The 56,457-nt window shown below is 67.7% G+C and carries 56 protein-coding genes and 2 tRNA genes (2 of these 58 running past the window's edge); 20 read left to right on the top strand and 38 right to left on the bottom strand.

Going from position 1 to position 56,457, the window contains the following annotated elements:
• From MKK70_RS25495 to MKK70_RS25475, 5 genes are all read left to right on the top strand, one after another.
• Nucleotides 1-1,012, top strand: the 3' portion of a protein-coding gene (locus MKK70_RS25495; protein WP_243933720.1) for a formate dehydrogenase beta subunit. The gene continues 548 nt to the left of window position 1, outside the view; 1,012 of the gene's 1,560 nt are visible here — the last part of the coding sequence; the start codon falls outside the window, past its left edge; its stop codon occupies nt 1,010-1,012.
• A gap of 10 nt (nt 1,013-1,022) precedes the next feature.
• Nucleotides 1,023-3,884 (top strand): formate dehydrogenase subunit alpha, encoded by a 2,862-nt coding sequence (gene fdhF, locus MKK70_RS25490; RefSeq protein ID WP_147726811.1) that lies wholly within the window; start codon nt 1,023-1,025, stop codon nt 3,882-3,884.
• 88 nt (nt 3,885-3,972) lie between these two features.
• A complete protein-coding gene (locus MKK70_RS25485; protein ID WP_147726813.1) occupies nt 3,973-4,266 on the top strand; it encodes a formate dehydrogenase subunit delta in 294 nt (97 codons plus the stop codon).
• A gap of 142 nt (nt 4,267-4,408) precedes the next feature.
• On the top strand, nt 4,409-6,064 hold the full coding sequence (locus tag MKK70_RS25480) for an OFA family MFS transporter (RefSeq protein WP_147726816.1): 1,656 nt from the start codon (nt 4,409-4,411) through the stop codon (nt 6,062-6,064).
• Between the two features lie 58 nt (nt 6,065-6,122).
• A complete protein-coding gene (locus tag MKK70_RS25475; RefSeq protein WP_147726817.1) occupies nt 6,123-7,025 on the top strand; it encodes a LysR family transcriptional regulator in 903 nt (300 codons plus the stop codon).
• Between the two features lie 84 nt (nt 7,026-7,109).
• Here the strand turns inward: MKK70_RS25475 and rpmG are convergent, their stop codons facing one another.
• The 12 genes from rpmG to glnA all read right to left on the bottom strand — a co-directional run bounded on the left by rpmG (nt 7,110) and on the right by glnA (nt 16,979).
• Nucleotides 7,110-7,277: a 50S ribosomal protein L33 gene (gene rpmG, locus MKK70_RS25470; RefSeq protein WP_147726819.1), complete on the bottom strand. Its 168-nt coding sequence runs from the start codon at nt 7,275-7,277 to the stop codon at nt 7,110-7,112.
• Between the two features lie 147 nt (nt 7,278-7,424).
• Nucleotides 7,425-8,162, bottom strand: coding sequence for an NUDIX hydrolase (locus tag MKK70_RS25465; protein WP_405044189.1), 738 nt, complete (start codon nt 8,160-8,162; stop codon nt 7,425-7,427).
• Nucleotides 8,119-8,580 carry a DUF983 domain-containing protein gene (locus MKK70_RS25460; RefSeq protein ID WP_243950693.1) on the bottom strand — a complete coding sequence of 154 codons (462 nt, stop codon included), beginning with the start codon at nt 8,578-8,580 and terminating at the stop codon, nt 8,119-8,121. Before MKK70_RS25460 ends, MKK70_RS25465 begins: the two co-directional genes overlap by 44 nt.
• 24 nt (nt 8,581-8,604) lie before the next feature.
• A complete protein-coding gene (gene rnr / locus MKK70_RS25455; RefSeq protein ID WP_243950691.1) occupies nt 8,605-10,941 on the bottom strand; it encodes a ribonuclease R in 2,337 nt (778 codons plus the stop codon).
• Nucleotides 10,942-11,201: 260 nt separating this feature from the next.
• A complete protein-coding gene (locus tag MKK70_RS25450) occupies nt 11,202-11,540 on the bottom strand; it encodes a hypothetical protein (protein WP_147728935.1) in 339 nt (112 codons plus the stop codon).
• A gap of 78 nt (nt 11,541-11,618) precedes the next feature.
• Nucleotides 11,619-12,197, bottom strand: a complete 579-nt coding sequence (locus MKK70_RS25445) for an NADPH-dependent FMN reductase (RefSeq protein WP_243950689.1) — start codon at nt 12,195-12,197, stop codon at nt 11,619-11,621.
• Nucleotides 12,198-12,247: 50 nt separating this feature from the next.
• Nucleotides 12,248-12,883 (bottom strand): VOC family protein, encoded by a 636-nt coding sequence (locus MKK70_RS25440; protein ID WP_243950687.1) that lies wholly within the window; start codon nt 12,881-12,883, stop codon nt 12,248-12,250.
• A 385-nt stretch (nt 12,884-13,268) separates the two neighbouring features.
• Complete coding sequence (locus MKK70_RS25435; protein WP_243950686.1) at nt 13,269-13,613, bottom strand: hypothetical protein; 345 nt, start codon at nt 13,611-13,613, stop codon at nt 13,269-13,271.
• A gap of 214 nt (nt 13,614-13,827) precedes the next feature.
• Nucleotides 13,828-14,106 carry a hypothetical protein gene (locus MKK70_RS25430; protein WP_243950684.1) on the bottom strand — a complete coding sequence of 93 codons (279 nt, stop codon included), beginning with the start codon at nt 14,104-14,106 and terminating at the stop codon, nt 13,828-13,830.
• A 110-nt stretch (nt 14,107-14,216) separates the two neighbouring features.
• Complete coding sequence (locus MKK70_RS25425; RefSeq protein ID WP_147843853.1) at nt 14,217-14,429, bottom strand: hypothetical protein; 213 nt, start codon at nt 14,427-14,429, stop codon at nt 14,217-14,219.
• 667 nt (nt 14,430-15,096) lie between these two features.
• The gene (locus MKK70_RS25420; RefSeq protein WP_243950682.1) at nt 15,097-15,420 is read right to left on the bottom strand and encodes a hypothetical protein; all 324 of its coding nucleotides are present in this window, start codon (nt 15,418-15,420) and stop codon (nt 15,097-15,099) included.
• Between the two features lie 149 nt (nt 15,421-15,569).
• Nucleotides 15,570-16,979, bottom strand: a complete 1,410-nt coding sequence (gene glnA / locus MKK70_RS25415) for a type I glutamate--ammonia ligase (RefSeq protein WP_147727913.1) — start codon at nt 16,977-16,979, stop codon at nt 15,570-15,572.
• 349 nt (nt 16,980-17,328) lie between these two features.
• Here glnA and MKK70_RS25410 point away from each other — a divergent pair, with 349 nt between their 5' ends.
• Complete coding sequence (locus MKK70_RS25410) at nt 17,329-18,348, top strand: glutamine synthetase beta-grasp domain-containing protein (RefSeq protein ID WP_147727912.1); 1,020 nt, start codon at nt 17,329-17,331, stop codon at nt 18,346-18,348.
• A gap of 139 nt (nt 18,349-18,487) precedes the next feature.
• Here the strand turns inward: MKK70_RS25410 and MKK70_RS25405 are convergent, their stop codons facing one another.
• Together MKK70_RS25405 and MKK70_RS25400 are read right to left on the bottom strand one after the other, a co-directional pair.
• Nucleotides 18,488-19,426: a glutaminase gene (locus tag MKK70_RS25405; protein ID WP_147727911.1), complete on the bottom strand. Its 939-nt coding sequence runs from the start codon at nt 19,424-19,426 to the stop codon at nt 18,488-18,490.
• A gap of 22 nt (nt 19,427-19,448) precedes the next feature.
• Nucleotides 19,449-19,787, bottom strand: coding sequence for a P-II family nitrogen regulator (locus MKK70_RS25400; protein ID WP_147727910.1), 339 nt, complete (start codon nt 19,785-19,787; stop codon nt 19,449-19,451).
• 215 nt (nt 19,788-20,002) lie between these two features.
• Between MKK70_RS25400 and MKK70_RS25395 the strand changes: the two genes are divergently transcribed.
• Complete coding sequence (locus MKK70_RS25395; RefSeq protein WP_243950680.1) at nt 20,003-21,511, top strand: NAD(P)H-hydrate dehydratase; 1,509 nt, start codon at nt 20,003-20,005, stop codon at nt 21,509-21,511.
• Between the two features lie 52 nt (nt 21,512-21,563).
• Here the strand turns inward: MKK70_RS25395 and MKK70_RS25390 are convergent, their stop codons facing one another.
• Entirely contained in the window at nt 21,564-23,027 is a 1,464-nt protein-coding gene (locus MKK70_RS25390; protein ID WP_243950678.1) for a multicopper oxidase family protein, read from the bottom strand.
• Between the two features lie 182 nt (nt 23,028-23,209).
• Here MKK70_RS25390 and MKK70_RS25385 point away from each other — a divergent pair.
• From MKK70_RS25385 to MKK70_RS25355, 7 genes are all read left to right on the top strand, one after another.
• Nucleotides 23,210-23,294: transfer RNA gene (locus MKK70_RS25385), tRNA-Leu, on the top strand.
• A 188-nt stretch (nt 23,295-23,482) separates the two neighbouring features.
• On the top strand, nt 23,483-24,913 hold the full coding sequence (gene tig / locus MKK70_RS25380) for a trigger factor (RefSeq protein ID WP_147727614.1): 1,431 nt from the start codon (nt 23,483-23,485) through the stop codon (nt 24,911-24,913).
• A 127-nt stretch (nt 24,914-25,040) separates the two neighbouring features.
• On the top strand, nt 25,041-25,667 hold the full coding sequence (locus MKK70_RS25375) for an ATP-dependent Clp protease proteolytic subunit (RefSeq protein ID WP_147843596.1): 627 nt from the start codon (nt 25,041-25,043) through the stop codon (nt 25,665-25,667).
• A 232-nt stretch (nt 25,668-25,899) separates the two neighbouring features.
• Entirely contained in the window at nt 25,900-27,171 is a 1,272-nt protein-coding gene (gene clpX / locus MKK70_RS25370) for an ATP-dependent Clp protease ATP-binding subunit ClpX (RefSeq protein ID WP_147727615.1), read from the top strand.
• 272 nt (nt 27,172-27,443) lie between these two features.
• A complete protein-coding gene (gene lon / locus MKK70_RS25365; protein WP_147727616.1) occupies nt 27,444-29,858 on the top strand; it encodes an endopeptidase La in 2,415 nt (804 codons plus the stop codon).
• Nucleotides 29,859-29,938: 80 nt separating this feature from the next.
• Nucleotides 29,939-30,664: an aspartate/glutamate racemase family protein gene (locus tag MKK70_RS25360; RefSeq protein ID WP_243950676.1), complete on the top strand. Its 726-nt coding sequence runs from the start codon at nt 29,939-29,941 to the stop codon at nt 30,662-30,664.
• A gap of 63 nt (nt 30,665-30,727) precedes the next feature.
• Nucleotides 30,728-30,803 (top strand) — tRNA-Val (locus MKK70_RS25355).
• A gap of 279 nt (nt 30,804-31,082) precedes the next feature.
• On the opposite strand, the gene MKK70_RS25350 is transcribed toward MKK70_RS25355, so the two are convergent.
• The gene (locus MKK70_RS25350; protein WP_243950674.1) at nt 31,083-33,965 is read right to left on the bottom strand and encodes a class I SAM-dependent DNA methyltransferase; all 2,883 of its coding nucleotides are present in this window, start codon (nt 33,963-33,965) and stop codon (nt 31,083-31,085) included.
• A 440-nt stretch (nt 33,966-34,405) separates the two neighbouring features.
• Between MKK70_RS25350 and MKK70_RS25345 the strand changes: the two genes are divergently transcribed.
• Entirely contained in the window at nt 34,406-34,810 is a 405-nt protein-coding gene (locus tag MKK70_RS25345) for a hypothetical protein (RefSeq protein ID WP_243950672.1), read from the top strand.
• A gap of 55 nt (nt 34,811-34,865) precedes the next feature.
• A complete protein-coding gene (locus MKK70_RS25340; protein WP_243950670.1) occupies nt 34,866-35,033 on the top strand; it encodes a hypothetical protein in 168 nt (55 codons plus the stop codon).
• Between the two features lie 53 nt (nt 35,034-35,086).
• Here MKK70_RS25340 and MKK70_RS25335 read toward each other — a convergent pair whose 3' ends face one another.
• The 6 genes from MKK70_RS25335 to MKK70_RS25310 form a co-directional block, all read right to left on the bottom strand.
• Nucleotides 35,087-35,344 carry a hypothetical protein gene (locus MKK70_RS25335; RefSeq protein WP_243950668.1) on the bottom strand — a complete coding sequence of 86 codons (258 nt, stop codon included), beginning with the start codon at nt 35,342-35,344 and terminating at the stop codon, nt 35,087-35,089.
• A gap of 20 nt (nt 35,345-35,364) precedes the next feature.
• A complete protein-coding gene (locus MKK70_RS25330) occupies nt 35,365-35,892 on the bottom strand; it encodes an SH3 domain-containing protein (protein WP_243950666.1) in 528 nt (175 codons plus the stop codon).
• Nucleotides 35,893-36,055: 163 nt separating this feature from the next.
• Complete coding sequence (locus tag MKK70_RS25325; RefSeq protein WP_243950664.1) at nt 36,056-36,886, bottom strand: hypothetical protein; 831 nt, start codon at nt 36,884-36,886, stop codon at nt 36,056-36,058.
• Nucleotides 36,886-37,263, bottom strand: coding sequence for a hypothetical protein (locus tag MKK70_RS25320; protein ID WP_243950661.1), 378 nt, complete (start codon nt 37,261-37,263; stop codon nt 36,886-36,888). Before MKK70_RS25320 ends, MKK70_RS25325 begins: the two co-directional genes overlap by 1 nt.
• Entirely contained in the window at nt 37,260-37,445 is a 186-nt protein-coding gene (locus MKK70_RS25315) for a hypothetical protein (RefSeq protein ID WP_243950659.1), read from the bottom strand. The genes MKK70_RS25320 and MKK70_RS25315 overlap by 4 nt, the downstream gene beginning before the upstream one ends.
• The gene (locus MKK70_RS25310; RefSeq protein ID WP_243950657.1) at nt 37,445-37,684 is read right to left on the bottom strand and encodes a hypothetical protein; all 240 of its coding nucleotides are present in this window, start codon (nt 37,682-37,684) and stop codon (nt 37,445-37,447) included. The genes MKK70_RS25315 and MKK70_RS25310 overlap by 1 nt, the downstream gene beginning before the upstream one ends.
• A 239-nt stretch (nt 37,685-37,923) precedes the next feature.
• On the opposite strand from MKK70_RS25310, the gene MKK70_RS25305 reads away from it, so the two are divergent.
• From MKK70_RS25305 to MKK70_RS25295, 3 genes are all read left to right on the top strand, one after another.
• Nucleotides 37,924-38,061 carry a hypothetical protein gene (locus MKK70_RS25305; protein ID WP_313899112.1) on the top strand — a complete coding sequence of 46 codons (138 nt, stop codon included), beginning with the start codon at nt 37,924-37,926 and terminating at the stop codon, nt 38,059-38,061.
• Nucleotides 38,062-38,243: 182 nt separating this feature from the next.
• Complete coding sequence (locus MKK70_RS25300; protein WP_243950655.1) at nt 38,244-38,405, top strand: hypothetical protein; 162 nt, start codon at nt 38,244-38,246, stop codon at nt 38,403-38,405.
• Between the two features lie 73 nt (nt 38,406-38,478).
• Nucleotides 38,479-39,036 carry a hypothetical protein gene (locus MKK70_RS25295; protein ID WP_243950654.1) on the top strand — a complete coding sequence of 186 codons (558 nt, stop codon included), beginning with the start codon at nt 38,479-38,481 and terminating at the stop codon, nt 39,034-39,036.
• Nucleotides 39,037-39,082: 46 nt separating this feature from the next.
• Here MKK70_RS25295 and MKK70_RS25290 read toward each other — a convergent pair whose 3' ends face one another.
• The 11 genes from MKK70_RS25290 to MKK70_RS25240 form a co-directional block, all read right to left on the bottom strand.
• Entirely contained in the window at nt 39,083-44,320 is a 5,238-nt protein-coding gene (locus MKK70_RS25290) for a phage tail tape measure protein (protein ID WP_243950652.1), read from the bottom strand.
• A gap of 28 nt (nt 44,321-44,348) precedes the next feature.
• A complete protein-coding gene (locus MKK70_RS25285; protein WP_243950651.1) occupies nt 44,349-44,549 on the bottom strand; it encodes a hypothetical protein in 201 nt (66 codons plus the stop codon).
• A gap of 47 nt (nt 44,550-44,596) precedes the next feature.
• A complete protein-coding gene (locus MKK70_RS25280) occupies nt 44,597-44,989 on the bottom strand; it encodes a hypothetical protein (RefSeq protein ID WP_243950649.1) in 393 nt (130 codons plus the stop codon).
• Between the two features lie 112 nt (nt 44,990-45,101).
• Complete coding sequence (locus MKK70_RS25275) at nt 45,102-45,947, bottom strand: GIY-YIG nuclease family protein (protein ID WP_243950648.1); 846 nt, start codon at nt 45,945-45,947, stop codon at nt 45,102-45,104.
• A gap of 191 nt (nt 45,948-46,138) precedes the next feature.
• On the bottom strand, nt 46,139-46,828 hold the full coding sequence (locus MKK70_RS25270) for a recombinase family protein (RefSeq protein ID WP_243950646.1): 690 nt from the start codon (nt 46,826-46,828) through the stop codon (nt 46,139-46,141).
• A gap of 1,041 nt (nt 46,829-47,869) precedes the next feature.
• A complete protein-coding gene (locus MKK70_RS25265; RefSeq protein ID WP_243950644.1) occupies nt 47,870-48,346 on the bottom strand; it encodes a hypothetical protein in 477 nt (158 codons plus the stop codon).
• Nucleotides 48,336-48,923 (bottom strand): hypothetical protein, encoded by a 588-nt coding sequence (locus MKK70_RS25260; protein ID WP_243950642.1) that lies wholly within the window; start codon nt 48,921-48,923, stop codon nt 48,336-48,338. Before MKK70_RS25260 ends, MKK70_RS25265 begins: the two co-directional genes overlap by 11 nt.
• A gap of 281 nt (nt 48,924-49,204) precedes the next feature.
• On the bottom strand, nt 49,205-49,639 hold the full coding sequence (locus tag MKK70_RS25255; RefSeq protein ID WP_243950640.1) for a hypothetical protein: 435 nt from the start codon (nt 49,637-49,639) through the stop codon (nt 49,205-49,207).
• Nucleotides 49,632-49,799 (bottom strand): hypothetical protein, encoded by a 168-nt coding sequence (locus MKK70_RS25250; protein WP_243950639.1) that lies wholly within the window; start codon nt 49,797-49,799, stop codon nt 49,632-49,634. Before MKK70_RS25250 ends, MKK70_RS25255 begins: the two co-directional genes overlap by 8 nt.
• A gap of 143 nt (nt 49,800-49,942) precedes the next feature.
• A complete protein-coding gene (locus MKK70_RS25245) occupies nt 49,943-50,158 on the bottom strand; it encodes a helix-turn-helix transcriptional regulator (protein ID WP_243950637.1) in 216 nt (71 codons plus the stop codon).
• Between the two features lie 191 nt (nt 50,159-50,349).
• Nucleotides 50,350-51,567 (bottom strand): tyrosine-type recombinase/integrase, encoded by a 1,218-nt coding sequence (locus MKK70_RS25240; RefSeq protein WP_243950635.1) that lies wholly within the window; start codon nt 51,565-51,567, stop codon nt 50,350-50,352.
• A 415-nt stretch (nt 51,568-51,982) separates the two neighbouring features.
• Here MKK70_RS25240 and MKK70_RS25235 point away from each other — a divergent pair, with 415 nt between their 5' ends.
• Complete coding sequence (locus tag MKK70_RS25235; RefSeq protein WP_243950633.1) at nt 51,983-52,282, top strand: hypothetical protein; 300 nt, start codon at nt 51,983-51,985, stop codon at nt 52,280-52,282.
• Nucleotides 52,283-52,477: 195 nt separating this feature from the next.
• On the opposite strand, the gene MKK70_RS25230 is transcribed toward MKK70_RS25235, so the two are convergent.
• The 5 genes from MKK70_RS25230 to phnN form a co-directional block, all read right to left on the bottom strand.
• On the bottom strand, nt 52,478-53,767 hold the full coding sequence (locus MKK70_RS25230) for an NAD(P)/FAD-dependent oxidoreductase (RefSeq protein WP_243950631.1): 1,290 nt from the start codon (nt 53,765-53,767) through the stop codon (nt 52,478-52,480).
• Between the two features lie 446 nt (nt 53,768-54,213).
• Nucleotides 54,214-54,762, bottom strand: a complete 549-nt coding sequence (locus MKK70_RS25225) for an HNH endonuclease (protein WP_147729215.1) — start codon at nt 54,760-54,762, stop codon at nt 54,214-54,216.
• Nucleotides 54,763-55,174: 412 nt separating this feature from the next.
• Nucleotides 55,175-55,318: a hypothetical protein gene (locus MKK70_RS25220; protein ID WP_187274846.1), complete on the bottom strand. Its 144-nt coding sequence runs from the start codon at nt 55,316-55,318 to the stop codon at nt 55,175-55,177.
• A 129-nt stretch (nt 55,319-55,447) separates the two neighbouring features.
• Nucleotides 55,448-55,996, bottom strand: coding sequence for a PepSY domain-containing protein (locus MKK70_RS25215; RefSeq protein ID WP_243950629.1), 549 nt, complete (start codon nt 55,994-55,996; stop codon nt 55,448-55,450).
• A gap of 136 nt (nt 55,997-56,132) precedes the next feature.
• Nucleotides 56,133-56,457, bottom strand: partial view of a phosphonate metabolism protein/1,5-bisphosphokinase (PRPP-forming) PhnN gene (phnN, locus tag MKK70_RS25210; RefSeq protein WP_243950627.1) — the 3' portion only. The gene runs 218 nt beyond the window's last position; only the last 325 of its 543 coding nucleotides appear in the window; the start codon falls outside the window, past its right edge; it ends in the stop codon at nt 56,133-56,135.

Raw genomic sequence — 56,457 nt, 5'->3', positions numbered from 1 at the left:
GGGCGATTCCGGCACCTTCGCCGACCGGATGATGATGGAGGGCGACCCCTTCAACCTCATCGAGGGCATGACCATCGCCGCCGTCGCCGTCGGCGCGACGCGGGGCTACATCTACCTGCGCTCCGAGTACCCGCAGGCCTTCGCGACGCTGAAGGAGGCCATCGCCAACGGCATCGCGGCGGGCGTCCTCGGCGACGACGTGATGGGCTCGGGCAAGAGCTTCCACCTCGAGGTCCGGCTCGGCGCCGGCGCCTACATCTGCGGCGAGGAGACCTCGTTGCTGGAGAGCCTCGAGGGCAAGCGCGGCATCGTCCGCGCCAAGCCGCCGATCCCGGCGCTGAAGGGCTTCCTCGGCCAGCCGACGCTCGTCAACAACGTGATGACCTTCACGGCGACGCCCTGGATCCTGGAGCACGGCGCCAAGGCCTACGCCGATTACGGCATGGGCCGCTCGCTCGGCACCCTGCCGATCCAGCTCGCCGGCAACGTGAAGCACGGCGGGCTGATCGAGACCGCCTTCGGCATCACGCTGCGCGAGGTGATCGAGGGCTACGGCGGCGGCACCTTCTCCGGCCGCCCGGTCCGCGCGGTCCAGGTCGGCGGCCCGCTCGGGGCCTATTTCCCCGATCACCTGCTCGACACGCCCCTCGATTACGAGGCGATGGCGGCCAACAAGGGTCTCGTCGGCCACGGCGGCATCGTCGTGTTCGACGACACCGTCGACATGGCGAAGCAGGCCCGCTTCGCCTTCGAGTTCTGCGCCACGGAATCCTGCGGCAAGTGCACCCCGTGCCGCATCGGCGCGACCCGCGGCGTCGAGACGATGGACAAGGTCATCGCCGGGATCAGCCCGGAGAAGAACCTCACCGTCATCGCCGACCTCTGCGAGGTCATGACCGACGGTTCGCTCTGCGCCATGGGCGGGCTCACGCCGATGCCCGTGATGAGCGCGATCACCCATTTCCCCGAAGACTTTTCGCGCGCGGGCGACCTGCCCGTCGCGGCGGAATAGGGAGGCGTCCATGGCCCTCATCAAAGAGATCGACTACGGCACCCCGATCCGCGTCAGCGATCAGACGGTGACGCTGAGCATCGACGGCATGGACGTCACCGTCCCGGCCGGAACGTCGGTGATGGCCGCCGCGATGACGGCGGGCACGCAGATCCCGAAGCTGTGCGCGACGGACTCGCTGGAGCCGTTCGGCTCCTGCCGCCTCTGCCTCGTGGAGATCGAGGGGCGGCGCGGCACGCCGGCCTCCTGCACCACGCCGGCCGAAAACGGCATGGTGGTGCGGACGCAGACCGACAAGCTCGCCAAGCTCCGCAAGGGCGTGATGGAGCTCTACATCTCCGACCACCCGCTGACCTGCCTGACCTGCGCCGCCAACGGCGACTGCGAGCTGCAGGACATGGCCGGGATCGTGGGCCTGCGCGACGTGCGCTACGGCTACGACGGCGACAACCACGTCGTGCCCACCGCCGAGAAGTACCTGCCGAAGGACGAGTCGAACCCGTACTTCACCTACGATCCGTCGAAGTGCATCGTCTGCAACCGCTGCGTCCGCGCCTGCGAGGAGGTGCAGGGCACCTTCGCGCTCACCATCGAGGGCCGCGGCTTCGACAGCCGCGTGGCGGCCGGCAACACCAACTTCATGGAATCCGAGTGCGTGTCCTGCGGCGCCTGCGTGCAGGCCTGCCCGACCGCGACGCTCCAGGAGAAGTCGATCCACGAGCACGGCCAGCCCGAGCATTCGGAGGTCACGACCTGCGCCTATTGCGGCGTCGGCTGCTCGTTCAAGGCGGAGATGCAGGGCACCAAGATCATCCGCATGGTGCCCTACAAGGGCGGCAAGGCCAACGAGGGCCACAGCTGCGTCAAGGGCCGCTTCGCCTACGGCTACGCCACCCACAAGGACCGCATCACCAAGCCGATGATCCGCGAGAAGATCACGGATCCGTGGCGCGAAGTGTCGTGGGAGGAGGCGATCGGCCGCGCGGCCTCCGAGTTCAAGCGCATCCAGGCGACCTACGGCCGGGACTCGGTCGGCGGCATCACCTCGTCGCGCTGCACCAACGAGGAGGCCTACCTCGTCCAGAAGCTGGTGCGCGCCGCCTTCGGCAACAACAACGTCGACACCTGCGCCCGCGTCTGCCACTCGCCGACCGGCTACGGCCTGATGTCGACGCTCGGCACCTCGGCCGGCACGCAGGACTTCAAGTCGGTCGAGCAGTCCGACGTGATCCTGGTGATCGGCGCCAACCCGACCGACGGCCACCCGGTCTTCGGCTCGCGGATGAAGCGGCGCCTGCGCCAGGGCGCCAAGCTCATCGTCGCCGACCCGCGCAAGATCGACCTGGTGAAGTCGCCCCACATCAAGGCGACGCACCACCTGCCGCTGAAGCCCGGCTCCAACGTCGCCTTCATCAACTCGATGGCGCACGTGATCGTCACCGAGGGGCTGATCGACGAGGCCTACGTGCGCGAGCGCTGCGACCTCGCCGAGTTCGAGTCCTGGGCCCGCTTCATCGCCGACGAGCGCCACTCGCCGGAGGCGCAGGCGCAATACACCGGCATCGACCCCGTTGAGCTCCGCGCCGCCGCCCGGCTCTACGCCACCGGCGGCAACGCCGGCATCTACTACGGCCTCGGCGTCACCGAGCACAGCCAGGGCTCGACCATGGTGATGGGCATGGCCAACATCGCCATGGCCACCGGCAACATCGGCAAGCTCGGCGCCGGCGTGAACCCGCTGCGCGGCCAGAACAACGTCCAGGGCTCCTGCGACATGGGCTCGTTCCCGCACGAGCTGCCGGGCTACCGCCACGTCTCGGACGACGCCACCCGCGAGAGCTTCGAGGCGCTCTGGGGGGCCAAGCTCGACAACGCGCCGGGCCTGCGCATCACCAACATGCTCGACGAGGCCGTCGATGGCGCCTTCAAGGGCATGTACATCCAGGGCGAGGACATCGCCCAGTCGGACCCGGACACCCACCACGTCACGTCCGGCCTGATGGCGATGGAGTGCATCGTCATCCAGGACCTGTTCCTGAACGAGACCGCCAAGTACGCCCACGTCTTCCTGCCGGGCGCCTCGTTCCTGGAGAAGGACGGCACCTTCACCAACGCCGAGCGCCGGATCTCGCGCGTGCGCAAGGTGATGCCGCCGATGGGCGGCTACGGCGACTGGGAGGGCACGATCCTGCTCTCCAAGGCGCTGGGCTACGAGATGGACTACAGCCATCCGTCGGAGATCATGGACGAGATCGCGGCGCTGACGCCGAGCTTCGCCGGCGTCTCCTTCGCCAAGCTCGACGAGCTCGGCTCGGTGCAGTGGCCCTGCAACGACAAGGCGCCGATGGGCACGCCGATGATGCACGTCGACCGGTTCGTGCGCGGCCTCGGCCGGTTCATGATCACCGAGTTCGTGGCCACCGAGGAGCGCACGGGGGCGAAGTTCCCGCTCATCCTCACCACCGGCCGGATCCTGTCGCAGTACAATGTCGGCGCGCAGACCCGGCGCACCGAGAACTCGCGCTGGCACGAGGAGGACGTGCTGGAGATCCACCCGTTCGACGCCGAGGTCCGCGGCGTGGTCGACGGCGACCTGGTCTCGCTGGAGAGCCGGTCGGGCGACATCGCGCTCAAGGCGCGCATCACCGAGCGGATGCAGCCGGGCGTGGTCTACACCACCTTCCATCACGCCAAGACCGGCGCGAACGTCATCACGACGGACTTCTCGGACTGGGCGACCAACTGCCCCGAGTACAAGGTCACGGCGGTGCAGGTCCGGCGCACCAACCGCCCGTCGGACTGGCAGGCGAAGTTCTACGAGGAGGACTTCTCGCTCACCCGCATCGCGCAGCAGCTCGACGCGGCGGAGTAGCGGCAGGCCTTTCCCTCCCCCCTCTGCGGGGGGAGGGACACGCGCTGCTCGCGCATCGTTCGGCAACGCAGGCAAGCAAAGGTTTTCGATGAGCGCGCTGACGAGCGACGAGAAGCTGGTGCGGATGGCCAACCAGATCGCGTCCTTCTTCCGGTCCTACCCGGACGACGAGGCCGTGACCGGCATCCACAAGCACGTGGTCGCGTTCTGGACCCCGAAGATGCTCGCGAGCCTCGAGGCCTGCCTGCCGGCGATGGGCGAGCGGGTCGATCCGCTCGTGGTCCGCGCGATGCGCGAGGGCCGGACCGAGGCCGAGAGCCCGGTGCGGTCCGCCACCCGCGATCCGCAGAAGCTCGGCGAAGGTGCGAGCGACGCCGGTTGACGCCGGCGCGGTTTTGTCACGATCGGACGGATGAAACGTCCGACTCGTCGACATCCGCGCATAGTCGCGCTTGAATTCAATCCTTAGAATTCACCTCGATTGACGGCCCGCCCAACAGGGCCGCTTCGGGGGAACCTCACCGATGACCGCACGGACCGCCGACGTCACCTTGCTGCGCGAGCGGCCGACATCCTGGTTGTCGCGCGAATACATCGTCGCGAAACCCGGGTTCAACCGCTGGCTCGTGCCGCCGGCGGCCCTGGCGATCCACCTCTGCATCGGCATGGCCTACGGCTTCTCGGTGTTCTGGCTGCCGCTCTCGCGCGCCCTCGGCATCACCGCGTCGAAGGCCTGCCCGGACATGTCGCTGGCGACCGCGCTGGTGACCACCACCTGCGACTGGCGGGTGGCCGATCTCGGCTGGATGTACACCCTGTTCTTCGTCTTCCTCGGGGCCTCGGCCGCGGTGTTCGGCGGCTGGCTCGAGCGGGCGGGGCCGCGCAAGGCCGGCATCGCCGCGGCTTTGTGCTGGTGCGGCGGCATGGCGATCTCGGCGCTGGGCATCGTCACCCATCAGCTCTGGATGATGTGGCTCGGCTCGGGCGTGATCGGCGGCATCGGCCTCGGGCTCGGCTACATCTCGCCGGTCTCGACCCTGATCAAGTGGTTCCCGGACCGGCGCGGCATGGCCACCGGCATGGCGATCATGGGGTTCGGCGGCGGCGCGCTGATCGGCTCGCCGCTGGCGGCGATGCTGATGGACGCGTTCAAGTCGCCGACCTCGGTCGGCGTGTGGCAGACCTTCCTGGTGATGGCCGCCGGTTACTTCGTGTTCATGATGGCCGGCGCGCTCGGCTACCGCGTGCCGCCGGCCGGCTGGAAGCCCGAGGGCTGGAGCCCGGCGCCGGCCAAGGCGGGGATGATCACCAACGGCCAGGTCCACCTCGACGACGCGCACAAGACCGCGCAGTTCTGGCTGATCTGGGCGGTGCTGTGCCTCAACGTCTCGGCCGGGATCGGCGTCATCGGCATCGCCTCGCCGATGCTGCAGGAGATCTTCGGCGGCCGCCTCGTCGGCGCGCCGGATGTCGGCTTTTCCGCCCTCGAGGCCGGCCAGAAGGCGCAGGTCGCCGCGATCGCGGCGGGCTTCGTCGGGCTGCTGTCGCTGTTCAACATCGGCGGCCGCTTCTTCTGGGCCTCGATGTCGGACAAGCTCGGGCGCAAGACCACCTACGCGATCTTCTTCGCGCTCGGCATCGCGCTCTATGCCGGCGCGCCGTCCTTCGCCGCCGCCGGCTCGCAGGCGCTGTTCGTGCTCGCGTTCTGCGTCATCCTGTCGATGTACGGCGGCGGCTTCGCCACGGTGCCGGCCTATCTCGCCGACATCTTCGGCACGCAGTTCGTCGGCGCGATCCACGGGCGGCTGCTCACCGCGTGGTCGACGGCCGGCATCGTCGGGCCGGTGGTGGTCAACTACATCCGCCAGGCGCAGGTCGATGCCGGCGTCGCCGGCTCGCGCCTCTACGACGGCACCATGTACATCCTCGCCGGCATGCTGGCGCTCGGCTTCGTCGCCAACCTGCTGGTGCGCCCGCTCAAGGCCAAGTGGTTCATGTCGGACGCCGACGTGGCGGCGCTGAACAGCCGGGGCGCGGCGGGGACGATCCCCTCGGGCTCCTTCGGCATCGGCCGCGGCGGCTTCGGCCTGGCGGCGCTCGCCGCCTGGGCCGTCGTCGGCATCCCGATCGCCTGGGGCGTGTGGACGACGCTGGCCAAGGCGCTGATCCTGTTCCGCTGAGCGGGCGCGGCCGGCCGAATGGGTATAGCCTTCCCGGCACGCCGCCGGGGAGGGTGCCATGATCGACAAGCTCGACTTCCTGCTCGCGCTCTCGCGGGAGCAGCATTTCGGGCGCGCCGCCGAGACCTGCGGCGTCACCCAGCAGACCCTGTCGGCGGGGGTGAAGCAGCTCGAGAACCGCTTCGGGGTGCAGCTGGTGCGGCGCGGCTCGCGCTTCCAGGGCTTCACCCCGGAGGGCGAGCGCGTGCTCGAATGGGGCCGGCGCATCGTCGCCGACAGCCGCGCCATGCACGAGGACGTGGCGGGCCTGCGCCGCGGCCTCACCGGGCACCTGCGCATCGCCGCGATCCCGACCGCGCTGCCGATGGTGGCCAACCTCACCACGCCCTACCGCGAGAAGCACCCCGACGTGCGGCTGACGGTGGAATCGACCACCTCGGCCGACATCTTCTCGTTGATCGAGAACCTGGAGGCCGATGCCGGCCTGACCTACCTCGACAACGAGCCGCTCGGCCGGGTGATCTCGGTGCCGCTCTACCGCGAGCGCTACCGGCTGCTGACCGCGGAAGGCGGCGCCTTCGACGCGCGCGCCTCGGTGACCTGGGCCGAGATCGGCCGCCTGCCGCTGTGCCTGCTCACGCCGAACATGCAGAACCGGCGCATCATCGACCAGCAGATCCGCGACGCGGGCGGCGAGCCCTCGGCCTCGCTCGAATCGAACTCGATGATCGTGCTGATGACCCATGTCCGCACGCTCAAGTGGGCGAGCGTGATGCCGGCGATCCTCGCCGACGCCCTCGGGCCGATGGTCGGTGTGCGCGCGATCCCGATCGTCGCGCCGGAGCTGGAGCACACGATCGGCCTGGTGGCGCCGCGGCGCGAGCCCTCCACCCCGATGATCACGGCGCTGGTCGCCATCGCCCGGACATTGGCGAAGACGCTCGACGCGCCGGACCTGTAGGAGCGCCGCACCGGCGTGCACGAAAAAGGCCGCCCCGGTCGGGGGCGGCCTCGTCGTCCGATCCGGGCTGCCGGACCGAAACGCTTACTTGATCTTCGACTCCTTGAAGTCGACGTGCTTGCGCACGACCGGGTCGTACTTGCGCTGCGTCAGCTTCTCGGTCTGCGTGCGGGAGTTCTTCTTGGTGACGTAGAAGTAGCCCGTGTCGGCGGTGGAGACGAGCTTGATCTTGACGGTGACGGCCTTGGCCATGGCGGGCGCTCCTGGGGCTTCGCGGCATTCCGCAAGCGCGAAACGCAAAAGGGCCGGGCGTGGCCGGCCGAATACCGGCGGGTGAATGCCCGATCGGGCCGGGGCCGTCAAGGTGGGGACCCGCTCGGGCGCCCCGCGGCCCGAGCCCTACAGCACCGTGCGCTCGCGCCGGCCGCGGCGCTCGGCGTGGAACGGGATCGGGCGGTAGGGCGCGAAGTCGACCGCGACCTGGGCTTCCAGCTCGTCGAGGATCATGCCGGTGATGGTCGGCAGGTCGAGCTTGCGCGCGGCGGCGAAGGTGAACCAGGCGAGCTCGGTGAGTTCCGACGCCTCCGAGACCCGGCCCGGCTCCTCGGCGGCGATGGCGCGGCGGTCGACCGTGAAGAAGCGGGTGTCGAAGCGGCGCACGCGCTTCGGCGGCGTGATCGCGCGGGCGACGAAGTGCAGCGCCTCGAGGTCCGGTAGCACGCCGTGGGCGGCGAAGGCCTCCCAGCCGGCCGGCACCTCCTCCGGCGGCCCGTATTCGCGGGTGCCGACGAGCAGGCCGGTCTCCTCGAAGGTCTCGCGGATGGCGGCGAGCGCCAGCGCGCGGCCGAGATGGTGGGGCGGGCGCGCCACCTGCCGGGTCAGCGCGGCCTCGGCGTAGTCGGGCAGCGCGCCGGCCACCGGCATGCGCCTGTCGCTCGCCTCGATCCGCCCGCCGGGAAACACGAACTTGCTCGGCATGAAGGCGAGGCCGGCGTTGCGCCGCCCCATCAGCACCTTCGGCGCGCGGGTGCGGCGGTCGAGCACGATCAGCGTCGCGGCGTCGCGCGGGCGCAAGGCCGCGGACGGTTTCGGCTTAGGGCCGGAGGGGGGACGCGCCGTCGAGGCCGGGTCGGTCAAGGTGCGCGTCCTCCGGCCCCGCGTCGGGCTTAGCTCCCGGTAGCGTGGCGAAGCCGTGCATGCCAAGCGCGTATTGCAGCCCGACCACCGCGCCCTTCACCGGCTGGAGCAGCCCGAGCGCCAGCGCCAGCGTCACCACCGGCCAGACGCTGAGCGAGACCCAGAGCGGCACGTCGTAGTTCAGCTCCGATTCGAGGATCAGGTAGCCGATCACGTGGGCGACCACGAAGATCACCAGGTAGGGCGGCAGGTCGTCGGCGCGGTGATGGTGTAGCTCGAGCCCGCACGCGTCGCATTCGGGCCGGACCTTGAGGTAGCGCCCGAAGATCCGGCCCTCCCCGCAATGCGGGCAGCGGCCGACGAAGCCCCGCGCCATCGAGCGGACCAGGCCGGTACGGGTGGGGGGCTCGCGCATCATGCCGTCACCATACACCCTGCCGCCTCACCGGCGCGAGCCGCGGTGACGCGTGCCCGCGTTGCGGATGCCGGCGGGGCGGCCGCTCGGGGCGGCCTTGAAGGCGCGGCCGCCGGGCGCCTGGGTGCCGGAGGCCTTGGTTCCCGCCCGGGTGCGCCCTTCCGACAAAAGCTCGAAGCGCAGCGCGCCGGCGACGGGGGCGGCCTCGACGAGCTTCACCTCGACCTTGTCGCCCAGCCGGAAGGTCTCGCCGGTGCGCTCGCCGACCAGCGCGTGGCGGCCCTCCTCGTGGCGGAAGTAGTCGGCGCCCAGCGTCGAGATCGGCACGAAGCCGTCCGCGCCGGTATCGGCCAGCTTGATGAACAGCCCGGCCCGCGTCACGCCGGCGATCTGGCCGTGGAAGGTCGCGCCGACCCGGTCGGCGAGGTGGTGGGCGATCAGCCGGTCGATGGTCTCGCGCTCGGCCGCCATGGCCCGGCGCTCGGCCGCCGAGATCTGCTCGCCGACCTGCGCGAGGTCGGCGGCCGTCACGTCCGGCGAGAGCCCGTCCGTGCCCATGCGCCCGGCAGCGATCAACGCCCGGTGGACGATGAGGTCGGCGTAGCGCCGGATCGGCGAGGTGAAGTGGGCGTAGCGGCGCAGGTTCAGCCCGAAATGCCCGAGATTCTCCGAGCCGTAGACGGCCTGGGCCTGGCTGCGCAGCACCACCTCGTTGATGAACAGCGCGTGCTCGGTCTCGGCCACCGCCGCGAGGATGCGGTTGAACAGGGCCGGCCGGAGCGCGCCCTCCTTCGGCAGCTTGACGCCGACCGAGGCGAGCACCTCGCCGAGCGCGCGCATCTTCTCGATCGCCGGCTCGTCGTGCACCCGGTAGATCAGCGCCTGGCGCGCGCCCTCGAGCGTCTCGGCCGCCGCGACGTTGGCCTGGATCATGAACTCCTCGATCAGCCGGTGCGCGTCGAGGCGCTCCGGCACGATCACCCGGTCGACCGCGCCGTCCGGGGTCAGCAGCACCTTGCGCTCCGGCAGGTCGAGCGCCAGCGGGCCGCGCCGGTCGCGCGCCTCGCGGAGCGCCGCGTAGGCGGCCCAGAGCGGGCGGAGCGCCGTGTCGAGCAGCGCATTCGCGGCGTCGTCACCGTGCCCGTCGATGGCGGCCTGCGCCTGGGCGTAGGAGAGCTTGGCGCGCGAGCGCATCATCACCCGGTGGAACGTGTGCTTGCGCTTCGTCCCGTCGGCGGCGACCACCATCCGCACCGCCAGCGCCGGGCGGTCCTCGCCCTCGCGGAGCGAGCACAGGTCGTTGGAGATGCGCTCGGGCAGCATCGGCACGACCCGGTCGGGGAAGTAGACCGAGTTGCCGCGCTCCAGCGCCTCGCGGTCGAGGGCCGAGCCGGGGCGGACGTAGGCCGCGACGTCGGCGATCGCCACGGTGACGACGAAGCCGCCGGGGTTGCCGGCGTCGTCGTCGGCTTGCGCCATCACCGCGTCGTCGTGGTCCTTGGCGTCGGGCGGATCGATGGTCAGCAGCGGGCGGTCGCGCCAATCCTCGCGGCCCTTCATAGTGGCGGGCTTGGCCGCGTCGGCCTCGGCCAGCGTCGCCTCCGTGAACACGTGCGGGATGTGATGGAGGTGCAGCGCGATCAGGCTCACCGCCTTCTCGGAGCCGAGCGAGCCGAGGCGCTCGCGCACCCGGCCGCGCGGCAGCCCGAAGCGGGTCTCGCGCTCCAGCGTGACGCTGACGAGGTCGCCCTCGCGGGCCTCGCCCTCCTCGCCGGGCGGGATCAGGATCTCGCGGCCCTGCGAGCGCTTCTCCACCGGCACGATGCGGCCACCTTGGGCGCCCTCGCGGAACACGCCGATGATCTCGGCCTTGTTCTTGCCGATCACCTTGACGACGCGGCCGGTGTAGCGCCCGTCGGCGCCGTCGGGCTCGACCCTGAGCAGGGCGCGGTCGCCGATGCCGGCGGTCAGGCCCCGCGGCTTGCGGCCGCCGCGCGGCGCGTGGAGCACGATGGTCGGCGGCTTGCCCGTCCCGTCGCCCGTCCCATCGCCCTTGCCGGCATCCCACTCGGCGGGAAACGCCAGGAAGTCGCCGTTGCGGTCGCGCGAGCGGATGTCGGCCAGCACCACCGGCGGCAGGCGCCCGGCCTTCGACAGGCCGCCGCGCCCGCGGGCGATGTCGCCGTCCTCCTCGATCTCCTTGAGGATGCGCTTCAAGCCGATCTTGTCGGCGCCCTTGATGCCGAAGGCCTGCGCGATCTCGCGCTTGCCGACCGTGTCGGTCGCCTGCGCGATGAAGGCGACGATCTGCTCGCGCGAGGGGAGGGACGGCTCCCCCGCCTGGGTGTTGATGCGTTTGGCCAAAGGCTGTTCAGCTCGCTCGCGCCGCGCGCGGCGACGGTTCTGTTCGGGGATCGCGATCGAGGACCGCGCGTCTGTTCCCCAACATGGTGCTGCGCCCGATCCGGAGCAACATCGGCGCCGCCGGCCCTCGACAGGCGTCGGTCGCCGGTCTCCGCTCGGTGAGCATTTTCAAGCGGGGCGGATCCCGGCCCGCGTGAAGACAATACGGCCTCACGACAGGACAGAGCATCGTCCGCGATCCCTGGATCACGGACGATGCTCTAGCCGGTGGAGGCCGACTTGCGGATCGTCTCGACGGCGGCGTCGACGTCGAAGCCCGGCGCGATCAGGTCCTCGAGGGCGAACGGCGCGGCCCGCGGCAGGGTCAGGTTCACCTGGCCCTCGGCCGGCTGGAGCTCCGGCGCCTCGGCCGCCTTGATCGCTAGGGTCCAGGCGCCGTCGATGCGCAGCGATGCCGCCTCCGGCGGGTCGGCCGCCAGCGCCGCGAGCTTCTCCCGCGCCGCGTCGCGGCAGGCAAGGCTCGTCCGGTCGTCGGAGATCAGCGCCGCCTTGATCAGCTCGGCCAGGGCGTCCCGGACCCGTTCCACGCTCTCGTTCATGCCCAGCTCTCGTTGATGCCACGCCCGTCCTGCGACCCGCGGTCCCCGGCGCGTGGCAATCGCGGTGCCACTCGGCGCTCAGTACGGCGTGCCCTTCTGCCGCTGGGCCTTCAGCGCCTCGGCGTACCAGGCCAGCTCGTCGAGGAACTTGCCGGCGGCCTTGGTCAGCCACGGCTCGGCGGCCGTGCCCGCCTCGTCCAGCGCCTTGCCGACCCGCGGCACCGGCAGCAGCAAGGGGATGCTCGGCATGCCGAGCTCGGCCAGCATCGCCCGGAGCTGCATCGCCGCGCGCACGCCGCCGTACTGCCCGGCCGAGTAGCAGCAGATCGCCGAGGGCCGCCAGTAATACTCCTCCAGGAAGTGGTCGAGGGTGTTCGACAGGGCCGGCGGCACCGAATGGTTGTACTCGGCCGAGACCACGGCGAAGGCGTCGGCCCGGCGGTAGAGCGCCGCCAGCGCCTCGAGCTTCGGCGGCGCCTCGCCCTTCGGGTGCTCCTTGTACATCCGGTCGAGCAGCGGCAGCTGCAGCTCGGCGGGGTCGACCAGCGGCGCCTCCCAGCCGCGCCGCTCCAGCTCGGCGATCAGGAATCGCGCGACGCGAAGACCCTGCCGGTCGGAGCGGACGGAGCCGAGGATCACCGGGCAGACGAGGGCCATGGGACAATCTCCTGCAGGGGGCCGGAACGACGCGCCGATCGCGCTGCCCGTCAGGATAGCACGCGCAGGCCGTGGGGCGTCGCGATCTCGGCGCGGTAGCCGAACGCCCCGGCCCGGACCGCCGGCGCGTCCGCGAGCCGAAGCGTCCGGTACAGGGCGGCGATCCGGTCAAGATCGGGGTGCGTGAGGGTGAGGCCGGCGAGCCGGCAGCCGAGATCGGGCATCGCGCCGGCCGGGTGCGGGCCTTCGCCCCACGTCATCGGGCAGGGCAGGGCGCCGTCCTCGGGCCAGGCGCCGTCGCGGCGCACGGCGAAGCGCCAGCGCAGGGCGCCGCGGCTGACGGCCAGCGCATCGCCGAACAGGCCGGGATGGCGCCCGAGCAGGCCGTCGAGGTCGCCGGTGCGGGCGACCCAGCCGCGCAGGCGCCGGCCGGCCTCCCAGTCGGCCCGCACGCGGGCGCTGTCGTCGAGGCCGAACCAGCGCGGGCGGCCGGGCGGCGCGGCCGCCGCGTCCACCGCGATCACCTCGAGGAAGGTCGCCGGGCCGAGGCGCAGCAGATGGTTGCGGGTCGCCATCTCGCGGTGGCGCCCGCCCTCGGGCATGTCGACGCCGAGGCCGTCGCGGACATGAGCCACGCCCGCGGCGAGATCCGGTGCGACGATGACAAGGTGGTCGAGGGTGAGCATGGATCGATCCGCCGATTCGAACGATCAGGGTCCCAAAGCGACCGGCAACGCATTCCGAGGGGGCGTGATTGACCGTGACGACGATCGATCCCACCCCTGATCATAGAACCACAAACCGGGGGATTCCAAAGGGATCATCCCTTTGGCGGGGGCTCGGGGCCGAGCCCCGAGGATCATGCAGGGCCCTGGCCCGCACCCGCGAAAGATCTCGGGCCTTTCGAAACCCGGACGGGTCCGGGGAAGGATCCGTTCTTCACCGTCGGACGATCACCATGCTTCCATGACACGCTTCAGGCCTCGGCAACCTGCCGTGACTTCTACCGCATCCCTATCATCGACAGCCTTCGCCGGTTCCGAGCTGCCCTGCCGGCTCCCGAGGCGGGCGTTACGATCTGTCCCGCACCCGTTTGAGAAAACCTCTCAGCTCGGCGCCGTCGTGAAACACGATATCGGCGGAGGAGGACCACCACAGTTTCCGCAAGTCTTCATCTGAAAATTCGTCTGCGGTGATCGAGCTGAGATATTCCCTCAGTCTTGCGCGTTTTTCCGCATCCTTCAACGGCGATAAAACGGTACGGATCATTTCCTCTTCGCTCGACACGTCGTCGAGAAGATCCTGATAAAATTGCAGGCTGAAATCACAAAATTCCGCAGACAGCTTCATTTCGGCTGCCTTCTGCAGGGGGAAATGCGGCCCGGATAAGAAATCCGCTCGGGGAAGTCGGGTCATGTCTCGACTCGACGCCAACACGACGTTTATTGCGCCGATAAACAGTGATCTGATATGTGTGATTTGCGAATTTTAGCTATGCAATCATCGAGATGCAGCAACTCCAGCCTTCTTTAAATGGAAACACAAAATCTGCAATCGATGGCGGATCGTGCGGGATATGGAGATTTTATAGGAGGGATCGCGCATCGCAAGGATGAACTCGGGCCAGATATCAGAGCCGATCTCGCGCTCTTCTCAACAACTCACGCAGCCCAGCGCTATCACGAAACACGGTGTCTGCGGACGACGACCACCAGATTTCTTGCAGCTCCCTATCGTCTACATGATCCCGCGTTATCTCATCGAGATACGAACGCAGGCGCGCGCGTTGTTGCGGATTTGAGAATGGGGACAAGACCGAATTGATTAATTCCGCTTCTGTTTCAACGCCGTCCAATATGCCCGCATAAAATTGTCGTGAGAATTTCTCGAATTCCGGTGGCTGCTGCATGTCGATCCCCGTCACTCCGTGGATGCGCGGCTCGGACGCAAAAGCCACGCGCCGAATTCAGGTCATGGATCAAGTAAAAACCAGCACTGCGATTATATTTGATATACAAGCTACCTTAATTGCAGCAGCTCGGCATCCGAGGCGTCGTCGCGTGTGATCCCGTCGAGGAAGTCCTGCAGGCGGATCCGCTCCTGGCCGGTGAACGGATCGAGCACGATGTCACAGACCTCGTCTTCCGTCTTCCCAGTCGTGTCGAGGTCCTGGTAGAAACCCAGGCCGAGCCGATGGAATTCCGACGTGGGTTCGAGGCGCGGCTTCGCCATGGCGTCTTCCCTCTTCCCTCTGCGGCGTCCGGACCCGATCCCTCGGATTCTCTGGTCAGAGCCGGTCGCGGGCGCCGGCCAGGAAGGCGCGGAGATCCTGCACGGTGGGGAAGTAGATGTCGGCGTCCGTCTCATTCCACAGCCGTTCCAACGTCGCGTCGGACGCCTCGCGGACGGCCCGGTCGATGAACTGCCGCAGGCGGACGCGTTCCTCGCCACGAAAACGTCTGAGACCGAAATCCTACATCTCCTCGAGCGTCGGCGCGATGCGATCGATGGCCTGGATGTACCAGCGGGCAAAGGTCAGGAATTCCGGGGCGGCCTGCATGTCGATCTCAGTCGTTGCGCGGATAGGCGGTATGGATGCGGTACCCGCGGGGACTGCCCGGATCGTGAACGATGAACATTCCGACACCGTAGGTCGTGCGCAGATACGGCTCGAGCTGCCCCGCAGTGTAGGCTTCCCGCCCGGTTCTCTATCCGAAACGGGATGTTATGAAGGCATCGTCTCTTCTACCGGTTGCGACGTCATCGACCTCCGCAGCATTCTGCTCCAGTGTTCGATTGACAAAGTCGTTCGCAGTCTCCACTGACTCGAACGAGCCATCGCGCTTCAGGCCGTAACTGATGACCGGGAACGTCCTTCTGCTGGCCAGGACGCGACCCATCATCTCCGCATCCGTCTTGCCACATGCTCGCGAAGCGTATGCCCGCCGCGCGCCTCTTCCTCGGAGAGCAAGACCCTGTACCGGCGGTCGGCATCGTCCGAGACGTGAACGATCCGCGCATCGTCGGCGGAATCATGCCCGTCGCCCGTATCGCCATCCGTCCATTGGCCCCCGTTCGGGTTCCCGGCCGGCACGCGGGGTTGGTCGGCGTGATACGCACGCAGCGACAGGCGCAACCGCAGGAAGGCGACCTCCACGCGGTACGCGGCGATCAGCCATCTCGCCCGCAAAAGGCCCGTCGCGCCTGACACCATGGACTGCACCCCTCGGATCTTCCTATATTCCTACATAGGAAGATAGTCAGAACAGCGAGGCTCTCATCGCGGTTCTCAAACGCGAAGCGCCGGAGCCTCGAGGAGGCTCCGGCGCTTCGTCGTGGGCGATGGGAGCGGGCGTCGAGCCCGCCCCAGCCTTAGAGCGAGTAGTACATCGTGAACTCGACCGGGTGCGGGGTCATCTCGTAGCGCATGACCTCCTCCATCTTCAGGGCGATGAACGAATCGATCTGGTCGTCGGTGAAGACGTCGCCGGCCTTGAGGAAGGCGCGGTCGCGGTCGAGGTTCTGCAGCGCCTCGCGCAACGAGCCGCAGACGGTGGGGATCTTCTTTAGCTCGCGCGGGGGCAGGTCGTAGAGGTCCTTGTCCATGGCCGCGCCCGGATCGATCTTGTTCAGGATGCCGTCGAGCCCCGCCATCAGCAGCGCCGAGAAGGCGAGGTAGGGGTTGGCCATCGGATCGGGGAAGCGGACCTCGACGCGCTTGGCCTTCGGGCTCTTCGTCCACGGGATGCGGCAGGAGGCCGAGCGGTTGCGCGCCGAGTAGGCGAGCAGCACGGGGGCCTCGTAGCCCGGCACCAGGCGCTTGTAGGAGTTGGTCGACGGGTTGGTGAAGGCGTTCAGCGCCTTGGCGTGCTTGATGATGCCGCCGATGTACCACAGGCATTCCTGGGAGAGGCCGGCGTACTTGTCGCCGGCGAAGATCGGCTTGCCGTCCTTCCAGATCGACTGGTGCACGTGCATGCCCGAGCCGTTGTCGCCGAAGACCGGCTTCGGCATGAAGGTCGCGGTCTTGCCGAAGCTCTGCGCCACGTTGTGGATGCAGTACTTGTAGATCTGCATGTGGTCGGCGAGCAGCGTCAGCGTGTCGAACTTCATGCCGAGCTCGTGCTGGGCGCTGGCGACCTCGTGGTGGTGCTTCTCCACCTTCACGCCCATGCCCTGCATCGCGGCCAGCATCTCGCCGCGCATGTCCTGGGCCGAATCCTGCGGCGGCACCGGGAAGTAGCCGCCCTTGGTGGCGACGCGGTGGCCGAGGTTGCCGCCCTCGTAGTCCGTGAAGCCGTTGGTGGGCAGCTCGGTCGAATCGAGCTGGAAGCCGGTGTGGTACGGGTCGGCGCCGAACTTCACGTCGTCGAAGACGAAGAACTCGGCCTCCGGGCCGACGTAGATCGTGTCGCCGATGCCGGTGGACTTGAGATAGGCCTCGGCGAGCTTGGCGGTGCCGCGCGGGTCGCGCGGGTAGGGCGCGCCGGTCGAGGGCTCGAGCACGTCGCAGACGATGACCATGGTGGCCGCCGAGAAGAACGGGTCCATCGTGGCGGTCGCCGGGTCCGGCATCAGCAGCATGTCGGATTCGTTGATCGCCTTCCAGCCGGCGATCGACGAGCCGTCGAACATCGTGCCTTCCTCGAAGATCTCGTCGTCCACCAGGCTGACGTCGAAGGTGACGTGCTGCCACTTGCCGCGCGGGTCCGTGAACCGGAAGTCGACATACTTGACGTCGTTGTCCCGGATGGTCTTGAGCACCTCGGCCGCTGTCGTCATCGTGGACGTCCTCCTGACATTCGTGGGCCGCCGCACCGTGCCGTGCGCCGGACGTGGGCTCCATACAGCCCGCGACGCCGTCGTGCCAACCGAAGGGGCCGGGAAATCGTCGTCGCCTCGGACGACGGGCGGTGCCGCCGCATCGCCCGCGCCCGAGCCGCGCGAACCGGCCCCCTCCGAGCCCGACGCTCACGCGGAGTTGACTGCCTCGGCCGCGCGGGGACGGGAACCGCCGGCGGGACGGCGTTTCGCTGGCACGGTCCCTGCTAGCGGGGTCTCGGTCGTCGGAAGCCCCGGAGCGGCTGCCGTTCCCGCTGGCTTTTCATCGTTAACGGACGAGAGACTCGGAATGACGAAATACAAACTCGAGTATTTGTGGCTCGACGGGTACACGCCGGTCCCGAATCTTCGCGGCAAGACCCAGATCAAGGACTTCGACGGCTTCCCGACCCTCGAGCAGCTCCCGCTCTGGGGCTTCGACGGCTCATCGACCCTGCAGGCCGAGGGCGGCTCGTCCGACTGCATGCTCAAGCCCGTGCGCCACTTCCCCGATTCCACGCGCAAGAACGGCGTGCTGGTGATGTGCGAAGTGATGATGCCGGACGGCAAGACCCCGCACCCGTCGAACAAGCGCGCCACCATCCACGACGACCCGGGCGCCTGGTTCGGCTTCGAGCAGGAATACTTCTTCTACAAGGACGGCCGCCCGCTCGGCTTCCCGTCGACCGGCTACCCCGCGCCGCAGGGCCCGTACTATTGCGGCGCCGGCTACTCGAACGTCGGCCCGATCGCGCGCCAGATCGTCGAGGAGCACCTCGACCTCTGCCTCGACGCCGGCATCAACCACGAGGGCATCAACGCCGAGGTGGCCAAGGGCCAGTGGGAGTTCCAGATCTTCGGCAAGGGCTCCAAGAAGGCCGCCGACGAGATGTGGGTCGCGCGCTACCTGCTGCAGCGCCTGTGCGAGAAGTACGGCATCGACGTCGAGTACCACTGCAAGCCGCTCGGCGACACCGACTGGAACGGCTCGGGCATGCACGCCAACTTCTCGACCACCTACCTCCGCGAGACCGGCGGCAAGGAATACTTCGAGAAGCTGATGGCGGCGTTCAAGGAGAACCTCGACGACCACATCGCCGTCTACGGCCCCGACAACCACATGCGGCTGACCGGCAAGCACGAGACCGCGGCGATCAACCAGTTCTCCTACGGCGTGGCCGACCGCGGCGCCTCGATCCGCGTGCCGCACTCCTTCGTCAACAACGACTACAAGGGCTATCTGGAAGACCGCCGTCCCAACAGCCAGGGGGACCCCTACCAGATCGCCTCGCAGATCCTGAAGACGGTCGAGTCGGTTCCGACCCACTGAGGTCCGGGATTTCGGCCTTACGCGGCGGCGCGGGTCTTCGGATCCGCGCCGTCTTTCGTTCCCCGGGCGCGTGCCGGTCGGAACGCGGACCCCCCTCTCCCGGAGGGGAGAGGAGGCCCTTCGGCGCTTCGCGGAGAGCTCACGCGCCGAAGATCGACCAGCCCATGCGCTTGGTCAGGCTTTCCAGCGCGATCCGGCCGAGATGCGAGTTGCCGGATTCGTCGAGGCCGGGCGACCAGACCGCGATCGAGGCCCGGCCCGGGGCGATCGCCAGGATGCCGCCGCCGACGCCGCTCTTGCCCGGCAGGCCGACCCGGTAGGCGAACTCGCCCGAGCCGTCGTAGTGGCCGCAGGTCAGCATCACCGCGTTGATGCGGCGCGCGCGCTCGGGCGGGATCACCGACAGGCCGGTGGCGGGGTTCCGGCCGGAATGGGCCAGGAAGCGCCCCGCCGTGGCGAGCTGCCGGCACGACATGCTGATCGCGCAATGGTGGAAGTAAACGCCGAGCGTGTAGTCGACCGGGTTCTCGACCACGCCGAAGGACTTCATGTAGTTGGCCAGCGCCACGTTGCGGAAGCCGGTGCGCTTCTCGGACGCCGCCACCGCCTCGTCGATGGCGATGGTCGGGTCGTTGGCCAGCGCCTGCATGAAGCGCAGGATCTCGCCCAGCGCCTCGCGCGGCTGGTGGCCGGACAGGATCACGTCGGTCACCGCGATCGCGCCGGCATTGATGAAGGGGTTGCGCGGAACGCCCTGCTCGCGCTCCAGCTGCACGATCGAGTTGAACGGGCTGCCCGAGGGCTCGCGCCCGACGCGCTTCCACAGGGCGTCGCCGACCATGCCGAGCGCGAGCGTCAGGGTGAAGACCTTCGACACGCTCTGGATCGAGAACGGGGTCTCGCTGTCGCCGGCCGCGGCGATGGTGCCGTCGGCATCGATCACGACGAGGCCGAAGGCCTGCGGGTCGACGCGGGCGAGCTCGGGGATGTAGCGCGCGACCGTGCCCCGGTCGGAGCGCTGCCGCATCTCGTAGGCGATCTCCTCCACCACGCTGCGCAGGTGCGGAGCGAGGCTCACGCGCCGCCTCCCGGCGCGGGGCTCAGATCGCGTCCGGCCCGGTCTCGCCGGTGCGGATTCGGATCGCCTCCTCGATGGTCGAGACGAAGATCTTGCCGTCGCCGATGCGGCCGGTCTGGGCCGACTTGCGGATCGCCTCGACGGCGCCCTCGACCAGCGCGTCCGAGAGCACGATCTCGAGCTTCACCTTGGGCAGGAAGTCGACGACGTATTCCGCGCCGCGATACAGCTCGGTGTGGCCCTTCTGGCGGCCGAAGCCCTTGGCCTCGATCACGGTGATGCCCTGGAGGCCGACCTCCTGGAGCGCCTCCTTCACCTCGTCGAGCTTGAAGGGCTTGATGATCGCTTCGATCTTCTTCATGCCGGACGGCCCAACCTGCGCTCTATGATGCCGAATTTCTATCACTCCACCGGTCCGGCCGCCACGCCGTTTTCAACCCGCCCCCGGGGAAACTGCCCATTCTGGTTGCATGAAATGCAAATCGTTTAGGCAATTTTGCTGTGAGGGCCGATTGTTTGGGCATCGGCTGGACCGTGCACGGGCAGCGTGGGTTCGAACGAGACGGAAGTGACGCGATGGACGGCTCACGCCTGATGACGGTCGACGCGATGAGAACCGTCGATGCGACGGCGATCGCCGGGGGCACGCCGGGCATCGCCCTGATGCGGGCGGCCGGCGCCGCGGTGGCGGAGCGGGCGCGGGCACACCTGACCCCGGGCGGCCGGGTGCTCGTCCTGTGCGGCCCCGGCAACAACGGCGGCGACGGGATCGTCGCGGCCCGCCTGCTCGCCGAGGCCGGATACGGCGTCGATCTCGCCCTGCTCGGCCCCCGCGACGCCCTCTCGGGCGATGCGGCCGAGGCCGCGGCGGCGTGGACCGGGACGGTGCTGGGCCTGGCGGAGGCCGATCCGTCGCGCGCCGACCTCGTCGTCGACGCGCTGTTCGGCGCCGGCCTGTCGCGCGACCTCGAAGGGCCGGCCCGCCATGCGCTCGAGCGGGTCGCGGCGTCCGGGCGCCCGGTGCTGGCGGTCGACGTGCCGAGCGGGGTCGACGGCGATACCGGCGCCGTCCGCGGCTTCGCGCTCCGGGCGGTCGAGACCGTCACGTTCGTCGCGGAGAAGCCCGGCCACCGGCTGCAGCCCGGCCGCGGCCTGTGCGGCCGGCTGCACGTCGCCGGGATCGGCACCGGCCCGGCGGCGTTCGCGGCCGGGCTCGCGGTCGGCGCCCCGGCGTTCCGCAACGGACCGGAGGTCTGGGGCGCGCGCCTACCGCGGCTCGCCGATGCGAGCCACAAGTACACCCGCGGCCACGCCCTCGTGCTGTCGGGGCCGGCCACCCGCACCGGCGCGGCGCGGCTGGCCGCCCGCGGCGCGCTGCGGATCGGGGCCGGGCTCGTCACGGTGGCCTCGCCGGAGCGGGCGCTGGCGGAGAACGCCGCCCACCTCACCGCGATCATGCTGCGGCCGTGCGACTCCGCCGACGACCTCGACGACCTGCTCACCGACGAGCGCATCAACGCGATCCTGGCGGGCCCCGGCCTCGGCGTCGGCGAGGCGACGCGCGACCTCGTCGCGGTGGCGGCCGCCGCCGGGCGCGGCCTCGTGCTCGACGCCGATGCGCTGACGAGCTTTGCCAAGCAGGCGGCCCTGCTCGCCGCCCACCTCGCCGACGGCGACGCGAAGGCGGTGCTGACCCCGCATGCGGGCGAGTTCGCGAAACTGTTCGCGGGCACCGACGCCGTCGCGGAGGTCGGCAAGCTCGAGCAGGCCCGCCGCGCCGCCGCACGGGTCGGCGCCGTGGTGGTGCTCAAGGGCCCCGACACGGTGGTGGCCGCCCCCGACGGCCGCGCCGCGATCAACGACCACGCCACGCCGTGGCTCGGCACCGCCGGCTCGGGCGACGTGCTCGCCGGCCTGGTCGCGGGGCTCCTGGCCCAGGGCATGCCGCCGTTCGAGGCGGCCTGCGCCGCGGCCTGGCTCCACGGCGATGCCGGCCTGCGCCACGGCCCGGGGCTGATCGCCGAGGATATTCCGGAGTTGATGCCGGCGGTGCTGGCGGGGGTTCTGGAAGAGCTTGGAGGGTGACGACGGTCTTTTCCCTCGCCCCGCAAAGGGGGGAGGGAAGAAGCGGGCTGCGTCACGTCACCTCGAAGCAGGTCCACAGCCCGGTGTCGAACCGCTCCAGCACCGTCGCGCTGATCAGCCAGCGGCCGGGATTGTCGGCCTGGAAGGCGATGCGAGCGGTGCGGCCTTCGAGGAGCTGGAAGGTGTCGAGCCAGTAGGGCTCCCAGCCGTCGTCGAGGGGGTGGAGCAGGCGGAAGACGTGGCCGTGCAGGTGCAGCGCCTGCGGGAACGCGGTCTCGTTGCGCAAGGCCAGCACCACCACCTGGCCGCGCTTCACCGTGAAGATCGGCGCGAGGCCCGTGGTCGCGCTGGTGCCGTTGACCGACCAGATCCGGTTGGCGTCCCCGGAATAGGCCGGCTCCGCCTCGGGCTTGTCCTTCGAGAGGCTGGCGCCGCCGGTGATCACCACGTCGCGGCGCAGCGCGTTCTGCAGCTTGACCTCGCGCGGCAGCAGCGGGTTCTCGCCGATCGGGCCGATCGGCGGCCGCTTCTCGGTGACGGCCGAGCCCTTGGTGACGACGGTGGCGAGCTGCAGGCCCTGGCCGACCAGCGCGGTGATCGCCCCCTTCGCGTCGGCCTCCGCCGGCAGGTCGATCAGCAGGTCGTAGCGGGTGCCGGGCGGGAACGGCAGCGTCGCGCGCAGCGGCTCGAACGTGTCGGTCGGCTGGCCGTCGACGGCCGCGACGTAGACCTTCAGGCCCTCGAAGCGGATGCGGGTCGCCCGGGCGTTGCAGGCGTTGCCGAGCCGCACCCGGATCCGGCTGCCCGGCCGCGCCTCGAAGGTGGCCGGCACGTTGGCGCCGTTGATGGTCACGAGGTTGCCGAGCCGCCCGTTGCTCGCCGCGAACGCGGTCTGGCCGAAGGGCAGCAGCGCGCCGTCGTCCTGCAGGCGCCAGTCCTGCATCAGCAGCGACACGTCGGCCTCGACCGCGGGCGGCGCCTTCTCCTCCACGATCAGGAAGCCGGCGAGGCCCCGGCCGGACGGCTCGCTCGATCCGCCGACCACGAGCGGACGGACCAGGAAGGTGCCGGCGTCGGGCGGCACGAAATCGTAGGTGAAGTCGGCGCCGGGCGCGATCGGCGCCTGCGTCACGCCGCCGACGCCGTCCATGGCGTTCTTGTTGCGCACCCCGTGCCAGTGCAGCGAGAGCGGCTTGTCGGTCCTGTTCTCGACCCGCACGCGCACGGCCTCGCCGAGCTTCACCCGGAACGTCGGAGGCGCCGAGGTCCCGTCGAACGACCATACGGCGGTCTCGGGGGCGGGCTCGGGCCGGAAGCGCGTCTTGGACGGCGCCGCCTTCGCGGCGCGCGGCTCCGGCAGCGGCGCGGTCGGCGCCCCCGGCGCAGGCGCCGCGGGCTTGCCCTGGGCCCGGCCGGCCCGCGGGAGCAGGAGGAACGCGGCGCTTCCCAGGAAGAGCGCCCGACGCGACGCGCCGTGTCGAGATTCGGTCGGCGGCGCGGATCGGGCTGTCGGCATGGAACCTCGGAGCGGCGGGGCGCGCGCGCGGAATCCGGGGCGGATTCCGGGGCCGCCGCTTGTAGCCGCCGCCCCCGCGCGGCGCCACCGTTTCGGACCCGCAAGTTTTTTGCTGCGGCCTGTGCCTCGCATGCTATAGACCCGCCCTCCGGCGGCCGGACACGCGCCGGGCATCGGCGCTCGCGGGCGTGGCGGAACTGGTAGACGCGCTGGATTTAGGTTCCAGTGTCGCAAGACGTGGGGGTTCGAGCCCCTCCGCCCGCACCAGCTCCGCCGTCGGAAACGGAAACGGCCGATCCCTGTGCGGACGCGGGCGGCCGGCTCCGCCCAGCGGATGCCGTTCGCCTCGCGCGGTCCCGCTTCCCCGTACCGAACCCGCGACTCCGCCAGGCCTCAGCAAGGGCCGCACCCGGATGCTCGCGCATACGATCACACGGACTTTGAGAGCGACGACGATGCAGGTGACCGAGACACACTCCGAGGGGCTGAAGCGCACGTTTCAGGTGTCCCTCGCCGCGAGCGAGCTCGAGGATCGCCTGAACACCGAGCTGTCGGGCATGAAGGACAAGGTCCAGCTCAAGGGCTTCCGGCCGGGCAAGGTGCCGGTGGCGCACCTGCGCAAGGTCTACGGCCGCTCGGTGATGGCCGACGTGGTGCAGAACGCCGTCAACGAGGCGAACCAGAAGATCGTCGCCGACAACGGCCTCAAGCTCGCCCTCGAGCCGCAGATCGAGTTCCCCTCCGACCAGTCGGTGGTCGAGAAGGCGCTCGACGCCAAGGCCGACCTCTCGTTCAAGGTCGCCCTCGAGGTGCTGCCGAGCTTCGAGCTCGCCGACCTCTCCGACGTCAGCCTGACGAAGCTGGTCGCCACCCCCTCGGACACCGAAGTGAACGAGGCGCTGGAGCGCATGGCCGGCCAGAGCCGCCCGTTCACCGAGCGCGACGCCGGCGCGGCCGCCGAGACCGGCGACCGCCTCACCATCGACTTCGTCGGCCGCATCGACGGCACCGAGTTCGAGGGCGGCAAGGGCGAGGGCATCGATCTCGAGCTCGGCTCGAACTCCTTCATCCCCGGCTTCGAGGAGGCGCTGGTCGGCGCCAAGGTCGGCGAGCAGCGCCTCGTCAAGGCGACCTTCCCGGAGGCCTACGGCGCCGAGCAGCTCGCCGGCAAGGACGCCGAGTTCGACGTGACCGTCACCAAGATCCAGGCCCCGGGCGAGGCCAAGATCGACGACGACTTCGCCAAGGGCATGGGCCTCGACTCCCTCGACGCGCTCAAGGAGGCGGTGGCCAAGGCGATCGGCACCGACTTCGAGGCGGCCTCGCGCCGCAAGCTCAAGAAAGAGCTCCTCGACGCGCTCGACGGCCGCTACGCCTTCGACCTGCCGCCCTCGCTCGTCGCGCAGGAATTCGCCAGCGTCTGGGCCCAGGTCGAGCAGGACTTGAAGGCCCGCGGCAAGACCTTCGAGGACGAGGACACCACCGAGGAGAAGGCCACCGCCGAGTACCGCAAGATCGCCGAGCGTCGCGTGCGCCTCGGCTTGGTGCTTGCGCAGGTCGGCGAGAGCGCCGATATCAAGGTCTCCGACGAAGAGGTGAACCAGGCCCTCATCGCCCGGGTCCGGCAGTTCCCGGGCCAGGAGCAGCAGGTCTGGGATTTCTACCGGAAGAATGCGCAGGCGCTCGCCGAGCTTCGGGCGCCGCTGTTCGAGGAGAAGGTCGTCGACCACGTCCTCGGCCAGGTCAAGCTGGTGGAGGAGCCCGTCTCGAAGGAGACGCTCTTCGCCGACGAGGAAGCCGACGACGCCGGCGACGGGAAGGCCGACGCCAAGTCGGCCGACTCGACGTCCGCCGAGGCGGCGCCTGCTGAATCGAAGGCCGACTGAGCCCGCGCTCGTCTCGAGGCGGCGGGCATATGGTTAGGCGGCGTTAAGGAATGCCGTCGTTCGCTGACGCGCCCGGCCTCTCCGTGATTCGCGGAGGGCCGGGCCCCTTGGAGCCCAAAAGGCCATGATGAGAGATCCGGTCGACTATTATAACAGCGCGCTCGTGCCCATGGTGGTCGAGCAGTCGAGCCGCGGCGAGCGGGCGTTCGACATCTACTCGCGGCTGCTGCGCGAGCGGATCATCTTCCTCACCGGACCGGTCGAGGATTACGGCGCGTCGCTGATCGTCGCGCAGCTGCTGTTCCTCGAGGCCGAGAACCCGAAGAAGGAGATCTCCTTCTACATCAACTCGCCCGGCGGCGTGGTGACCTCGGGCCTGTCGATCTACGACACGATGCAGTTCATCCGCTGCCCGGTGACGACGCTCTGCGTCGGCCAGGCCGCCTCGATGGGCTCGCTGCTCCTCACCGCCGGCGAGCCGGGCCACCGCTTCGCCCTGCCCAACGCCCGCATCATGGTCCACCAGCCGTCCGGCGGGTTCCAGGGCCAGGCCACCGACATCCTGATCCACGCCCGCGAGATCGAGGCGCTGAAGAAGCGCCTCAACGAGATCTACGTGAAGCACACCGGGCGCGACTACGACTCGATCGTCCAGGCGCTGGAGCGCGACAACTTCATGACCGCCGATGCGGCCAAGGAGTTCGGCCTGATCGACGAGGTCATCCAGAAGCGGCCCGAGCCGGCCGCCGCCTGAGGAGACCGCATGCCCTCGCCCGGCGGCCGCGGCGTCGCCGGGGGAGGGGTGTGGCGATCGCGGCCTTGATCCCGCCGCGGCCGCGTGTTTGCATCGGGGTTCGCAGCGACCGGTTCGCGAGGGACCCCAGGCAAAGACGCGCAGGTGACTTTTTCTTTAAGCGGATTCCCTTACTTGTAAACGATGCGCGTGTGCCCCCGGCTGGCAGCGCACGCACGAATCGGAGACCGATATGAGCAAGACTGGCGGCACCGACTCCAAGAGCACGCTGTACTGCTCGTTTTGCGGCAAGAGCCAGCACGAGGTCCGCAAGCTGATCGCGGGCCCGACGGTGTTCATCTGCGACGAGTGCGTCGAGCTGTGCATGGACATCATCCGCGAGGAGTCGAAATCCTCCCTGGTGAAGAGCCGCGACGGCGTGCCCACGCCGAAGGAGATCCGGCGCGTCCTCGACGACTACGTCATCGGCCAGGACTTCGCGAAGAAGGTCCTCTCGGTCGCGGTGCACAACCACTACAAGCGCCTCGCCCACGCGACCAAGCACAACGACGTCGAGCTGGCCAAGTCCAACATCATGCTGATCGGGCCTACGGGCTCGGGCAAGACGCTGCTCGCGCAGACGCTGGCCCGCATCCTCGACGTGCCGTTCACCATGGCGGACGCGACCACGCTGACCGAGGCGGGCTACGTTGGCGAGGACGTCGAGAACATCATCCTCAAGCTGCTCCAGGCCTCGGACTACAACGTCGAGCGGGCGCAGCGCGGCATCGTCTACATCGACGAGATCGACAAGATCTCGCGCAAGTCCGACAACCCCTCGATCACCCGCGACGTCTCGGGTGAGGGCGTGCAGCAGGCGCTCCTGAAGATCATGGAAGGCACCGTCGCCTCCGTGCCTCCGCAGGGCGGCCGCAAGCACCCGCAGCAGGAGTTCCTGCAGGTCGACACGACCAACATCCTGTTCATCTGCGGCGGCGCCTTCGCCGGGCTCGAGCGGATCATCTCGGCGCGCGGCAAGGGCACCTCGATCGGCTTCGGCGCGACCGTGCAGGCCCCCGACGACCGGCGCACCGGCGAGGTGTTCCGCTCGGTCGAGCCTGAGGACCTGCTGAAGTTCGGCCTCATCCCCGAGTTCGTCGGCCGCCTTCCCGTGCTGGCGACGCTCGAGGACCTCGACGAGGACGCCCTCAAGAAGATCCTCCAGGAGCCGAAGAACGCGCTGGTGAAGCAGTACCAGCGGCTGTTCGAGATGGAGAACGTCGACCTGACGTTCCAGGACGAGGCGCTGTCGCTCGTCGCCCGCAAGGCGATCGAGCGCAAGACCGGCGCCCGCGGCCTGCGCTCCATCCTGGAGACGATCCTCCTCGACACGATGTACGACCTGCCGGGCCTCGACTCGGTGGAGCAGGTCGTGATCGGCCCCGAGGTGGTCGAGGGCAAGTCGCGCCCGCTCTTCATCCACGGCGACCGCAACAAGGAAGCGCCGGCCAGCGTCAGCGCCTGACGTGCGCCGGCGCACATGCGCTAAGTCCTTGACGGAGCGGGCCGATCACGGATCGGCCCGCGACAGGTGGGCACCTTGAAACGGGGCTCCTGGAAAACCACCTGAGGCTCAGCGCAGTGGCCGCTGCCTCCCTTGAGGGGCGGTACCGTGCCACCAGCCGCAAAGTCTCCAGCAGACCTATCCCGACCCTCGCGGCCCGGTCGGCCCCTGGCAGGAAGCTTGCTCCGAATCGGAGGAGCGACCGCCCGGCGTCCCTCATGAGGAAGTCAACGATGACCCAATCGAAATCCCGCCAGCCGGTCGTTCCGGGCTCGACCGGCTCCTACGCCGTCCTGCCGTTGCGCGACATCGTCGTCTTCCCGCACATGATCGTGCCCTTGTTCGTGGGTCGCGAGAAGTCCATCCGCGCGCTCGAGGAGGCGGTCAAGACCGACCGCCACATCCTGCTCGCCACCCAGATCAACGCCGGCGACGACGACCCGGCCACCGACGCGATCTACACGATCGGGACGCTCGCCTCCGTGCTGCAGCTCCTGAAGCTGCCCGACGGCACCGTGAAGGTGCTGGTCGAGGGCGGCGGCCGTGCCAAGATCACCGGCTTCACCCGCTCGGACGAGTACTACGAGGCCGAGGCCGAGGCCCTGGTCGACGAGCTCGGCGACAAGGTGGAGGCTGAGGCGCTCGCGCGCTCGGTGCTCTCGGAGTTCGAGAACTACGTCAAGCTCAACAAGAAGATCTCGCCCGAGGTCGTCTCCGCGGTCACGCAGATCGAGGAGCCCTCGAAGCTCGCCGACACGATCGGCTCGCACCTCCTCGTCAAGATCGCCGACAAGCAGGCGATCCTGGAGACGCCGACGGTGGCCGCGCGCCTGGAGCGCGTGCTGTCGCTGATGGAGAGCGAGATCTCCGTGCTGCAGGTGGAGAAGCGCATCCGTACCCGCGTCAAGCGGCAGATGGAGAAGACCCAGCGCGAGTACTACCTCAACGAGCAGATGAAGGCGATCCAGAAGGAGCTCGGCGACGAGGACGGCCGCGACGAGCTGGCCGAGCTCGAGGACAAGATCGAGAAGACCAAGTTCACCAAGGAAGCCCGCGAGAAGGCGTCGGCCGAGCTGAAGAAGCTGCGCCAGATGTCGCCGATGTCGGCCGAGGCGACGGTGGTGCGCAACTACCTCGACTGGATGCTCGGCATCCCCTGGAACAAGCGCTCGAAGATCAAGAAGGATCTCCTCGGCGCCCAAGTCCTGCTCGACGGCGACCATTTCGGCCTGGAGAAGGTCAAGGAGCGGATCGTCGAGTACCTCGCCGTGCAGCAGCGGGCCAACAAGCTCACCGGGCCGATCCTCTGCCTCGTCGGGCCCCCCGGCGTCGGCAAGACCTCGCTCGGCAAGTCGATCGCCAAGGCGACGGGTCGCGAGTTCGTGCGGATGTCGCTCGGCGGCGTGCGTGACGAGGCCGAGATTCGCGGCCACCGCCGGACCTACATCGGCTCGATGCCCGGCAAAATCGTCCAGTCGATGCGCAAGGCCAAGACCTCGAACCCGCTCATCCTGCTCGACGAGATCGACAAGATGGGCATGGATTTCCGCGGTGACCCCTCTGCCGCCCTGCTGGAGGTTCTCGACCCCGAGCAGAACGCGACCTTCAACGACCATTACCTCGAGGTCGACTACGACCTGTCGAACGTGATGTTCGTGACGACCGCCAACACCCTCAACATCCCTGGGCCCCTGATGGACCGCATGGAGGTGATCCGCATCGCCGGGTACACCGAGGAGGAGAAGGTCGAGATCGCGCGCAAGCACCTGATCCAGAACGCGCTGAAGAAGCACGGCCTGGACAGCAAGGAATGGTCGATCGACGATGAGGCCCTGCTGATGCTCGTCCGCCGCTACACGCGGGAGGCGGGCGTGCGCAACCTCGAGCGCGAGCTGTCGAACCTGATCCGCAAGGCGGTGAAGGAGATCCTCATCACCAAGGTGAAGAGCGTCGAGATCGACGTCGAGCGCCTGCAGGTCTTCCTCGGCCCGCCGAAGTTCCGCTACGGCGAGATCGATGCCGACGACCAGGTCGGCGTGGTCACCGGGCTGGCCTGGACCGAGGTCGGCGGCGAGCTGCTGACGATCGAGGGCGTCATGATGCCGGGCAAGGGCAAGATGACGGTCACGGGCAACCTGAAGGACGTGATGAAGGAGTCGATCTCGGCGGCGGCGAGCTACGTCCGCTCGCGGGCGCTCGACTTCGGCATCGAGCCGCCGCTGTTCGAGCGTCGGGACATCCACGTCCACGTGCCGGAGGGGGCGACCCCGAAGGACGGGCCCTCGGCCGGCATTGCCATGGCGACCGCCATCGTCTCGACCTTCACCGGCATCCCGGTGCGCCGCGACATCGCCATGACCGGCGAGGTCACGCTCCGCGGGCGGGTGCTGCCGATCGGCGGCTTGAAGGAGAAGCTGCTCGCTGCGCTCCGCGGCGGCATCAAGACGGTGCTGATCCCCGAGGAGAACGCCAAGGACATCGCCGAGGTGCCCGACAGCGTGAAGAACGGGATGGAGATCATCCCCGTCGCGATGATGGATCAGGTCCTCAAGCACGCCCTGGTGCGCCAGCCCGAGGCGATCGCTTGGGAGGAAGTGATCCCGGTCAAGAAGACGGCCGAGGACGGCGCCGCCTTCGTCGCCCACTGACCGCCCGAGCATGAACGACGAGGCCCCGGAGCACCGCTCCGGGGCCTTTCGCTTGCATGATCCCCCGCGAAAGGCCGCCCATGCGCATCCTGGTGATCAATCCCAACACCACCGAGGCCGTGACCGAGCGCGTCGCCGCGCATGTCCGCCGGATCGCGGGGGCCGCCGCCACGATCGTGCCGGCGACCGGCCGCTTCGGGGCCCGCTACATCGCCAGCCGGAGCGCCGCGGCGATCGCCGGCCACGCCGCGCTCGACGCCTTCGCCGAGCACGGGGCCGGATGCGATGCGGTCTACCTCGCCTGCTTCGGCGATCCCGGCCTGCTGGCGCTGCGCGAGATCGCCCCCGTCCCGGTCGTCGGCATGGCCGAGGCCGCCTGCCGCGAGGCGGCCGCAGCCGGGCGCTTCGCCATCGTCACCGGGGGGACGGCGTGGCGGCCGATGCTGAGCGAGTTCGTCGCGCTCCTCGACCTGTCGGACCGGCTCGCCGGTCTCCGCACGACGACCGCCACCGGCGGCGAGATCCACCGCGACCCGGACGCGGCCCTGGCCGACCTGATCGCCGCCTGCCGCGCCTGCGCCGACGAGGACGGGGCCGATACGGTGATCCTCAGCGGCGCCGGCCTGGCGGGCCTCGCCGAGCGCATCCAGCCCGCGGTTCCGGTACGGGTCCTGTGCTCGGTGGAGGCCGGCACCCGCGCGGTCCTCGCCGCCGCGGCCCGACCCGGCCCCACGCCGCCCGACCGCCCGGCGATCGACAGCGCCGGCCTGTCCCCGGCCCTGGCGCAGCTCCTGGCCGGCGCGTAGGGGGGGCGCCGCGCGCGCCTCGGCCTTGCCTCGGTGCCGCGGCATGCCGTACCACGCGGGCGCGGGCGGTTAGCTCAGTTGGTAGAGCGTCTCCTTTACACGGAGAGGGTCGGCGGTTCGAGCCCGTCACCGCCCACCATAAATGTCAATTACTTAGCTTATGTTTTCCTCTGCACTGCACCCCGAAATCTCATGTCGGGGTGCATGCGGGGCGCATTATGAGGTTTGCTTCCTATCGAACGGGCGCCGGAAGTCGATATCGGACCCTTACGGGGAAGCCATACCAGAAACCCGTTTCTAGGGATGTCTCGCCGAGCAAGAAGCAACTGGTCCTCTAGCCCCCACGCACGCGGCGTGGAACGGGCGTTGGAGGCCGTTCTCGTTCTCTTTGCGACACCGCAGCATGGGCCAATCGATATTACTGGATCGCAGCGCGCGCCGTGTTCAGGGCAACCAGCCTCGTTAGGGCCTCATCGACATTGATATCTTCTGGCCAGCCGTAGGCGGCGGCGACGGCCCGGTCGAGTTCGGCGTGAGCGTCGTCGAGCCAACGGGGCCGCTCGTTGTAAAGGCTGGTCAGCGTTCGCCCTTTAAGCGTGACCTCCGCGTCGGCGTTCTTCGGGGTGAGCCTGTCGGGGTATCCAGGCACCACTTCTGGCTCCGTGCTAACGAGATCTGCAGGGTCGAGCCAAGCCCGACGAAGGGTCTCCAGCCGCTTGGCAGCGTGCTCGACCCGTGCGGCGCGGGGGTCCGCTTGCACAGCGGCCAGTGGGCAATCAGGGGCCAACCCCGCCGGGAAAGGGAACGTCTCGAAGCACGTCTCACTGTTGTAAGTGGGGTCGTTGCCAACCCCGTGCCAAGAACAGGTTTTGAGCGACCAGCTTTCGTGGAATTGGCTTTGTACCATGCCTGAGAAGTAGTCGTCGGCCCTAGCAAACGCGAACAAGCGGCAATCGGGTACTGTCCGACCGTAGGACCACGTAAAGATACGATGCTTCGCCACTCGCGGGGTAACCAAATGGCGTGACAAGCCGCGCAACGCCTGTGTCATCCGAGGGCGCGCCTCAACATGCTTCCACCAATTCCGAGCATACACCTCGCGCCGGTTCTTCATGCGCTCGGGCCTCACATGCGCCACTACGTGCGCGAACGGCCCCTCGTAGAAGGCTGCCTCGTTGTCGCTGCCCATCGCGTTGAAGTCGATGATCCACATGTCCCGCGGGCGCCGAGCGATGTCTAGCCCGTTGATCCATGGCCGCAGTTCGTCCGCGTTGGGGCGCCCATTGACGTTGAGCGGCGCAGCCAACCACGCCCTGGCCATGTCGCCGGGCACGTCGAACGCCCCTCCTTTGGTATTTCCCATGAAGGCTACGCCGCGGTTCTCCGCCAGCCGCCGCACACTGCTCAGATCTGCGCACGCCCCACTCAAGTCCGGGTTGATGCACTCGGCTGGCTGGCCGTCCAACTCGATCTGCTCGCCCGGCAGGGTCTGGCCGAAGCACACGAGCGATACCCGCACCGCCGCCCCGTCCACGATCCACGGCTCGTCCGCCCAAGCCGAGAAGATCGGCATATCGGCGGAGATGCGCTCCAGGACCCGGCGATTGGCTCCGCCACGTATCGAGTTCGTTGTAACCAGCCCGACCCGGCGCGCGTCGCCTCGCTCAACCTGAGCGCGAGCCTTCTCGAACCAGTAGGTCACAAGGTCGGCCTCGGCGGGCACGCGCCCGCGGTAGGTGTCAAATAGTGTCTCCACGGGCGCATCGCCCAGGTTCCGGCGCAGCATCTTGCCCCCAAGGAACGGGGGGTTGCCGACGATGAACTCAGCCCGCGGCCAGGCTGCCTCCGCCGGGGGCACCGACGTAGACCCTGTGGCCTCTGCCCCGTCGTCGATCAGTGCATCGCGACACTCAATCGTATCGAGCCGCCGTAGGATCGGCTCCGGCCGTGCGTAGAAGCCGTTGCGCACCGCCCACTGGATATCACCGATCCAGACTGTGGTCCGCGCCAACTCTGCCGCCAGCGGGTTGACCTCCAACCCACGTAGGATCTCTGGCCCAACCATCGGCATGCGCGGCGGCAGGCCGTAGATCTCGCACTCCTGATTGGCGGAGTGCTCCAGATCCTTTACCGCGTGCAACGCCATGTACAGGAAGTTGCCCGATCCGCATGCAGGGTCGAGGATTTCCAGCATCCGCAGCCGCTCAAGAAACACCGAGCGGCATTCCTCGGCCTGCTGCCACTCCTTAGCCTTTGATCCCTTCTTGCGCGCCCGGTCGGTCAGCCGCTCGATGTCCGCCCGGGTCGTCTCCCACTCTGCACGCAGCGGACGCATGAGCACTGGCTCGATAATGCGTAGGATCTTCTCAGCGTCGGTGTAGTGCGCGCCGATCTGGGCGCGCTTGTCGGGGTCTAGGAACCGCTCGAACAACGTGCCGAAGATCGATGGGTCGATGTGCGCCCAGTCCTGGCGCCCGGCCTCGACCAGCAATTGCACGTCGCCTTCGTCGAGCGGCAACGCGGGTTGGTCGTCGAATAGGCCGCCGTTGATGTGCGGCAAGCGCTCCAGCCCGAACCGGCCGCCCTTGCGCAGTACAGCGAACAGGCCGTCGAACAAGCCCTGCGTCTCGTGCGGGCGCAAGGCAACCTCCTCCAGCGCGCGCCGGAAGTAGTCTTTGGGCAACAGGCGAACATCCTCAGCGAAGAACAGGAAGGCGAGGCGGTTGACGAGGTGGGCGACCGCCTCAGGGGCGTGGCCGCGGTCGCGCAGGCGTACAGCGATGCTGGAGAAACGGTCGGCGGCCTTGCGTGTCAGATCCGCCCGGCTGCGACCCTTCCGAAGTTTGGCAGGCTCGTGGAAGGCCGCGCGTAAGATTTCGAGCTTCGCGGGATCCCTCAGTTCGTCGAGTTTGATCGTGTACGGGTACGGGGCGGTGTTGGTCCACGCAGTGACGATGCGGAACTCGTTCGTGTCGCAGGCGATGTGCAGCGGCGGGCTTTCCAGGGCCAGTGCGTAGCGTGCGAGCTGGCCGAGAGCATCATCAAGGTTTGCCCGCTTCTTTTTGTACTCCCAGGCGAAATGCTCGCGCTTCCACACATCGGCGAAACCGAGGCCGCCGCCGGACTTCTGTAAGCCTTTCTCGAACGCGAAGCTCTCCCCACGGGGGTCGGCCTCAATCGGCGTTGGATGGTCAAGCAGCCGACAGAGATCGTTAAAGTGAGATTGGGCTGCAGCACGCTCGGATAGAGCTACCGGCTTCCAGCGGTCGATGAACTGCTGAGGCGTCACGATCTCCTCCATCGGCACGGTTGCAACTGCGCCAGATTTCTGTGGACCGTTCCCATCAGTTCTTGACAAACTCAAGGTCAAAAATAGGCGTACCGAGCGTTACGCGGCTTATGTTGAGCCATCGCCACAGCGAGCGATGCGCCTTCGCCCCGCACGAGCCGCTATGAACTCGAAACGGCTCTGCGATCTATCTAGCTGACGTGGCTCATCTACGTCTGTCTGCGGCAGACCGTCTCGTTCTAGCTAGGGCATTCACGGGCGTGTGGGACTGAAGCGTAGCCCAGTTGCGAAGTTACCCGCTCGGGTAACAGTAGGCAGGCAGCTCACAGGACGATATAGAGCGGTAAGGTTGCACCGAAGATGGGAGTAGATTCTTGCCGTTTGTGTGCACCGTCCGAGAAGACGATTTCAACGTTGAAATTTTCAAGCGCGGGTCGGGGAGCCTAGCGGCCTTGAGCATCGGATACGATGACGCATCTACCAAGGTCTACACAATGGCGGTGGGTTTTGAACCGCTGCCTGGCGGAGACACGAAATATTTTTTCCACGTCGTCGAAGGGGATACCGAAACCGGCGAAGAGTGCGTACATTGGAGCGGTAGGGAAACCCGCTTCATAACTCAGAGCGAAGATCGCAAGGCGATCTTGGCGGCGGTTCTTACCCTTACCGAAGGGCTTCTGAAGAGCGCCGAGCCTGATACGGTTCGGTGGTTCACCCACGAAGAGCGCCCGCCGGATAAGGCGCTGGTTAAACACTTCCTTATCGCGAACGTGTTTGACGTGAGCGGCTATGACGTGCGGACGTGCGATCCGTATCACGGCCGCTGGGTTTGGTTTGCGGAACGCCGTCCGGCTTGATGTCGTTGACACGGTGGACGTAGCGGCTAATGGTTGTCTCGTTGGAGCAGGTGCTATGAAACGCGACGAACAGATCGAACTGATGCAATCCGCTGAGGAGCGCACCAAGGGTTATCTGCGTGCGTGGATGAAGGACGACGCTGTGAAGGCCGCCTTCCATCGCAAGCCCCGCAGCATGACCCCGAACTGTGATGGCCAAGAGCGTCAGCGCAAATTTGGCTGACGGAACCGCCATTTAGTTAAGTTCTAGGCCGCCCTTCGGGCGGCCTTTTTCGTTCATGGAGCGTGTGCACAGCGCCGCACCGCGATCACCACGTCTTGGCGGTGGGCTGCCTCGTTGAAAGCCATCAGATCAACGCCGCAGGCCTTGAACACGGCGCTCGCCAGCGCCTCCCGGCGCCACCACTCGGCCTCGGCGATCCCATCCGCGTCGGGATCGCTCACCACGCAGTACAGGGCGCCTTCGAGGGACCACGCGACCGCATCAGGGCTCTGGGCCGGCACCGGGCGTCCGGTGTTGGAGAAGGCCTTCACCGACGTGCGGGACGCTGGTCTCAGTGGCTCGCGCGGTACTCGGCGACCATCTCGTGCGTAATGTCGGTGGTGTAGCAGAGCGGCGAATACCCGCTAGGTCGCGAATAGGCGCTCCGGCGCCCGCAGGATCGACCGCCGCGGTCGGTTTGGTAGGGGCATGCGCACGAACTTGGGTAGGACGCCAGCGAGGCCGCTATCAGCGCCTTGGCGATGGCCGCGGTGGACAGCACAGGCCCGACGCTGGGCGGCTTCGACTTCGGGTTTTCGTCTACGGCCGGCGGGGCTGTGGCGGTGAGGCGCTTGGCCTGGATCCACCCTTCGCGTTGGGTGAGGCTGTGCCGCACCCGCACCCATTCCTCGCGGCGTTCGATCACCATGACCGCTTGCTCGGATGCCAGCCGATCCAGGATCGGCGACCCGGCGCGGCCGTCGTCGCGCAACGGCACGCGCTTCCCAATCACGTACAGGGTTTCGGGAGCCGCCGGGGCCGGGGCCGTCACCGAAGCGGGCGGCGAGGGCGGCAGGTTTACCGGCTGAACGACAGCCACCGCAGCCCTTGGCGGCGGGAGAGCCGGTACCGGAGCATTCAGTCTGGGCAGTAAGAGCCACCCCGCACCAACTGCTAGCACTGTCCAAGCGATAGCCCACAGGCGAACCCCGCGTCCGGCTGAGGCAGCCAACGCGGGGGCGGTAACGGGGACGTGTCGCCGCCTACGCGGCGTTGCCTTGCGCGACCGTGATCTCATGGATCTCATCACCAACTGGGACGGTGATCACGTAAGTCTTGGTCGCTCCGGACGCCTCAGCCTGGGGCGGCTCGATGTGGAGCTGGCCGCCGACCCACTCGCCGGGCATGAGCGTATTGTCCTTGATCACATTCTGCTCGAGGGCAGCCAAGTTCATTTGGCTCGACACGATTGCGCCATCGATCATGGCAGCGTTTTGAGCATCTGCGCGGGCACCATTGATGGCGCCTGCGATCGGGCTGTAGTTTCCACGATTGGTGTAGCTCGCGTTTTGTGCTGCTACCGAGTTGCCAGCTGCTGCCACGCCTACCAGAAGCGCGCCAACGATTTGGCGGGTACGCTCTTCGGTGACGAGTTGATCGTAGGTTACCACCGGCATGGCACGAGCCGGGGCACCGTTCTGGATCTGAACAACAGAGACCTGAGCAACACGGAAATCGCCCGGCGTCCGGCCGTTGTTCTGAATGCCTACTACGAACACCGGACGGCTGCCGCGAGCGATGTCTCGCGACGCCGGGCTAACGACGACGGTTGAATTCTTTTTCTTGGACAGGATGGCGTTCCGTCCATCCCGGACGATGGTCTGTTGCTGCGGCCCTGCATTAAAGGCCATTTTCTCTTTAGGCACGCATGCGCCCGCCGCAATCGCAACTGCGACTACAGAAACCATTCCCCGGCTGATCATTTTTCTTCTCTCGACTTGTCGATGAGCAGAAAGGCATGTCAGGTTGCGGGGCGCAACCAGCGCCACCCTTTCAAGATCACGCAGCTGTGAGTTGCGGCAGAAATGCAACACTAGGTTGGCATCCTCTCGCAGCTGAGTTCCGCCCGCAGCACCGAGACCACGGCACGTTGGTGGCGGGCAGCATCGTTGAAGGCCATAAGGTCCACGTCGAAGGCTCCCATCACCGCCGCCACCAACGCAATTCGGCGCTGCCACTCGGTCTTGGTGATCCCCTTTGCGTCAGGGTCGCCCACCACGCGATACATGGCGCCCTCCAGCGACCACGCGACCGCCTCCAGGCTCTCGGCCTCCACGGGGCGCCCGGCGGCGTCCTGAGCGATCCCTGCCTGCACCCACGTGCCGGGAGTGGCGTAGAGGGCGAGCATCGCGGCGACGGCTTCGTTGACGGTCATGGTCTCGGCTCCGGCGTTGGTGTTGGTGGGGGTCATGCTGCCTCCCGGTCGGTGTCGCTGCCGCGTATCCATCCGACCTGCGAGGCGTGGTGGTTCTCGGGGGCACCGAGGGACGGCTCGTCGTCGGCCCCGTCTTCGAGGTCCGGGTCGCAGTCGAGCGCGTCGAGCATGGCTAGAAGCCGTTCCACGGCGTCTTCGATGAGGGCGCGGCGCGTCATCAGTGCGCCCCGGCGCGACGAGCTGCATGAGCGCAGGCCCAAGCGTGCTTCAGTGCCTCGGCCATCCGCTCGCGCCACGTGCCGCGCTCACACCGAGCGTTACCGACCGCGAAGGCCATGATCGCGCGGCGGTCGAAGCCGCCGGCCATGGTCCAGAGCTTCGCGCGGGCTCCGCTTTGGGAGCGGATGGTCTCGATCCGAGCGGCGTTGACGGTGGCCCGGTAGGCCTGAGCGGCCACCGGGTCGATCCGGGGGGGATCGCATGGCGTTCGACCAGGAGAACGAGGTTCTGAGGGGCATCGAGTTCACCTAATGGTGATAAAATCACCATATATGGTGTAACCCTAGATGATTTGATGTCAACCTCATATGGTGATAAATCACCCTCATGAAGCCGTTTCAATGCCGCATGGCTCGCGCTGCCCTGGCGTGGAGCACTCAGGATCTAGCACGCGAAGCGGGGGTCGGAGTGAACACGGTGAACCGCTTCGAGGCCGGACAGGATGCGCGCGTAAGCAGCATGGACAAGATGCGCGCTACGCTGGAGGCGGCCGGCGTTCAGTTCATTCCAGAGAACGGCGGGGGAGCCGGCGTACGGATGCGGGATCACGGTTGAGACGCGGGACTGCGCGCCTCATGCGTTCCAATGGACTGCCGACGTTCACGTTCGCCTAACGCACCTGTGACACATCGGGAACTAGAGTGGACAATGTGAAATTTTCGGTTATGTGCACCTCGACAACCACCGCCTCAGGCGCTGAAACAGCTCGATCGCTGCCGTCAGTGGGAACAGGACGTATGGCCGACACTGCCACCCAGAAAACCGACGCTGACTACCTGAACCAGTTCAGTGCGTCGCCTTATGGCTTCCGCGCGAATAAGCGCGTTGAGGTCGAAGGAAAGTCGAACCTAAAGGGTTCTTGGCGGCGGCAGTCGGCGAGTGCTGGCAAGAAAAACTAATCCTCCTCCCGTTCTATCTTAGGTTCAGGCGCAGCTTCGTAGCTGCGCCTTTTATTATTGTTCGGGGCCAATCATGGACGACAGCGCTCGCAAAGGTATTACCGGCGACTTCTTTGAGCGCATTCAAGACAAAGATACTTTCGAACTGGAGATATTTCACGATTTTTCTGATCGCGCCGAAGAAATGGGTGTGATGTTCCATTGGAACAAGAGGAATGCACTGGATGCCTTCTTTGAGTGGACCCAGGACCTCAAGCGACTTGATAAAGTTGAGGAGAAGCTGGACCGTCCTGACCATCTAAAGTGTGCCGCATACCTCATTCACTGGCTTCGCAGATCGTCCCCAATATCAAACTTTGTTTTTGAGGGGGATCTTGATGAAGACAAAGAATTCATGATGAAGTATGGCCGGGAATATCTTGCCTTTGATATTGGATATCGCGCTGCGCAGATTTATGAAAGAAAAGTAAATCTTCGAAACCTCCCTGAAGAAGCCTTTTCTTTGCACTCCAGTCTGGACGACGTTAAGCCCAACGATTTTATTGAGACGGTGGCGCATGTTCTCAAGCTCAAGATGGTATCGCCCAGCGCAATATTGCTGGTGCTAAAAGCTATATTTCTAAGGCCATAGCCTTAAGGTGTTCAGGGGGCGAGTGAGCTGTGAGAGCATAAGCTCGCTATCCTCCCGCTGCCACTCGCTTCACCAACTGTCGGATCGAGCCGCCGCGCTGGATATCGTCCCCGATCATGTGGATGATCTCGTTGCGGCTCGGCGGCGGCACCTGGTCCCGGTCCACGACATAGACCGAGGTCTCGGCTCGGGCCGAGCTGCCGAAGCGCTCGCGCTCCACCGGGGGCGCCTTCGCCATCACGCCCGCACCCATGGCGTTCATGCGATCCAGGCTCTCCCGGCCGATCACGTCCACGGCCGAGCGCTTCAGGACGAACTCACCAGGCATGAGGGTCCGGGGGACGCTATCCCGGTTCGGCACCCCGCCCGTGACCATGCCGCCGGTCGCCATGCCTGGTGCCGGGGTGGAGCCGTCCCCGAAAAAGCTGCTGAGGATCGAGCCGAGACCGCCTCCGCTGGTGGTGCTACCACCCCCGATCATGTCGCCGAACAGGGACCGCATGATCTGGTTGGACAGGGCCTTGGACGCGATCTGCGCCATGTCCGTCAGGATCGAGGTGGCGAAGCTCTTGAAGGCATCCTTCCCCTTGATGGTGCCGGTGGCCAACCCGGTGAACAGGGTCGACATGCTGTTGGACATGCCGGACAGCGACTGCTGCCAGTACCCGGCCATCTCCTGTGCCGCCGTCTTGAACTCGCCGGTCTTGCGGTCGATCATCCCGGCCGACGTGAAGAAGTCGAGCGAGCCCCGGCTGAGGGCCGCGCCGTAGTCATCCCCGCGCTTCTCCACCCCCTTCTGGAGGCTGGCGTTGGCGCCGTACTCGGCCTCCTTCTTCTTCAGCTCGGTGATGCGCTCCTGGATCGCGGCCCGGCCGGTCTCGGACAGGAGGCCCTTGTCCCGGAGCTGCGCGAGCTGCTGTTCAAGGGCCAGCTCCTCCGCCCGGATCGCGGCGGCCTGGCCCTCCAGCTTCAGGCGTTCGGCGGCTTGGCGCGCGGCGGCCTCGGCGGCCTGCACCTCGGCGGCCGAGACCTTGCCCGAGGTCTCATCGCTCTTGAGGTAGTCGGCCCGCGCCTTGGTGCGGTCGGCCTCCTCCCGGTAGGTCTTCAGCGTGGCCTCACCGATGGCCTTGGCGTTCTCCTCCACCAGCTTGGCGGCCCGGTCGGCATAGGACCGCTGGATGCGGGCCACCTGGTCGCCCTGTTCATCGGGCGCCAGGGCGGTGAAGCGGTCGCTGGTCTTCTCGCGCTCCAGATCCTTGTCCCGGAGCCCGGCCAGGTCGGTGATGGTCCGGGTGGCCGGCGCGAGGTCGGCCGTCCGGCCCACGGCCCGCTTGTCCAGCGCGAGCTGGTCGGACAGGCCCTGCTCATCCCGAGCGAGCTCGCGTTGCCGGAGGGCCAAGCGCTTCTGGCGGATGGCCCGCTCATTGGAGGCATCAGCCGTCACGGCCTCGGCCCGAGCCTTCCGGCCGGCGGCCTCGCCTTCGTCTAAGGCCTCCCCGGTAGGGGTCACCAGGCGGTCGGCCTTGGCGGCCTTCGCGTTGAACGCGGCCAGAAGCCGAGCCGTGAACTCGGCGGAGGTGTCACCCTCCCGGCCACCGTTGGCGGTGATGGCTTGGGACGCTCGGGCCGCGTTCACCCCGGCATCCATCAGGGCCTGGATCGCGCCCTTGTTCGGGTTGGCCAGGAGCGCCGAGCCTCCGGTCTCGCCCTGGTTGTACAGGACGTAGCGGTTGTCATCCGAGAGGTTCAGGCCCTTGCCCCGGAGGGTCTTGTCGATGGCGTCAAAGTAGCGGATCGCGGCCAGGGCCGACTGCGCCACGTTGGTGGGGTCGGCCAGGCCGTAGTCGCCCGCCGTGCCCTTGGTGAACTGGAACACGCCCTTGGCGCCCGTCGAGCTGACGGCCTGAGGGTTGAAGTCGCTCTCGAACGATCCGAACCGGAGGAGGGTGCGGAGCCGGTCATTCCGTCCGGCTCCCTCTGCCGCGTCCGCCACCTGGCGAGCGACGGCGTTGGCCTCCTCACCAAGAGCCGGTGCGCGGTTGAACCCGGTCGGCGCGGTGACGGCCTCGCGGGTCAGGCGCAGGCTGGCCTGCCGGTCCACGATGTCGATGCCCTGCTGAAGGAGGTCGCGGACCTTCGCGGCCAGCTCGGCCGCCTTGTCCACGGTGGTGGCCGGATCGCGGATTTGCTTGTCGAGCTGCGCCACCTGCGCGTCAAGAACAGCCTTCTGTCGGCCGAGCGCCCGTTCCTGCGATGCTAGCAGGCTCTCGGTGATCCGCTTCCGAGCCTCCGCCACGCGGTCGGTGTAGCCGGCCAGGCGCGCGTCCAGCTCCTCGTTGGCCTGCGCCAGGCGCTCCTTCAACTCGGGCCGGCTGTCTACCTCATCCGGGTTGGCGGTCTCGGCCTCGATTAACCGCCGGGCGATGCCGCGTTGGCGCTCGACCAGGGCCTTCACCTGCGCCTCGATCTCGGCCGGCTCGGCCGTGTCTCGGGTGGTGCCGGCCCGCTTCATCAGCGTGTCGATCTGCGCGGCGGTGTTCTTCCGCTCGGCCTGAAGCTCGCGCGTGAGGTCCGGGCGGATCGAGGCAGCGATCTCGTCCAGTTCCTTCGTCACGCCGCGCCGGAGGCTCTTGAGCTGGTCGGTGATCCGGGCACCAGCCTCGGTGACCGTCTTGTCGGCGGCGCCGGCCGCCTTCAGACCGTCCAGGTAGGTGCTGAACTCGGCCTCCAGGCGCGCGGCGTCGGCTTGGGTGTCTCGGATCGCGGCGACGATGCCGGCCTTCTTCTCGGTGCCGGACAGGCTCCGGTTGCCCTCCACGGCCCGGCTTCGCTCGGCCAGCCCGGCCTGGAGGTCGGCGCTCCGCTGGCCGAACGCCTGGAACTCCGGGGCCTGCTGAAGGCGCGAGACGTTGGCCCGCGCGTCCAGCTCGGTGAGCTTGCCCTGCGCCGCGATGGTCCCGGCGTTGGTTTTCACCGCATCCGAGAACAGCACCGCGATCTTGTCGAGCTTGTCCAGGGTGTCGGTAAGGGCCGCCAGGCGGCGCGGGTCCGATGCGTCCAGGCGCAGGGGCGCGGCCTCGCGCTCCAGCCGCTGGCGCTGGTCCAGGATGATCTGCTGATAGCGCGACACCCCGAGCGGATCGTCCTTCCCGAGCGAAGCCGGGTTGCGGATCACGTCGAGCAACGGCTTCAGGGCCGACAGACCGGCGCGCTGAAGCATCTGGTCGTCGGTGGCGCGTGGCGCCTCCGGGATGATCGCGCCCTCCATGCCGAGCGCCGGGCTCGGCCCGATATTGGCACCGAGCGCATCTGTGATGCGCTGGTCCGCGCCGCGCCGATCCACCCGACCCTTGGTGACCAGGGCGTTTAGCTCCTTCGCGGTCACCGCGAACTGGCGCTGGAGGAGTTCGGTGTTCTGGCCCTGAAGCTCGGTGCGCAGGCGCCGGTAGGCCGCCACCAGCTCATCGACCGATGCGGCGTTGGCCGAGATGGACAGCCCGAGGTCGCCGAACGCCTTCTGTGCCTCCAGGATCGTGTTCCGGCGGAGCACGGGGTCAGCGTTCAGCTTCTCCCGGCGCTCCATCAGGATGCCGAGCTGCTGATCCACCCCGGTGATGCCAGTCTCGACAGACTGCGCCTGCGCCTGCACCTCGTTACGGACGGCCCGCACCTGGTCCAGCGCGTCCTTCGCGCGCTCGGTGTCGGACATGATCCGGGCGAGGTAGACGCCACCACCGATAGCCGCGCCGGCCGCCGCGAGGGCCAGCACCGCCGGGTTGGCGAGACCCGCCAGGAGCGGGGCGAGGCTGGCTGCGAGCGTGCCGAGGCGCAAGCCGGCGGCGGCCACCGCGATGGCCCCGAGGCCGGTGCCGACCACCGGAAGCACGATGCCGAGCTTGCCGGCCGCATCGGCTAGGGCCGCCGCGCCATCCACCGCGTTGGTGAGCCCGGTGACCATCGGCCGGAGGCTCCGGTCCAGGAGCGCGAAGGAGACGTTGCCGAACCGGGTGAGGCTGGCCGTCAGGCTCTCGTTGGCTTTGGCCGCCCCCTCGGCCGCCGCGTTGGACAAGGTGAGGTCGCCCCCGAGCTGGCGGATGGTGTCGAGCTGGCCGAGCATGGCCGAGAACGCCGAGGCCGCCCGGAGGTCCAGGGATCGCAGGGCCTCGCTGGTGCCGAAGCCGGCCCGGCGCAGGTTCTCGATCACGCCGATGAGGCCGTTGGCCCGGAGGTCCACGTCCGCCATGGACAGGCCGACCTGGCGCAGGCCGTCCTTCAGCTTGTCGGTGGGGGCGGTGAACTCCTGGAAGAACTGCCGGAGGCCGGTGCCGAGCGTCGAGCCCGAGCGGATGCCGGCCTGCGCCATGCCACCGAGGGCGGCCGTCAGCTCGGTGAAGGACACCCCACTGTCTCGGGCCACGTTGGCGGCATAGCTCACGCCGAGCTGGAGCTGTTCCATCCCGAGCTTGGTGCGGTTCAGGGCACCCACGAACACGTCCGCCACGTCGCCCGAGCGCGAGGCCTCCAGGTTGTAGGCACCGAGAACCGAGGTGATGGCCTCCACCGATTGCTGGAGGGTGGACCCGGACGCGGCGGCCAGGTCCAGCACCGGCTTCAGGGTCTGGCCGACGCCTCGGGCCGAGAGGCCGATCTGGCCGAGCTGGATCGAGACAGCGGCCAGCTCGGTTACGCTAAAGCGCGAGGTCGCGGCCACGTCCAGGAGCCGGTCCCGGAAGGTGACCATCTCGGTGTTGGTCGTCTCGGTGATCGCCTGGAACTGGCGGAGCTTGTCATCGAACTCGGCGATGTCCTTCAGCCCGGCGCGCAGCACCGTGATCCCGGCACCGATGGTGGCGTAGTTCGCCGCGATCTGCGCCTGGAGCGGGAACAGACCGCCGGCACCGTGGCCGCCGCCGCCTCCACCTCCACCTCCACCACCTGGTGAACCACCGGGGGAGAGGGGCGGGACGCCACTGGCACCGCCCTGGCCCGATCCTGATGCCGGGCTCGGCGCTGACGCGGCGGTGCGGGCCGCTGTGAGGGCGGCGGTCGCGGCCCGAAGGTCGGCCTCGGCGGTGCGGAGCTGTTCCCGGAGGCCGGACTGGAGGCCGCCCTGGTCTCGGGTCGCGGCCAGCTCGCGGCGCAGGCTGGTCACCGAGGTGAGGAGCGGATCCACGGATCGCACCGTGGCCGCGAACTGGTCGTTCAAGCCGCGCGCCGCCGCGACGGCCTGGCGGATGCCCTCGGCCGTGCGCGCGAGGCTGGTGTTCAGGGTCGCATCGTCCAAGACGATATCGACATCGATCTGTGTGCCGTCAGCCATTGATCTGCGCCGCAAATGCCAGCATGTCGGACACGCTGTTGAGGTCTTCGGTGGGTTTGGACTGGTTGCTGCCGAAGACCTGACCGGCCGTGAAGAGCAAACTCTCGGTGAAGGACATCGCCTTCACCATTTCGAATTGTATCTTCAGGTCCGTGAGGCGGATCAAGTCTTCAAGGGTGTGCGACCAGTACACGACCGGCAGGGCGCTCGGCTTGGTGCCGAGCGTGAAGATGATCGTGTCTACGAAGCTGAGGGCACCAAACCACTCAGCGACGACCCGACACCCGTCAGTCGATCCCCGTTGCTCTTGAGAGAGGCCAGGTGCTTCTCCAGCCGCCCGAGAAAAAAATCGGTGAGGTGATCCTTCGCGAAGTCCAGCACCGCCTCCGCGTCCTCAATGGTGAGGTCGTGGAGGTTGACGGTCTCGCTCTCGATCCGCCGGCCGCGCTCGTCGCGGGGCGACAGGAGGATGTCCAGGACGGCGGTGCGGGTGGGGGCATGGAAGTCCACCTCCGGGAGCCGTTCGAAGCTGCCAACCAGCTCGGCCAGCTCGTTCAGGCGGCCGAAAACCATGGTCACGTCGGCGGACTTGTCGGCGATCTTGATGTTGAGGGTGGGTGCGGGCGAGGTCATCTTGTTGTCTCCTGATCTTCTTCAGGAGAGATGGCTATTGATACACTCTGATGAAAGCCCCGGCGCAGGCTTTATACGGGTATGTACTAGCACTTTCGACGCCAGCTCAACATCAACTCGAAACGCCAAGTTGAGCGTCTTGCCAGTCTTTTAAGGTCTGTCCCGTGCTGACGAGGCGCCACGAAGTCCGCCCGTTGGTGTTCCTGTTCTTGATCACAGCCGCTGCAGCTGAGGCGCTGGCGAATGTAACGTCCTTGGTGAACTCCAAGAAGCTGGGGTCCACAGAGGCTGCAAGACGGCCATCACTGATAAGTTGTTCACGCAACAGCGCGTAGCCGTTGGTAGAAAAGTCGCTTTTTGTCGTTGCCATTGAGCCTTTGAGGACCGTGATCTCTCCGTCTACCTCGATGGCGTGGGCCTCGTAGCCATGCTTTCCACTGGTAAGCACCAGCTCAACCTGAGACGGCTTTAGCACCTGTGCACTATCCACCGAGTTCGTGGATACTGGGATCTTGCCCTTTGGCCGCAGGAAATCGAAGCCTATCACCGGAAGTATTACTTCAACCTGAGATATGAAAAACTCCATGTCCGCAATATCGCTTTCGGGAAGCGCCTTGCGGCTAGGCTCGTTGCCGTTCGCAATGTTGGCTCGGTCGGCCGCCTTTGTTAGCTCCACGAAGCGGTGCTCAAGATAGCGGACGTGAGCCTTGGTCAGATTAGCATCCTTGGATGTGACGATACAGGCTCGGCTCCAGAAATCCTTTGAGGGGTCCTTGGAGTGCGACTTAATGCGGTCAACAACACTGTCGCCTTCCCCAACATACACGCGAGCCTTGCTTGGTTGATCGGGATCATCTCCGACTAGGAAGTAGACGCCCGTTCGGGTGGGCTCGTCGCGAGCTAGGGCATCACCTAGCCGGGACCTTGGGGCCACAAGGGCATGGCCCGTCCAATTCATGATTTCCGCGGTGAGGATCCCTGTTGGGGAGCCATCCACGAGATACAGACGCACGCTTCGACCAAGCACCAACGCTGCCCCCTATGCAATCCTAGTATGTAGGATGGCTCGACGCACCGATTGTCGCGCGAATGCGGCCAGTAGCAAAGGGTAGTCAGCCATCCCCAACGGTAGGTGCTGGGTGAAGAGCTTCAGCTGCTGGGCACCCCGATCCGCTCCAGGACGCGCCGCACAGCGGTAGCCGTCCAAGCTGTGCCTCTGGGCGTAGTGAGGCCGCGTTGGCCGAGACCAGCCGCCAGGTCGCGCAGAGATACGGCACCCTCGGCGCGTAGGTCCGCTATGTCTTGGGCCAAGTCGTCGGCTCGCGACTGCGCCTTGGCGGAGCGGATCGTGGCTGAGGCCGCTGATGCCTTGCTGGCCTGCGCCGGAAGATGATGGGTCGGACCACCGAGCTTCACGCCCCGCTCCTTCGCAGCGGACAGCGCTGCCTTGGTCCGTGCTGAAATCATCTTTCGCTCAGCCTGTGCCACCACCGCCATGATCCCGACCACCATCTCGTTCGCCTCGGGCATGTCAGCCGCGACGAAGCGCACGCCGGCTCGCTGAAGCCCCAACAGGAAATGGGCATCACGGCTGAGCCGATCCAGTTTCGCGATCACCAGAGTAGCGTTGTGGAGACGGCACAGGCGCAGGGCCTCGGTCAGCTTGGGCCGGTCGGCCCGCTTGCCGCTCTCCACCTCCACCATCTCGGTGACCAGGGACCAGGCCCCGCCGTTAAGGAAGTCGGTGACCGCCTTGCGCTGAGCCTCTAGCCCGAGACCGCTGTCGCCCTGCCGCTTGGTGGAGACCCGGAGATAGGAGACAAACCGACCTTCGGCCATGACGGTGAGCCCTGTGTCATCTGCTAGTACGACCGTACCGGCTAATGACACAGGTTGTGCTGAAGGCACCCCTTGATTGTCAATCAAGAAACATCAAAACAAACATAAATAAATTTCTTGACTAAACTATATTACCATGGGTGGTACTTATTTTTGCGATAATTGTGCGCAATGTAAAGCACTATCCGTCTAGCATTATTTCGGAAAATTTGACTTTTACTGCGATGATAACGCGACAGTCTCGGACGCCTGTCGGATCGTTCAGGGTGCCTTGGTACCGGCCGCGCCTCGTTGAGAAAGACCGCCGGCTCTCGGTGTTATCTGCCACCGCCGAGCGGGCAGGATCACCCGCCGTGACACGGTGGTCCTGCCCCGGTCTATAGCAGTGGAGGTGATTGGCGTTCAGTATGACCGGCAGCCGCATAAGCAGCTCGCCCCCTAGGCGTGATCGTGATCAGGCGTTTACCTGGATCGCCTTCACAAGGAGCCTCTGTCACCCACCCACGGTTTTTAAGGCAAGCGTTGGCCGCATCCCAGCGGTTGTATCTGCGTGGTCCGCGTTCGAGCACGCGCAGTCGTTTGAGCGCCCAGAGCGTCACCACGTTAGGGCGACCACAACGACCGTTGCAACGACAGCGGCAACGAACACCCTCTCAGCCGGATCATCCACGCCAGTCCAGTGCATAAGCTGCACCGCGGCAGCCGCAAACAGGAGCACCAGCAGGCCCTTCAGCCGCGAGCGTACCCTACCCATCATTTCATCCGTCCCGCCGATCCTGAGCCATCCTCGCTAACCTTAGGGTCGGTTCGGCATCAACCTACCTCGGTGCCAGCCATGCCCGAACGGGAGATACGAGCTGCCGGCTCTCGGAGTTTTGTGCCATCGCCGAGTGGGCAGAAGCGACCGTCGCGGGACGGCGCTCCCAGGCTCGACCGTATCAGAGATTGGCACCGGGCTGGCCGTGTAGCCCGCCCGGTGCCCGGCGACTGAGTTCCCCGCCCGATAAGCCTCGGAATTGCCCGCCGGTTGCCTTGGCCAGACTAGGCCCGGCCCGGCGCCAGCGACCGGACGTAGCTCTCGAACCCCAACGCCGTGAACGTCACGTCCCCGACATGCGGTCCGGCGGCCCGAGCGTACATCGCGGCGTGTGTACGGATCGCGGAGGCTTCGGTAAGCGAGGTCTCGAAATCGGTGCAGAGGCAGTCCGCCCAGTCGGCCAGGGCATCGTACCGTTCGCCGGTCCGCCGGGCGAGCCAATCGCGGATGCTATCGATCCTGTAGGTGATCGGACTGCCGCTGGCGCGCCGGAACCAGCTGGCCGGTAACGGCTCTGGCGTAAGCCCCCGATTGCGCCAAGTTCCCCAGTTCCCCCGGTCGACATTGAGGAACTTGGTGAGGTTGGTGGTGCTGATGGGCGACCATGGGAAGTAGCCCGTGAACACCGCCTCGGATGCCAGCGGTAGGGATACCAGACTAGCCTTGGGGATGTTCTTATTAGCAACAGCATCAAGCATCATCGTCCTCCGGGTTCTCGATGCAGTAGCGGTTCCACACCTCGTCGGTGAGCTGCTCGCGCGGGATGCCAGCCTCGTCGGCCGCGCTGTCCTTGCTCACCCATGTGGCCACGCCCTCGCCGCCGTCCACGGCCTTCAGAAGCGCCATCATTTCATCGTCGGTGAGCGTCTCGGCCACCGGCTCGGCCGCCGGCTGTGCCTTTGTCACCAGCCGCTTCCGCTGAGCGGCCGTTAGGACGCCCGGCACGACGTGCCACGGGCTGACGCATCGCGGGTTCGCGCATCGTTGCAGCGTCGGCACATCACAGATCGGGGTCAGCGTTGCCTCGCCGTAGATACGCCGGTGAGCATCCTCTTCCTTCCCTGAGCCGGGAAGCCGAACCTTCGGCATGCCGGCCTCGGTGGTGAACCGGCCGGTGTGCTGCCGCAGTTCGGGATGCTTAAGTGCCGAAGCATATGGCCGGTATCGCTGCCGAGCCGCCTTGAACTTTCCGGTCCAGTGCCAGCACGTCGCATCCTCGCGGCCGGCGTCGATCTCAATCCGCTTCCGCAGGTATCCCGGCAGGTCTTCCGATCGCATTTTGGGGGGGGACATTGGCGGCCTAGGCCTTTCTTTTCAGCTATTTACCGCCGCCGAGTTGGGGGGGGATCTACAGGGCAATTCGCTATGCTATTTTTCTCGAACATTGCAGCAATGTACGACCGTACATTGCTGCAATGTTCAGCTCCTACGATGGTCCGATTTGACTTCAGTTCCCCCCCCCCCCACTTTTTGATCCCTTCAAAGGGAAGGAAAAATAAGAAAAGATATATTGAACATAGGCTTAGTTAGAGGCGACGCTCTTTTTGTCCCCCCCCAAATCACACGATGCCGATGCCGACCACAACCGGCTCTGGCGTGACACCCGGGTTGGCCTCTCGCCACGTCGCGATGGCGCCGTCGATCAGTGTCCGCAGAACGCCTTGCTCGCGCGGCCAGAGACCGGCCGGCAGGTGGTCGAGGACGTAGATCAGGAAGTGGACAGACACGCCTGATGCCGGGCTGCCGACGCTGACGCCGGTCGTCCCCTGCGCTCGCTGCTCCAGAAGGTAGCAGCGCGCCAGGCTGGCCAGCACCGGCACCGCACCGGCCAGCGCGCTCGCCCGTCGCCGGGTGATCCGAGACAGATGCTGGAGGATCGCCATGCACCGGCCCTCCAGCACCGATGGGTCGCCGTAGATCAGAGCTACGTCTGCCGGCAGTGCGGGGCGGCCGAAGTCGAGCCGTAGATCGGTCATCGTCTGTGCCTCACGCATCGGGGCTCTCCCCGTTCAGCACACGCTCGACGACGGCGGCTTTGATCAGCACCTTCCCGCCGATCTTGGTGCGGGGCAGTCGCTTGTCGATGAAGTTCAGCGACCAGCCGGTGCGCTCCTTCACCTCGCTCCGGGTGAGGAAGTTCTTGACCTTGTCCATCTTGTAACCTTCTTGCTTGCGTTAGTATTCGCAAGTCAGGAGGTGGCGTTGAGAGCTTATTTGCGCAAATTTGCTCCCCTAAGGATTAGGGGAAGCTTTTAGCCTTTTAGCCGGCCGACGATCTGCCGGCCGGCATTTGCGGCTTACCCGGCGATCCGGCTCTCGATCCAGGCGTCAAGATCGCCGCGTCGGAACCCGTGTACGCGCTCGCTCAGGCGCACAAGGCGGGGGCCACGCCCGGCCGACAGGTATCGGCGCATTGTGGCGACGCTGACGCCGGCCTCGATGCACGCGGTCTTGAAGCGAATGACATGGTTGTCGGTCGGGCGGCTCTCGCCCGTGGCGATGCTCTGAGGCATGCGAAGGTCCAGTCTGAGGCTCGGAGAAGCCTGGGGTTCGGCCCGCCGCTATCGCGAAGGCCTGATCGCCGCCTGCACCCAGATTTGGCAGGTCAGAATTGAACTGGAACTCCGACCGACATAGCGGCTCAGATAGCATCAGGCAAGAGCAAAGATTGCCATCCAAACTCTGCTAGAGTTCTGTCTGGAGGTCAGTTGGCGGCAGCAAAGTGATGTTCCGCCAGTTTCAAGACATGGGCCGCCCATGCGTCTAGCGCGGCCCGCCTCTCAACCGCGTAGTCGTGCCTTTGATAGACGCCGACGATCCCGCCGAACGTGCCTGAGACGTGGTTCAGAGCCTTTTCCACGACCTCCACCGACGTGCCCAGCCGTTGCATGCCCGAGGCCGCCGTACGGCGCAGATCGTGGACGCGCCACGGCTCCGCGAAACCGAGCTGTTCGTCTAGCCGTGCCTTGGCACGGCTGAAGCCTGAAAACGGCCCCTGGCCAGTCCCGAAGGCGTAGGGCCGGCCAACGAGCCGCGGTGCCGCCTCCAATACCTCCAGCGCGGCGGGGCTCAGCGGCACCTCATGGGGGCGCTTGTTCTTTGTCCTGGCCGCCGGCAAACGCCACACCTCTCCGGCCGTATCGATCTCGCTCCAGCGCAGGCCTGCCACTTCGTCACGCCGGGCGCCCGTGAGGATGAGCAACCGGACGATCCTCCCAAAGTCGTTGGTAGGCGGGCAGGCCGCCCACACCGCTGCCAGTTCATCGTCGGTGAGCACCCGTTCGCGGCGCACCTCGACGGCCGGTGCGTTCGTGCCAACCACCGGGTTGCTTTCAGTTAGGCCTTCGCCAATCGCCCACACGTAGACCGTCGAGAGCGTGCGACGTGCCCGAAGGGCGGCCTGCGGACCCGACCCGCTGGTGATCTTGCGAAGCTGCTCGGCCACGTCCGCCCGGCGCACCGAGGCCAGGGGCAGGGCATGGAGCCCGCTCCAGTGCCCGTCGAGGTGCGTGCGGAGGTTCGCGAGCGTGGAGGGCCGGAGCCGCGCCTGAGCGTCGGCAGAGTATCGAGCGAAGGCATCCTTCACCGTCAAGGCCGCCGCCGTCCGCTCGGCGCGCTCAGCACGTCGCGCGCCCCGCGTGTCCTGGCCGAGCGCGGCCTTCGCCAGTTGCTCGCGCGCGAGCCTCCGGGCATCGGCAAGGTCGATCAGGGCCGCGGCACCGAGGGTGATGAGGGATGACCGCCCGCCCCCGCGGGGCGGCCGTGTCACCCATGTCCCCCGATCCCCGCGAAGCCGGTAGCCGAAGCCGTGCATCTCGGCGTCCCACCAAACCCGCTCCCTCTGCCCAGCATCAAGCGTGAGCTTCGCGACCACGGGACGGGTGAGCCGAACGAGGTTAGAGGCGTCGGCGCGACGGGCCATGGCGTATCTCGGGGCGCACTGGGGGTGCAAACGCTCGATATCGAGCGCCATCGAATGCACGCTTATGCCACAATGTAAGAGAGGGTCCTATAGCGAAACGCTGCTCAAAGCTGCGCCCCGATTGCTAATGCCGTTATATGACTTCCCCTTTACACGGAGAGGGTCGGGGGTTCGAGTCCCTCACCGCCCACCAATCGTCACGACGGCTCGGGGCGGGTCGTCGGACCCAGCGGGCGTTCGATCTTCGGAAGCGCCTCGGCGACCGGCGTCGCGGATCGCTCCACGAGATGCCGGCGCCGCTTCGGTCCGTGCGATCCTCGGGCTCGGATCCCCGTCGGCCTCGCGGATGGGGGATGATGGCGCCTCGGGCGAAATGATGCTCTAGGCTCCGGAGGCGCCACCCAGGACCAGCGACATGCGAACCGTCATCCTTGCGCTTGCCATCATGATCGCGCCCGTCCCGGCGCTCGCCCTGTGCAGCTGCGCCTGTGTCCAGGGAACCGCCGTCGCGCGATGCTCCTCGACCGCCGACAACGTGCCGATCTGCCAGCTGCTGTGCCCGCCCTCCGCTGCCGCGCAATCGGTCGCCGGTCCGTCGATCACGCTGCCGGGCGCGCCGCAGCGTCGCGTGGACCCGATCCAGATCAACGACCAGAACCAACAGCTGCGCTCGCAGGGCATCACGCCCCGCGACGGCCAGCCCCTGGACCGCTGACCCGCGACACGCCCCCCCCGCGGCACCCGATCCGGCCCCGGTTCACCCGCCGTGCCGGCCGGCCTGATCGCGCCGTCTCCGCACGATGGAGAGCGGCCGGCATAAGCCGGTCCGACGCCGGAATGCGGCCGGCCGACGGCAGGCTCGACGTCGCACGGGGACGTGCCCGCCCGGCCGATCCCGGAACCGGGCGTCTCAATCCAGCCGCACCGGCGGCCCGACGGCATGGGCGAGGTCATCGGCGAGCCAGGCGAGGGCGCCGCGGAACGGGCCGAGCAGGCCGACCTGGTGCCGGCGGTAGAGCAGGTCGTGGGCGAGCCGCGCGAACAGGCCGCGCAGGCGGCCGCCGCCGAAGGTGTAGCACCCGAGCGTGCCCCAGCCGTTGTAGTCGGCCAGGGACACGAGCGCGCCCTTGTCGCGATAGCGGAACGGCGCCATCGCGCCGCCGCGCCGCCACGCCTCGAAATGGCGCACGAGGTGCCGGGCCTGCTGGTGGGCCGCCTGCGCGGTCGCCGGCACCGGATGCTCCGCGCCGGGCTGCGGGCAGGCGGCGCAGTCGCCGAGCGCGAAGATCGCCGGGTCGCGCGTGGCCTGGAGGGTGTCGCCGACCACGAGCTGGCCGGTGCGCGACCGGTCGAGCCCCTCGATCCGGGCGAGCACGGCGGGCGCGCGCACCCCGGCGGCCCAGACCTTGATGTCGGCCTCGATCCGTCCGCCGTCCTTCAGCGTGAAGCCCGCGGCGTCGGCGCCGGTCACCAGGGCGCCGGTGCGCACGTCGACCGCGAGATCGGCCAGGGTGGCCGCCGCGGCCCGGGAGACGCGATCGGGGAAGGCGGCGAGCAGGCGCGGGCCGCTCTCGATCAGGGTGAGGCGGAGCTTTTCGCGCAAGGCGCCGGTGCCGTAGCCGGCGATCACGTCGACGGCGTGCTTCAGCTCGGCCGCGAACTCGACGCCGGTGGCGCCGCCGCCGACGATGGCGATCCGCAGGCTGGCCTCCGAGCGCAGCGCCGCCAGCACCTGCCCGCGCAGGCGCCGGTGCAGCGCCTCCGCGTCGGAGAGGTCGTCGATCGTGGCGCAATGCTCGGCCACGCCCGGCGTCCCGAAATCGTTCGCGCGGCTGCCGAGGGCGAGGATCAGCACGTCGTAGCCGAGCTGCGTCGGCGCGAGGGCCGCCCCGGCGCCCTCCGCGTCGAAGGGGGCGAGGGTCAGCTGCCGCGCGGCACGGTCGACGGCCTGCAGCGAGCCGAGCCGGAAGCGGAAATGGTTGGCCTTGGCCTGCGCGAGCAAGCTCAGCTTCTGCCGGTCCGGCAGCGCGGTGCCGGCGGCGAAGGTGTGCAGCATCGGCTTCCAGACATGGGACAGGGCCCGGTCGACCAGGGTGACCTGCGCCGCCCCGCTCCGGCCGAGGCGGCGACCGAGGCCGGTCGCCACCGTGATCCCGGCGATGCCGCCGCCGACGATCACGATGCGGGTCGGTTCTGCCATGCCGGTTCCATCCTCGAGGTCGTCCCGGATCGGTCCGGTCGATGCTCGAACGCGCGCCACCGCGCCGCGGTTCGCTCGGTGCGCGACCGGACCCGGCCTCCGGGGGGCGACGGAACCGCTGCCGATCCGCTCGGCTGAACCCGGTCAGCCCAGGGTTCGCCCTCGACCTCGGAGGAAACTCGGATGATGCGGGTGCATCGGCTTTGCTGGGTTGCCGTCCTGGCCGTTCTCGGCCGTGCCGATACAGCTTTCACGCAGGAGCAGGGGCCCTACACCGACGACATCGTGAAGTCGACATGGCCGCGCGGCGCCCGGATCGGCCTCGGCGCTCCCGTCTCGGAGCCCGATCACGGCCAGGGAACCGGCCCGAACGCGTCTCAGGACGCACGCTCCACGCGGTCCCGTCGGCCGGTGCCGATGAGACCGGATGCGCGCTCCTTTCCCGATCAGCTCTCCAGCTCGCTGTCCCAGTACAGGTAGTCGAGCCAGGTGTGGTGGTAGTCGCGGTGGTCGAACTCGGGCTGGCGGTGGTGCAGCTCGTAGCGGGTCGGGCGGCGCGGCTCGGTCAGCAGCGGCATCTCGGCCTCGTGCGGGGTGCGGTTCGCCTTGCGCAGGTTGCACGGGCTGCAGGCGGCGACGACGTTCTCCCAGGTGGAGAGCCCGCCGCGGGAGCGCGGGTTGACGTGGTCGAAGGTCAGGCCGCCCGAGGGCAGGCGCAGGCCGCAATACTGGCACGAGAAGCTGTCGCGCAGGTAGATGTTGTAGCGGGTGAAGGCCGGGCTGCGGGCCAGCGTGACGTAGTTCTTCAGCGCCACCACGCTCGGCACCCGGAGCGCCCGGCTCGGGCTGCGCGCCTCGACGTCGTAGCTCGCCACCAGCGTCACGCGGTCGAGGAACAGGGCGGTGAAGGCGTCCTTCCAGCTCCACAACGAGAGCGGGTTGTAGGAGAGCGGCCGGTAATCCGCGTTGAGGACGAGGGTCTGGAGATCCATCATCGGCGCGACTCTTCGAACGAAAGCCATACGGGACAACGCGCGAGATCGACATTGCGCGCTGTCCCGAGGACAGGGTCGACGGGGGGATGGGGCTCTCGTGCGTCCGGGCGCGGGATCCGGCGGCCCGGCGGCGGCACCGTCTCGGCCGGAGGCATGGGACACGCGTGGCGCGCCGGGCGCGGTCGGCGACCGGCTGGGGCGGATACATCCGGCTCGCGGCGGGGTCCGGGTGCCAATCCGGTCGATCCCAGCCCTTCGCGAAGTGACGAAAAGGCCCTCTCCATCGGGGCTTAGTCTAATAGCAGCGTGACAGCCTTGTGAAGCTCCGCCCTGTCGCGGCCGACGCCGCACCCACAGATCGGTGGATCGACGGGGTCTTCGAAGCCGACGGCTGCCGGGACGAGGGGGCGCGTCAGCCCCAGCGCACGAACATCGCGATGAACACGGCGACCATGCTGGCCAGGAGCAGCGGGTGGCCGTCGACGATCGCGAACACGAGCAGGGAGATCGCGCCCGTGGCGATGCCGAGCATGACGGCGACGGCGGTCGGGTTCATCGCAGCATGGCTCGCGGCCGTTCAGATCTGAGCTCGGGGTCCGCCATCGATCCGGCCTCCGGCAGACCCCGTATCACGATCCGCGGATCGGCGCGGCACCGATCGGCGCCGCGCCGCGCACCGGGGCGATCAGTCGCCGACGACCTTGCCGTTCGGGCCGACCTTCACGGTCTGCTCGCGGTCGGCCAGCGCCACCTTGATCTCGTACTGTACCGACTTGCCGTCGCGCTCGACCTCGGCCTCGTAGGCCTTGCCGCCGCCCGCCTTCTGCTCGGCGATCGTCAGCGCGTCCTTCAACGACGTGGTGGCGTTCTGGAAATCGGCCGGCTTGAGGCGGGTGAAGTACCGCTCGATCGGCTGGTTCTCGGTCTTGTAGAGCGCGCCGCTGTCGGCATTGATGCCGTACTCGACGAGCTTGCCGTCCGGATAGACGACCTTGATGCTGTAATGCGTCGGGTTCTTGCCGTCCGCCTTCTCGAAATCCGCGTCGATGGCGCGGCCCTTCTCGCCCTGGGCCTCGGCCGTGGTCAGCGCCTGGGCGAGACCGACCTTGGTGGTCTTGGCGAGCTGGAACTCCTTCTGGTCGGACTCGGCCTTGGCCGCATGCGTCAGGCCGAGCGGAGCGGCGAGCAGGCCGGCGGCGATCAGGCCGGCGGTGAGGGTGAGACGGTTCGGCATGGCGTCGACTTCTTTCCCAATGCAGATGGTGGCCCGAATAACCGATCGACCGCCGCTTGGTTGCCTGCCCATCGAAAGACCTGTCCAGGCTCTCGCCGGCGGCCACGGCGCGTCGCCGGCCGCCGCGTCGAGACGGTCAGCGGCGTCCGGCGCGGTCGCGCAGGATCGCGACGAAGCCGGCCGCCGCGACGCGGCGGTCGCCGTCGTTGGCGACGGTGTCGTCGGCCTCCGCCGGGACCGCGCGGGCCAGGCGCGCGGCAAGGTCGCCGTCCTCGGCGCGGCCGCGGGCGGCAAGCCGTGCGGCCAGGATCTCGGGGGCGGCCGTGATCGCCACGACGTGGACGCCGGGGAGCGTCCGGCGCGCCGCCTCGATCACCCGGCGCGAGACGTTGCACACCACGACCCGCCCCTGCTCGGCCTCGGTCAGCGCCTCGGCCGGGATCGCGTAGCCGAGGCCGTGC

This window comes from Methylobacterium sp. E-041 (genome assembly GCF_022829665.1).
Lineage (GTDB): Bacteria > Pseudomonadota > Alphaproteobacteria > Rhizobiales > Beijerinckiaceae > Methylobacterium.
The sequence above is the reverse complement of the archived record's forward strand: the minus strand, read 5'-3'. Positions and strand labels throughout refer to the sequence as shown.

Coding starts and splice junctions, on each gene's coding strand:
- fdhF (WP_147726811.1), top strand. CDS start 1,023: ATGGCCCTCATCAAAGAGATCGACTACGGCACCCCGATCCGCGTCAGC.
- MKK70_RS25485 (WP_147726813.1), top strand. CDS start 3,973: ATGAGCGCGCTGACGAGCGACGAGAAGCTGGTGCGGATGGCCAACCAG.
- MKK70_RS25480 (WP_147726816.1), top strand. CDS start 4,409: ATGACCGCACGGACCGCCGACGTCACCTTGCTGCGCGAGCGGCCGACA.
- MKK70_RS25475 (WP_147726817.1), top strand. CDS start 6,123: ATGATCGACAAGCTCGACTTCCTGCTCGCGCTCTCGCGGGAGCAGCAT.
- rpmG (WP_147726819.1), bottom strand. CDS start 7,277: ATGGCCAAGGCCGTCACCGTCAAGATCAAGCTCGTCTCCACCGCCGAC.
- MKK70_RS25460 (WP_243950693.1), bottom strand. CDS start 8,580: ATGATGCGCGAGCCCCCCACCCGTACCGGCCTGGTCCGCTCGATGGCG.
- MKK70_RS25450 (WP_147728935.1), bottom strand. CDS start 11,540: ATGAACGAGAGCGTGGAACGGGTCCGGGACGCCCTGGCCGAGCTGATC.
- MKK70_RS25445 (WP_243950689.1), bottom strand. CDS start 12,197: ATGGCCCTCGTCTGCCCGGTGATCCTCGGCTCCGTCCGCTCCGACCGG.
- MKK70_RS25440 (WP_243950687.1), bottom strand. CDS start 12,883: ATGCTCACCCTCGACCACCTTGTCATCGTCGCACCGGATCTCGCCGCG.
- MKK70_RS25435 (WP_243950686.1), bottom strand. CDS start 13,613: ATGACCCGACTTCCCCGAGCGGATTTCTTATCCGGGCCGCATTTCCCC.
- MKK70_RS25430 (WP_243950684.1), bottom strand. CDS start 14,106: ATGCAGCAGCCACCGGAATTCGAGAAATTCTCACGACAATTTTATGCG.
- MKK70_RS25425 (WP_147843853.1), bottom strand. CDS start 14,429: ATGGCGAAGCCGCGCCTCGAACCCACGTCGGAATTCCATCGGCTCGGC.
- glnA (WP_147727913.1), bottom strand. CDS start 16,979: ATGACGACAGCGGCCGAGGTGCTCAAGACCATCCGGGACAACGACGTC.
- MKK70_RS25410 (WP_147727912.1), top strand. CDS start 17,329: ATGACGAAATACAAACTCGAGTATTTGTGGCTCGACGGGTACACGCCG.
- MKK70_RS25400 (WP_147727910.1), bottom strand. CDS start 19,787: ATGAAGAAGATCGAAGCGATCATCAAGCCCTTCAAGCTCGACGAGGTG.
- MKK70_RS25395 (WP_243950680.1), top strand. CDS start 20,003: ATGGACGGCTCACGCCTGATGACGGTCGACGCGATGAGAACCGTCGAT.
- MKK70_RS25390 (WP_243950678.1), bottom strand. CDS start 23,027: ATGCCGACAGCCCGATCCGCGCCGCCGACCGAATCTCGACACGGCGCG.
- tig (WP_147727614.1), top strand. CDS start 23,483: ATGCAGGTGACCGAGACACACTCCGAGGGGCTGAAGCGCACGTTTCAG.
- MKK70_RS25375 (WP_147843596.1), top strand. CDS start 25,041: ATGAGAGATCCGGTCGACTATTATAACAGCGCGCTCGTGCCCATGGTG.
- clpX (WP_147727615.1), top strand. CDS start 25,900: ATGAGCAAGACTGGCGGCACCGACTCCAAGAGCACGCTGTACTGCTCG.
- lon (WP_147727616.1), top strand. CDS start 27,444: ATGACCCAATCGAAATCCCGCCAGCCGGTCGTTCCGGGCTCGACCGGC.
- MKK70_RS25360 (WP_243950676.1), top strand. CDS start 29,939: ATGCGCATCCTGGTGATCAATCCCAACACCACCGAGGCCGTGACCGAG.
- MKK70_RS25350 (WP_243950674.1), bottom strand. CDS start 33,965: ATGGAGGAGATCGTGACGCCTCAGCAGTTCATCGACCGCTGGAAGCCG.
- MKK70_RS25340 (WP_243950670.1), top strand. CDS start 34,866: ATGAAACGCGACGAACAGATCGAACTGATGCAATCCGCTGAGGAGCGC.
- MKK70_RS25320 (WP_243950661.1), bottom strand. CDS start 37,263: ATGACCCCCACCAACACCAACGCCGGAGCCGAGACCATGACCGTCAAC.
- MKK70_RS25315 (WP_243950659.1), bottom strand. CDS start 37,445: ATGACGCGCCGCGCCCTCATCGAAGACGCCGTGGAACGGCTTCTAGCC.
- MKK70_RS25300 (WP_243950655.1), top strand. CDS start 38,244: ATGGCCGACACTGCCACCCAGAAAACCGACGCTGACTACCTGAACCAG.
- MKK70_RS25295 (WP_243950654.1), top strand. CDS start 38,479: ATGGACGACAGCGCTCGCAAAGGTATTACCGGCGACTTCTTTGAGCGC.
- MKK70_RS25280 (WP_243950649.1), bottom strand. CDS start 44,989: ATGACCTCGCCCGCACCCACCCTCAACATCAAGATCGCCGACAAGTCC.
- MKK70_RS25275 (WP_243950648.1), bottom strand. CDS start 45,947: ATGAATTGGACGGGCCATGCCCTTGTGGCCCCAAGGTCCCGGCTAGGT.
- MKK70_RS25270 (WP_243950646.1), bottom strand. CDS start 46,828: ATGGCCGAAGGTCGGTTTGTCTCCTATCTCCGGGTCTCCACCAAGCGG.
- MKK70_RS25265 (WP_243950644.1), bottom strand. CDS start 48,346: ATGATGCTTGATGCTGTTGCTAATAAGAACATCCCCAAGGCTAGTCTG.
- MKK70_RS25260 (WP_243950642.1), bottom strand. CDS start 48,923: ATGCGATCGGAAGACCTGCCGGGATACCTGCGGAAGCGGATTGAGATC.
- MKK70_RS25255 (WP_243950640.1), bottom strand. CDS start 49,639: ATGCGTGAGGCACAGACGATGACCGATCTACGGCTCGACTTCGGCCGC.
- MKK70_RS25250 (WP_243950639.1), bottom strand. CDS start 49,799: ATGGACAAGGTCAAGAACTTCCTCACCCGGAGCGAGGTGAAGGAGCGC.
- MKK70_RS25245 (WP_243950637.1), bottom strand. CDS start 50,158: ATGCCTCAGAGCATCGCCACGGGCGAGAGCCGCCCGACCGACAACCAT.
- MKK70_RS25240 (WP_243950635.1), bottom strand. CDS start 51,567: ATGGCCCGTCGCGCCGACGCCTCTAACCTCGTTCGGCTCACCCGTCCC.
- MKK70_RS25235 (WP_243950633.1), top strand. CDS start 51,983: ATGCGAACCGTCATCCTTGCGCTTGCCATCATGATCGCGCCCGTCCCG.
- MKK70_RS25230 (WP_243950631.1), bottom strand. CDS start 53,767: ATGGCAGAACCGACCCGCATCGTGATCGTCGGCGGCGGCATCGCCGGG.
- MKK70_RS25225 (WP_147729215.1), bottom strand. CDS start 54,762: ATGATGGATCTCCAGACCCTCGTCCTCAACGCGGATTACCGGCCGCTC.
- MKK70_RS25220 (WP_187274846.1), bottom strand. CDS start 55,318: ATGAACCCGACCGCCGTCGCCGTCATGCTCGGCATCGCCACGGGCGCG.
- MKK70_RS25215 (WP_243950629.1), bottom strand. CDS start 55,996: ATGCCGAACCGTCTCACCCTCACCGCCGGCCTGATCGCCGCCGGCCTG.